The organism is Desulfosarcina sp. BuS5, from assembly GCF_028752835.1.
Taxonomy (GTDB): domain Bacteria; phylum Desulfobacterota; class Desulfobacteria; order Desulfobacterales; family BuS5; genus BuS5.
In genome coordinates this window covers 115,344-173,014 of the sequence record NZ_CP087952.1, presented here as the reverse complement: position 1 = coordinate 173,014, position 57,671 = coordinate 115,344, and the positions used below count along the sequence as shown (strand labels likewise).

The 57,671-nt window shown below is 42.1% G+C and carries 58 protein-coding genes (1 of these 58 only partly in view); 22 read left to right on the top strand and 36 right to left on the bottom strand.

Features of this window, described 5'->3' with window-relative positions; genetic code table 11:
• Positions 1-43, top strand: the final stretch of a protein-coding gene (locus tag BuS5_RS00855; RefSeq protein WP_274427654.1) for a hypothetical protein. The gene continues 155 nt to the left of window position 1, outside the view; the window shows 43 of its 198 coding nt (coding positions 156-198); its start codon lies beyond the left edge, outside the window; it ends in the stop codon at positions 41-43.
• A 448-nt stretch (positions 44-491) separates the two neighbouring features.
• Positions 492-929, top strand: a complete 438-nt coding sequence (locus BuS5_RS00850; protein WP_027353460.1) for a hypothetical protein — start codon at positions 492-494, stop codon at positions 927-929.
• A gap of 117 nt (positions 930-1,046) precedes the next feature.
• Here the strand turns inward: BuS5_RS00850 and BuS5_RS00845 are convergent, their stop codons facing one another.
• Together BuS5_RS00845 and BuS5_RS00840 are read right to left on the bottom strand one after the other, a co-directional pair.
• Positions 1,047-1,739: an FHA domain-containing protein gene (locus BuS5_RS00845; RefSeq protein WP_027353459.1), complete on the bottom strand. Its 693-nt coding sequence runs from the start codon at positions 1,737-1,739 to the stop codon at positions 1,047-1,049.
• Between the two features lie 15 nt (positions 1,740-1,754).
• Positions 1,755-2,603 carry a PP2C family protein-serine/threonine phosphatase gene (locus BuS5_RS00840; protein ID WP_051374658.1) on the bottom strand — a complete coding sequence of 283 codons (849 nt, stop codon included), beginning with the start codon at positions 2,601-2,603 and terminating at the stop codon, positions 1,755-1,757.
• A gap of 593 nt (positions 2,604-3,196) precedes the next feature.
• Between BuS5_RS00840 and BuS5_RS00835 the strand changes: the two genes are divergently transcribed.
• From BuS5_RS00835 to BuS5_RS00820, 3 genes are all read left to right on the top strand, one after another.
• A complete protein-coding gene (locus BuS5_RS00835) occupies positions 3,197-3,598 on the top strand; it encodes a roadblock/LC7 domain-containing protein (protein WP_027353458.1) in 402 nt (133 codons plus the stop codon).
• Between the two features lie 42 nt (positions 3,599-3,640).
• On the top strand, positions 3,641-4,282 hold the full coding sequence (locus BuS5_RS00830; RefSeq protein ID WP_027353457.1) for a hypothetical protein: 642 nt from the start codon (positions 3,641-3,643) through the stop codon (positions 4,280-4,282).
• 643 nt (positions 4,283-4,925) lie between these two features.
• Positions 4,926-6,284, top strand: coding sequence for an ATP-binding protein (locus BuS5_RS00820; protein WP_035264782.1), 1,359 nt, complete (start codon positions 4,926-4,928; stop codon positions 6,282-6,284).
• Here BuS5_RS00820 and BuS5_RS00815 read toward each other — a convergent pair.
• From BuS5_RS00815 to BuS5_RS00805, 3 genes are all read right to left on the bottom strand, one after another.
• Positions 6,271-6,564, bottom strand: coding sequence for a hypothetical protein (locus BuS5_RS00815; protein WP_027353455.1), 294 nt, complete (start codon positions 6,562-6,564; stop codon positions 6,271-6,273). The genes BuS5_RS00820 and BuS5_RS00815 overlap by 14 nt on opposite strands.
• Positions 6,565-6,627: 63 nt before the next feature.
• Complete coding sequence (locus tag BuS5_RS00810) at positions 6,628-7,323, bottom strand: precorrin-2 dehydrogenase/sirohydrochlorin ferrochelatase family protein (protein WP_035264780.1); 696 nt, start codon at positions 7,321-7,323, stop codon at positions 6,628-6,630.
• Positions 7,304-8,134, bottom strand: a complete 831-nt coding sequence (locus BuS5_RS00805) for an MBL fold metallo-hydrolase (protein WP_051374657.1) — start codon at positions 8,132-8,134, stop codon at positions 7,304-7,306. The genes BuS5_RS00810 and BuS5_RS00805 overlap by 20 nt, the downstream gene beginning before the upstream one ends.
• Positions 8,135-8,465: 331 nt before the next feature.
• Between BuS5_RS00805 and BuS5_RS00800 the strand changes: the two genes are divergently transcribed.
• Positions 8,466-10,190, top strand: a complete 1,725-nt coding sequence (locus BuS5_RS00800) for a B12-binding domain-containing radical SAM protein (RefSeq protein ID WP_084445752.1) — start codon at positions 8,466-8,468, stop codon at positions 10,188-10,190.
• A gap of 343 nt (positions 10,191-10,533) precedes the next feature.
• Here the strand turns inward: BuS5_RS00800 and BuS5_RS00795 are convergent, their stop codons facing one another.
• The 18 genes from BuS5_RS00795 to BuS5_RS00710 all read right to left on the bottom strand — a co-directional run bounded on the left by BuS5_RS00795 (position 10,534) and on the right by BuS5_RS00710 (position 30,002).
• Positions 10,534-10,734, bottom strand: a complete 201-nt coding sequence (locus BuS5_RS00795; RefSeq protein ID WP_027353453.1) for a cold-shock protein — start codon at positions 10,732-10,734, stop codon at positions 10,534-10,536.
• Between the two features lie 210 nt (positions 10,735-10,944).
• A complete protein-coding gene (gene lipA / locus BuS5_RS00790; protein ID WP_027353452.1) occupies positions 10,945-11,832 on the bottom strand; it encodes a lipoyl synthase in 888 nt (295 codons plus the stop codon).
• Positions 11,814-12,479, bottom strand: coding sequence for a lipoyl(octanoyl) transferase LipB (gene lipB, locus BuS5_RS00785; protein WP_198012208.1), 666 nt, complete (start codon positions 12,477-12,479; stop codon positions 11,814-11,816). The genes lipA and lipB overlap by 19 nt, the downstream gene beginning before the upstream one ends.
• An 89-nt stretch (positions 12,480-12,568) precedes the next feature.
• Positions 12,569-14,032, bottom strand: a complete 1,464-nt coding sequence (gene gcvPB, locus BuS5_RS00780; protein WP_027353451.1) for an aminomethyl-transferring glycine dehydrogenase subunit GcvPB — start codon at positions 14,030-14,032, stop codon at positions 12,569-12,571.
• The gene (gene gcvPA, locus BuS5_RS00775; protein ID WP_027353450.1) at positions 14,029-15,357 is read right to left on the bottom strand and encodes an aminomethyl-transferring glycine dehydrogenase subunit GcvPA; all 1,329 of its coding nucleotides are present in this window, start codon (positions 15,355-15,357) and stop codon (positions 14,029-14,031) included. Before gcvPA ends, gcvPB begins: the two co-directional genes overlap by 4 nt.
• Positions 15,358-15,361: 4 nt before the next feature.
• Positions 15,362-15,760 carry a glycine cleavage system protein GcvH gene (gene gcvH / locus BuS5_RS00770; protein ID WP_027353449.1) on the bottom strand — a complete coding sequence of 133 codons (399 nt, stop codon included), beginning with the start codon at positions 15,758-15,760 and terminating at the stop codon, positions 15,362-15,364.
• An 81-nt stretch (positions 15,761-15,841) separates the two neighbouring features.
• A complete protein-coding gene (locus BuS5_RS00765) occupies positions 15,842-17,110 on the bottom strand; it encodes an aminomethyltransferase family protein (RefSeq protein WP_027353448.1) in 1,269 nt (422 codons plus the stop codon).
• Positions 17,111-17,620: 510 nt separating this feature from the next.
• Positions 17,621-18,184 (bottom strand): MarR family winged helix-turn-helix transcriptional regulator, encoded by a 564-nt coding sequence (locus tag BuS5_RS00760; RefSeq protein WP_274427934.1) that lies wholly within the window; start codon positions 18,182-18,184, stop codon positions 17,621-17,623.
• Between the two features lie 160 nt (positions 18,185-18,344).
• Complete coding sequence (locus BuS5_RS00755; RefSeq protein WP_027353446.1) at positions 18,345-19,241, bottom strand: nitrilase-related carbon-nitrogen hydrolase; 897 nt, start codon at positions 19,239-19,241, stop codon at positions 18,345-18,347.
• Positions 19,238-19,954, bottom strand: a complete 717-nt coding sequence (locus BuS5_RS00750) for a hypothetical protein (RefSeq protein ID WP_027353445.1) — start codon at positions 19,952-19,954, stop codon at positions 19,238-19,240. Before BuS5_RS00750 ends, BuS5_RS00755 begins: the two co-directional genes overlap by 4 nt.
• A 3-nt stretch (positions 19,955-19,957) precedes the next feature.
• A complete protein-coding gene (locus tag BuS5_RS00745; RefSeq protein ID WP_027353444.1) occupies positions 19,958-21,805 on the bottom strand; it encodes an ASKHA domain-containing protein in 1,848 nt (615 codons plus the stop codon).
• A gap of 3 nt (positions 21,806-21,808) precedes the next feature.
• Positions 21,809-22,603: a methyltetrahydrofolate cobalamin methyltransferase gene (locus BuS5_RS00740; protein WP_027353443.1), complete on the bottom strand. Its 795-nt coding sequence runs from the start codon at positions 22,601-22,603 to the stop codon at positions 21,809-21,811.
• 195 nt (positions 22,604-22,798) lie between these two features.
• On the bottom strand, positions 22,799-24,229 hold the full coding sequence (locus BuS5_RS00735) for a trimethylamine methyltransferase family protein (protein WP_051374654.1): 1,431 nt from the start codon (positions 24,227-24,229) through the stop codon (positions 22,799-22,801).
• 115 nt (positions 24,230-24,344) lie between these two features.
• The gene (locus BuS5_RS00730) at positions 24,345-24,980 is read right to left on the bottom strand and encodes a corrinoid protein (protein WP_027353442.1); all 636 of its coding nucleotides are present in this window, start codon (positions 24,978-24,980) and stop codon (positions 24,345-24,347) included.
• A gap of 36 nt (positions 24,981-25,016) precedes the next feature.
• A complete protein-coding gene (locus tag BuS5_RS00725; protein WP_027353441.1) occupies positions 25,017-26,195 on the bottom strand; it encodes a trimethylamine--corrinoid methyltransferase in 1,179 nt (392 codons plus the stop codon).
• Between the two features lie 15 nt (positions 26,196-26,210).
• Complete coding sequence (locus tag BuS5_RS00720; RefSeq protein WP_274427933.1) at positions 26,211-27,065, bottom strand: MBL fold metallo-hydrolase; 855 nt, start codon at positions 27,063-27,065, stop codon at positions 26,211-26,213.
• Positions 27,066-27,080: 15 nt separating this feature from the next.
• The gene (asnB, locus tag BuS5_RS00715) at positions 27,081-28,697 is read right to left on the bottom strand and encodes an asparagine synthase B (RefSeq protein ID WP_027353439.1); all 1,617 of its coding nucleotides are present in this window, start codon (positions 28,695-28,697) and stop codon (positions 27,081-27,083) included.
• Positions 28,698-28,787: 90 nt separating this feature from the next.
• Entirely contained in the window at positions 28,788-30,002 is a 1,215-nt protein-coding gene (locus BuS5_RS00710) for a trimethylamine--corrinoid methyltransferase (RefSeq protein ID WP_035264786.1), read from the bottom strand.
• Between the two features lie 542 nt (positions 30,003-30,544).
• Here BuS5_RS00710 and BuS5_RS00705 point away from each other — a divergent pair.
• The 3 genes from BuS5_RS00705 (at position 30,545) to BuS5_RS00695 (ending at position 32,287) form a co-directional block, all read left to right on the top strand.
• Positions 30,545-30,979 carry a hypothetical protein gene (locus tag BuS5_RS00705; RefSeq protein WP_027353437.1) on the top strand — a complete coding sequence of 145 codons (435 nt, stop codon included), beginning with the start codon at positions 30,545-30,547 and terminating at the stop codon, positions 30,977-30,979.
• The gene (locus BuS5_RS00700; protein ID WP_027353436.1) at positions 30,966-31,667 is read left to right on the top strand and encodes a hypothetical protein; all 702 of its coding nucleotides are present in this window, start codon (positions 30,966-30,968) and stop codon (positions 31,665-31,667) included. The genes BuS5_RS00705 and BuS5_RS00700 overlap by 14 nt, the downstream gene beginning before the upstream one ends.
• 149 nt (positions 31,668-31,816) lie before the next feature.
• A complete protein-coding gene (locus BuS5_RS00695) occupies positions 31,817-32,287 on the top strand; it encodes a hypothetical protein (protein WP_027353435.1) in 471 nt (156 codons plus the stop codon).
• Position 32,288: 1 nt separating this feature from the next.
• On the opposite strand, the gene BuS5_RS00690 is transcribed toward BuS5_RS00695, so the two are convergent.
• From BuS5_RS00690 to BuS5_RS00640, 11 genes are all read right to left on the bottom strand, one after another.
• Complete coding sequence (locus BuS5_RS00690) at positions 32,289-32,915, bottom strand: MBL fold metallo-hydrolase (RefSeq protein WP_027353434.1); 627 nt, start codon at positions 32,913-32,915, stop codon at positions 32,289-32,291.
• Positions 32,916-32,983: 68 nt separating this feature from the next.
• Complete coding sequence (gene nusB / locus BuS5_RS00685; protein WP_027353433.1) at positions 32,984-33,412, bottom strand: transcription antitermination factor NusB; 429 nt, start codon at positions 33,410-33,412, stop codon at positions 32,984-32,986.
• 2 nt (positions 33,413-33,414) lie between these two features.
• A complete protein-coding gene (gene ribH / locus BuS5_RS00680; protein ID WP_027353432.1) occupies positions 33,415-33,888 on the bottom strand; it encodes a 6,7-dimethyl-8-ribityllumazine synthase in 474 nt (157 codons plus the stop codon).
• A 27-nt stretch (positions 33,889-33,915) separates the two neighbouring features.
• On the bottom strand, positions 33,916-35,133 hold the full coding sequence (locus tag BuS5_RS00675; protein ID WP_027353431.1) for a bifunctional 3,4-dihydroxy-2-butanone-4-phosphate synthase/GTP cyclohydrolase II: 1,218 nt from the start codon (positions 35,131-35,133) through the stop codon (positions 33,916-33,918).
• Between the two features lie 79 nt (positions 35,134-35,212).
• Positions 35,213-35,872 carry a riboflavin synthase gene (locus tag BuS5_RS00670; protein WP_027353430.1) on the bottom strand — a complete coding sequence of 220 codons (660 nt, stop codon included), beginning with the start codon at positions 35,870-35,872 and terminating at the stop codon, positions 35,213-35,215.
• On the bottom strand, positions 35,857-36,960 hold the full coding sequence (gene ribD, locus BuS5_RS00665) for a bifunctional diaminohydroxyphosphoribosylaminopyrimidine deaminase/5-amino-6-(5-phosphoribosylamino)uracil reductase RibD (protein ID WP_027353429.1): 1,104 nt from the start codon (positions 36,958-36,960) through the stop codon (positions 35,857-35,859). Before ribD ends, BuS5_RS00670 begins: the two co-directional genes overlap by 16 nt.
• Positions 36,961-36,980: 20 nt before the next feature.
• Entirely contained in the window at positions 36,981-37,445 is a 465-nt protein-coding gene (gene nrdR / locus BuS5_RS00660) for a transcriptional regulator NrdR (protein ID WP_027353428.1), read from the bottom strand.
• Between the two features lie 18 nt (positions 37,446-37,463).
• Positions 37,464-37,922: a deoxycytidylate deaminase gene (locus BuS5_RS00655; RefSeq protein ID WP_027353427.1), complete on the bottom strand. Its 459-nt coding sequence runs from the start codon at positions 37,920-37,922 to the stop codon at positions 37,464-37,466.
• An 8-nt stretch (positions 37,923-37,930) separates the two neighbouring features.
• Positions 37,931-39,187, bottom strand: coding sequence for a serine hydroxymethyltransferase (glyA, locus tag BuS5_RS00650; RefSeq protein WP_027353426.1), 1,257 nt, complete (start codon positions 39,185-39,187; stop codon positions 37,931-37,933).
• A 55-nt stretch (positions 39,188-39,242) separates the two neighbouring features.
• Positions 39,243-39,689, bottom strand: coding sequence for a ribose 5-phosphate isomerase B (rpiB, locus tag BuS5_RS00645; RefSeq protein WP_027353425.1), 447 nt, complete (start codon positions 39,687-39,689; stop codon positions 39,243-39,245).
• 138 nt (positions 39,690-39,827) lie between these two features.
• On the bottom strand, positions 39,828-42,113 hold the full coding sequence (locus BuS5_RS00640) for a hybrid sensor histidine kinase/response regulator (protein WP_027353424.1): 2,286 nt from the start codon (positions 42,111-42,113) through the stop codon (positions 39,828-39,830).
• A gap of 500 nt (positions 42,114-42,613) precedes the next feature.
• Here BuS5_RS00640 and BuS5_RS00635 point away from each other — a divergent pair, with 500 nt between their 5' ends.
• Complete coding sequence (locus BuS5_RS00635; protein WP_027353423.1) at positions 42,614-43,036, top strand: OadG family protein; 423 nt, start codon at positions 42,614-42,616, stop codon at positions 43,034-43,036.
• 305 nt (positions 43,037-43,341) lie between these two features.
• Here the strand turns inward: BuS5_RS00635 and BuS5_RS00630 are convergent, their stop codons facing one another.
• Complete coding sequence (locus tag BuS5_RS00630; RefSeq protein WP_051374653.1) at positions 43,342-43,767, bottom strand: molybdenum cofactor biosynthesis protein MoaE; 426 nt, start codon at positions 43,765-43,767, stop codon at positions 43,342-43,344.
• A gap of 336 nt (positions 43,768-44,103) precedes the next feature.
• Between BuS5_RS00630 and BuS5_RS00625 the strand changes: the two genes are divergently transcribed.
• The 8 genes from BuS5_RS00625 to BuS5_RS00590 all read left to right on the top strand — a co-directional run bounded on the left by BuS5_RS00625 (position 44,104) and on the right by BuS5_RS00590 (position 54,277).
• Complete coding sequence (locus tag BuS5_RS00625) at positions 44,104-44,610, top strand: hypothetical protein (RefSeq protein ID WP_051374652.1); 507 nt, start codon at positions 44,104-44,106, stop codon at positions 44,608-44,610.
• Positions 44,607-48,038 carry a UvrD-helicase domain-containing protein gene (locus tag BuS5_RS00620; RefSeq protein WP_027353421.1) on the top strand — a complete coding sequence of 1,144 codons (3,432 nt, stop codon included), beginning with the start codon at positions 44,607-44,609 and terminating at the stop codon, positions 48,036-48,038. Before BuS5_RS00625 ends, BuS5_RS00620 begins: the two co-directional genes overlap by 4 nt.
• A gap of 41 nt (positions 48,039-48,079) precedes the next feature.
• Positions 48,080-48,469 (top strand): hypothetical protein, encoded by a 390-nt coding sequence (locus BuS5_RS00615; RefSeq protein ID WP_027353420.1) that lies wholly within the window; start codon positions 48,080-48,082, stop codon positions 48,467-48,469.
• 858 nt (positions 48,470-49,327) lie between these two features.
• Positions 49,328-50,992 carry a hydroxylamine reductase gene (hcp, locus tag BuS5_RS00610; protein ID WP_027353419.1) on the top strand — a complete coding sequence of 555 codons (1,665 nt, stop codon included), beginning with the start codon at positions 49,328-49,330 and terminating at the stop codon, positions 50,990-50,992.
• An 80-nt stretch (positions 50,993-51,072) separates the two neighbouring features.
• Entirely contained in the window at positions 51,073-51,810 is a 738-nt protein-coding gene (locus tag BuS5_RS00605; protein WP_027353418.1) for an HD domain-containing protein, read from the top strand.
• Positions 51,811-51,820: 10 nt separating this feature from the next.
• Positions 51,821-52,558, top strand: coding sequence for an ATP-binding protein (locus BuS5_RS00600; RefSeq protein WP_027353417.1), 738 nt, complete (start codon positions 51,821-51,823; stop codon positions 52,556-52,558).
• 15 nt (positions 52,559-52,573) lie between these two features.
• Positions 52,574-53,356, top strand: coding sequence for a 4Fe-4S binding protein (locus tag BuS5_RS00595; protein WP_027353416.1), 783 nt, complete (start codon positions 52,574-52,576; stop codon positions 53,354-53,356).
• A 423-nt stretch (positions 53,357-53,779) separates the two neighbouring features.
• The gene (locus tag BuS5_RS00590; protein ID WP_274427932.1) at positions 53,780-54,277 is read left to right on the top strand and encodes a cobalamin B12-binding domain-containing protein; all 498 of its coding nucleotides are present in this window, start codon (positions 53,780-53,782) and stop codon (positions 54,275-54,277) included.
• A gap of 202 nt (positions 54,278-54,479) precedes the next feature.
• Here the strand turns inward: BuS5_RS00590 and BuS5_RS00585 are convergent, their stop codons facing one another.
• Positions 54,480-55,211: a hypothetical protein gene (locus BuS5_RS00585; RefSeq protein WP_274427931.1), complete on the bottom strand. Its 732-nt coding sequence runs from the start codon at positions 55,209-55,211 to the stop codon at positions 54,480-54,482.
• A 287-nt stretch (positions 55,212-55,498) separates the two neighbouring features.
• Between BuS5_RS00585 and BuS5_RS00580 the strand changes: the two genes are divergently transcribed.
• The 4 genes from BuS5_RS00580 (at position 55,499) to BuS5_RS00565 (ending at position 57,596) form a co-directional block, all read left to right on the top strand.
• On the top strand, positions 55,499-56,104 hold the full coding sequence (locus BuS5_RS00580) for an ISL3 family transposase (protein ID WP_443112715.1): 606 nt from the start codon (positions 55,499-55,501) through the stop codon (positions 56,102-56,104).
• 431 nt (positions 56,105-56,535) lie between these two features.
• Complete coding sequence (locus BuS5_RS00575) at positions 56,536-56,757, top strand: hypothetical protein (protein WP_027354935.1); 222 nt, start codon at positions 56,536-56,538, stop codon at positions 56,755-56,757.
• A gap of 36 nt (positions 56,758-56,793) precedes the next feature.
• On the top strand, positions 56,794-57,132 hold the full coding sequence (locus BuS5_RS00570; RefSeq protein WP_027354934.1) for a type II toxin-antitoxin system HicB family antitoxin: 339 nt from the start codon (positions 56,794-56,796) through the stop codon (positions 57,130-57,132).
• Between the two features lie 299 nt (positions 57,133-57,431).
• Positions 57,432-57,596, top strand: a complete 165-nt coding sequence (locus BuS5_RS00565) for a hypothetical protein (protein WP_157487472.1) — start codon at positions 57,432-57,434, stop codon at positions 57,594-57,596.
• Positions 57,597-57,671: the final 75 nt, after the last annotated feature.

The window sequence follows — 57,671 nt, the reverse complement described above, 5'->3', positions numbered from 1 at the left end:
AGATTTTTTGAATTTGCCGGATGATTACGAAATTGATAGTTAAGATCGGACAAATTAAAGGAAGTAACAGGCAAGATTTATCAGCAATGGTGATCAATGTGAGGTTGTAAAAATAATATATTTTGGTGAATGCCCTATTCAACGTGCGGCATAAGTTATAAACATATTAATATTGAATTTTAACAGTATGTTAATGAGATACAAAAAAGTTATAAACATTTTATCAATAAGTTATGAACATTTTAGAATGGTATTATTATTTATTAAATCAATTAGTTAAGTTGTTTATGAACATTTTTATGATAAACAGAAACATATTTTTTTTATTTACTATTATTTTTTTAATTTTCAGGATTATTTATAGCTCAAAAGCGCACCTTAAAAAACCTTGTTTTTTGTCTTGACAATGGGGAGTACCTTAAACTGTGAACCTATAACCGTGAACGGTTACAATTAGTTAATCAGGTGTTTTCCGAAAAGGAGGTATCACTATGAAGTATGTATTTTTCTTAATGATTGCAGGTTTCATAGCAACAGGCTTTCTGTGTGTAGAACCGGCCATGGCGGAATGGAGTGACCATTACTCTCGCAAGTCTTCCGCTAAAAACTCTGCTTCAACTACGCTTAAATATGGAGGTACTTACGGTCAGGCAGGTCAGAACTATATCAACAACCGCGACAACTGGAAGGTTCCGAAAAAAACAGGACAAGGAGACCAAAAATCGCAAATGACTCCTGAAGAAAAGGCCAAATATAATCGGATTATGCAAAAAACGAATCGTTTGCTTAATGATATTTATAATAAGCCTCACCAATTCGGCCCGCACCAGAAACAAATAAGTTCTGACCAGAAGGCGGAATATAATCGAGTAATGCAGCAGAGTGCTGATCTTATCAAGCAGATCGAAAGCGACCCAATGCTCAAGTAATAAAAACAGAGAAACGGCGAGGCTATGTTTCAACTTTTGACACTTGAAAACATGCAGTCAAATGTTGAGACCTGACCCTGCGTCCCTATGCAAGAGTAACCTCCAAGATTCCATCTTCTAATTTTTGTAAACAAACTGCATTTTTCCTGAACCGATGGAAATCATATCAAACTCTTGTAGCTGGACGGATCCGGTCATAGTATCACCATTCACTTTCGGCTTGTTCATACCCTCAACATAGCTTAAGAAATAACCGCCTGGTCGCTTGCTTATGGTAGCTGCTGTCTTGCCTGTCAGCAACCCTCCGACAATAATGTCACTATCACCGGCCTTGCCTATTCTTGTAATTTTTTTGTTTAAAAGTATCTCTTCCTTGTTTCCCGAGAGAATTGAAAGGGTACCCTCTTTGTTTTCAAGTTTTTCAGACTCGTTTTTGCCCATCATCTCTTTATACTTGCCTGTGTCCATTACCATAGTACGATCCATGTCGGCAACAGTCTCGTCGGGCTTGGATTCATTTGCCCTGTAAGCAAATGCAAGTGAATGCTTTCCTATAAGCACAACATCGTTGTTATTAAGATAATGGGAATTGATTTTCTTTTCATTGACAAATGTTCCGTTTTTACTCTGCAGGTCTGTAACTAGAAACCCTTCTCCAACCGAATCCACTTTGGCGTGGTATCCGGAAACCGCCAGATTGTCGATTACCACATCATTTTTATCATGTCGTCCGATGGTAATGTTGGTGCCTTTATCCAAGGCGAACTCTTTGATGACTTTATCCTTAAACTTTAATATAAGGGTCGGCATAGTAAAAAGATCCTCTCATTTTTTAAATATTTTTATTAACGGAATATTACTCAAACCACCGGCAATTCGCAAAAATAGTTTTACAATTCTGCATTTATCTTTTTTGCCTGTTTTGATTACTTTCACTACAATTACGGTAATATTGTCATCCCCCCCCCGCTTGTTTGCAATATCCACCAATGTATGGCAGGCTTTTGCGGGTGATTGAATATTTACCACGTCACGTATTTCTTCCGGAGAAACCTTATCGGAAAGGCCGTCTGAGCAGATTATAAAAATATCATCCTTAAAAGACTGGCTTTCACATATATCGGACTGAACGCTTTCGTTAACTCCGATCGCCCTTGTAAGGATATGCTTGTACCTGCTCTCAAAACGTTCCGCCTTGTCAGGATCCAGTGCAGCCTGTTGCGCCAGGACAGTATGCGGCACAGAAACAGTTTCTATGTCTCCGTTATGCACCAAATATATTGGACTGTCGCCTACATTGGCGGCAATGAATGTTTGATCTGTAAAATAGATTGCTGATACTGTGGATCCCATTCCGCGACATGATTCCTTTTTCTGGGCGCTGCTAAAGACTTCGTGATTGGCCTGTTCAATGCTGGAAAGCAGTCTTTTCGCCTCTGTTGACAGGCTTTCATCTTCAAGATCTGCGGTTTCCCCTTGAACGCCCTGAGGGTCACGCAAAAAGTCAGGGATTGTATCCACAACTATTTTGCTGGCGACCTCTCCGGCCAGGTGCCCTCCCATACCGTCGGCTACCATATATAGACTCAGGGTATCATCCAGGACAAGGGCATCTTCATTTCCTTTCCGCTTTTTCCCAACATCTGTTAAGCCTGCAGATTCAACAGCAATCATTGACGCTCCTTTTTTCTTTTATTTTTCGTCAAAATTTTATCCAGTTCCCGGCCGAGCTGTTTAATTTTTTAATAGTTTTACAAATAAGCAAGATATATGCCATATTGCGCCAAGCAAACGAGCTATAAATTTTCAGATAATTACCCTATTTTAAAATTTGGCACAAGTATAGCAGCAATTCTCATTTTGGGATGCTGTGGCACATCATATTGTAGTAATACTATGCTCCATAATCTATATATAGATAAAAATATGCCATAATTAGAATTGCTACAAGTATAGAGAGAAAAATCCGAGGGAAGCCTACCTGTAGTACCAATACTCAGGTTTTTACCGATAACCCAGTAGAATTGTTCATGTGAAAATCTATATACGGATTGTGAACAAAACAGACATTATTTAGCAAGTCCTATGTTTGGCATAAAATTTGCTGTCTATATTCGATATTCGAAAAATACGCCTGATATAATCAGCTCTTTCAAATTGATTGTCAATTTTCAGATAAATAATTTCAAATAGTGATTTTTTAATCATCTATAATACCGACAATTCGCAATTGAACATTCCGGTTTATCCGGGTTAGGGGTGGATACTTGTCTTATATACTTACTCAAAAACAGCTTGATGATATTGATCGTATCTTGCAAAAAGAACTTATGGAACTCGGCATAAAAAGCGTAATTCTCATAGATATGGCCGGAAATGTAATCGCCAACCTGGACAACGGGAATGTAGATCATGATGTCTATTCTCTGGCAGCGTTAGCAGCCGGTAATTTCGGAGCGGTTGCCGCCATGGCAAAAATTGTCGGGGAACAGGAATTCTCTTTACTTTTTCATAAGGGGAAAAAAGAAAACATACATTTCAGCAAGGTTCTGCCCGATTTTTTGCTTATAACTATATTCGGTAATGATGTCTCCTTGGGTTTTTTACGATTAAAAGTAGATGAGGCTGTCAGAAAAATAGCAAAACTACTTAGCGGCCCTTCTAACTGAGCATAATTTCAGTACAAAGAGATTAACACGGGAGGCGGTTAATTGAATAAAAAAAAACAGGGCGGTTTTCGCAGTGAATTTGAAAGTCGTATGAAAGATTTTTTTAAAGAAAACGAAATGTTTGCTGAGGGTGAATCTTCTTTGGATGGTTCACCATTGAAGTGGCTCAAAACAATAGTACTCTCTATAGACTGGGAGATTACTGATGATGTGTTGATAGAATTTATAGAACAGATCGACAGGTTGCAGACTACCTTTTATAGAAATGACAAAATTGTACTGATGTTTCTAAAGCTTCTTGGCTCTCTAGGGAAATATATCAAGGATAAAAAAGCAAATGCTCATCCGGATGCAATAAAACTTTTGATATTATCATATAAAAGTCTGGAAAAAATTATTATATCCAAAGACATTACTGATGTTGAGAAGAAAATCATCCTTGCCTCAAGGGCCAGGGATTTTTCAGAATTGAAGTCAAAAATGATACAAAAAGATACAGGGGCCGTAGAACAAGCCGAACATACCGTGGAGCCTGCGATCAAGAAAGAAATGGTTGAGCAGGCACATAATAATGATGATGATCTCCCTCCAGGAAAAGCTGTAATAGAATCTTTGGATGATATGAAGCATCTTATAAAAAACGAATTTAAGGTATTAAGGGGGTTGTTGATAAGTTTAAGATAATTCTTAATAAGGTAATGAAATTATTCAGGTGATAAGCTCTATAAATCAATAGCAATTGCTAAAAACAGATTAATCAACGGAAAAATAGAAGATTAATATTCAGTGATGTCCGGTTAGGTTTTTGCATGATATGATTTGTTTTTTGCCAATATTATTCCCCTCCATAGCTGTATCGGGGCTCTCTTGGCCATGAAACAATTCATTTAAAATGGTAGTTCGCAATTCTCTAACCCTTTTAATTGTGACTTTTTCATCAAAATATTCACGGCAGCGCAAAAGGCTTTAACCCGATCAGTCGGTCAATGCCCTAGTTAAAAAATGGACAGGGGAAATTAATCTTTCCGGTAATTATGGGGCTCATATTTTGCGGAAAACTTTCGGATATATCCAGAGGACAGAGTTCGGGGTGGGGTTTGAGATTTTGGCCAAACGGTTTAATCATACCAGTCCGGCGGTTACTATGCGATATTTGGGGTTGACGAGTAATGAGGTTAATGAGGTTTTAATGAATGAGATTTGAAGGACGATTCCGTTTTTGTAGTTTATCAAGAATAGCGTTTTTTAAAACAATTGATTTTATAAAAATCGCTAATTTTGATAAATTTATTTGATAAAAATGTTAAAAAGTGTTAATAGTTTTTTTATGAAACGGGAAATCTATGACAGATTACAAGATCTTATTACAGATCGAGCTGACAATGATGTGATTATCATTGAAGGTGCCAGGCAGGTTGGGAAATCCTATCTTGTGAACAGCGTTTTAAAAACCATAGGCAGACCGTATCTGGCTTATGACCTGGAAAAAAATCCGAAAATACGCCGGGAAATTTCAAAAACAGAAGATTTTTTCGATTTTAGCACCCTGATGACTGATAGATATAATCTTCAGCCCGGGTCAATCCTGTTTTTTGATGAAGCCCAGGAATGCAGGAAACTGGCAGAGTATGTCAAATCGTTTAAAGAAGACTGGCATGACATTAAAGTGATTCTGACAGGTTCTTCGATGAACAGATTTTTTCCTGCAGGTGCGCGAATACCTGTCGGCAGAATGAAAAGCATGTGTATTTTTAGTTTTTCCTTTTCCGAATTCGTCAAATTTGTAAAAGGAAAGCCTCTGTATGAATATATTCTCTCAGCGCCGGAAAAAACACCAGAGTCAAGACACATACTTTTGCTGGAGCTTTTTGATGATTATATGCTAATCGGAGGCTATCCTGAAGCTGTTAAAGCATTTAAATCAGGCAAACCATCATCTGACATTATTGAAGAAATTATTGCATCTCTTGAAGAAGATTTTGAAAGAAAAGAAGCATACCAGCCCGGTTTGTTTATAAATACGCTTCGCTCTGTAGCCAATCATATTGGAAGTCCGTCAAAATATACCCATATTGATGCAACCAAATATCATGCAAAACAGATTTTGGAAGCAATGAAATCCTGGCATATTATACTTGAAGTCTCTCAGTATTCTTTAGATCCCAATCACAGCGATTTTCTTCCAAAAAGATATCTTCATGATCTCGGTGTTGTAAATATGTTCAGAAGTTTGGCTGTTCCTGCGATTTCCTTGATAGGCACTATTGATCCGGGATTGAGGACACCACTTGGAGGGGTATTTGAGAATGCTGTTTTGTTAAATCTTCTTCAAGGAGCTTCGGCATTTAAATCTGTTGCCACATGGAAAAAAAGCAAACAGGCGGGTATTGAAGTCGATTTTATTGTAGCTATTATAGATGCAAGAACCCGAATACCTGTTGAATGCAAGGCCACGACGTCAATACAGAAAAGACATTATAAAAATATTATACATTATCTGGATTTAACCGGACAAAAATTTGGCATACTGGTTTCCGCCGCTCCTTATGAAAAGATAGTAGATAAAGGGCGGATCATTATCAATCTGCCAATCTACCTGGCCACCAGATCAAATATTATAGAATATTTTAAGAAAAATAACGTAAAAGAGCAGTTATATCCCACAGAAAAATTTAAAAAACAGTGAATGGGTTTTTTGGTAAATTCAAAACTACTTTTGATGTCACGGATATCCCTTGACATCCTCCACCGGACGGCTCAAATAATCGGCGTGAAACAGGCTTTGCAAGCGCCTTAGTATCCTTTGCGGGCTGCCCGCCCGTGAGGGCGATGATATGGCGGAAATTCAAAAATCGGTAACGGAAAACCTCATAAATGATCTTCCGATCCCGCTCCTGCAGGCGGATCTTTTCAACTGGAACTCGCCGGTACAGCGGCTTTCGTTTTTGTTTGGTTTTAGCTTCCATACCTTTTATATATTTATATTGCTCTACCCCCGAAAAGACACAGGATCATCTTTTTCCGGATATTCATCTTTGTCCTGGTACTCTTCCGTCTCTATTTAATTTTTTTTTCAGACTGCTCAGTCTATATTCTGTTCCGAATATCTCGCCCAGAAGTGCGTCAATCTTATCTTCTTTTCCATCTTTGATCATCTCAAGCAGCCCTTTGGATATAGATTCTTCAAAAAGATGTTTATGCTCTTCGGGTTCGTACTCACCGATTAACAGTTTTTCACGAATGGCCCCCATTAATTTTAGAAATTCCGCATATTCATCGCCATACTCTTTTTCAAGCCGCTGCCTCAACTTTTTGGCAAAAGCCGGGCTCTTGCCGGAGGTTGAAACGGCTATTATCAGGTCGCCCCTGTTAACTATGGCAGGCAGAATAAAATTGCACACCTCAGGCCGGTCAGCTATGTTACAGAGCATATTAAAACGTTCCGCATCTTTATGTATCAGACGGTTTAGATTATCATTGTCGGTTGCTCCGATAACAAGGAAGGTTTTTTCGTCAATATCGGATGTCAGGTAAGGTCTTTTTTTTAACATTATGGAACCGTTATCGGCGAGGTTTTGTACTTTTTGTGTAACCACCGGGCTTATAACTGTAACCATGGCGCCGCAGTCGAGAAGTGTTTTTATTTTTCGGCCGCCAACCGAACCCCCTCCTACGACCAGACATTTTTTACCATTTACATCAAGATTAACAGGATAATATTTCATTTTTTTTTCGGCCTTTACAAGCAGGAATGCTGATTCTCAAATGATCCTCAGCCAGAATAATCTGTCCATCATAATTTTTACGGCATTCTTTTTTAATATCATACTCATCACAGATCGGGTAAAAGTGGGTAAGCGCAAGCTTTTTTACATTTGCTTTTGAAGCAATCTCTCCGGCCAGGGACGGGGTCAGATGGCCTTTTACTTTTTTGCTGTCAGGAAATGATGCTTCACAAATCAGTAAATCGGCATTTTGCGCCAGATCAACCAGGTTAAGGGAGAAGTCCGTGTCGCCTGAATAGACAATGACTGTACCGGCCGGACTTATAATTCTGTACGCGATACTCTCTTCATTATGTTGAACGGGTATTGTTTCAATGGTAAAATTGTTGAATTTACGCATATCGCGGGCCGCATTATCAAACTCAATAATTTTTAATATCTCCTCGTCAAGTTCTATCCATATACCGTATACAGCTTTAAGTCCGCTGTAAAATGATGCGAATCCCTTTCCCCCGGCGATTACAAGCGGTTTTTTTCTTTTTTTTTCGTCAGAATACCTGGTTGAAAATAGAAACGGCACAAGTTCGCCGGTATGGTCGGGGTGGAAATGACTGAAGAAAATGTGTGAAATCTCAAATATCGTTATACCTGCCTCCAGGAGCCTCCTGATGGTTCCCTGCCCGGCATCAAAGAGAAGCTGCCGCCCCCCGGTTTGAACGAGTACGGAACAAGAGCTTCTTCTCAAAGATGGCACACATGTCCCGGAGCCAAGGATTGTCACGGTGATGTCGTTATAGTCTAAATGAGTCATTTTCTTCCGGCAGCACGGTATTTCGGTATTTATTATACTAAAACTTCTATCACAGATATTTTTCAAATTCAAAGAAGTATTTTTTTATCCAGCCCCGGCGCACCCTCTATACAGCATCAATTATAATAACATTTTATGAATAAAAAAAAATTTGTTTCAATAAAAATATAGATAAAAATATTGCCTTTTGATAGAATGCCACATTCAGGCGGGTTAAGAAATGAATCCCGCATGTCGTTGTTCAATGACAAAAGCAAATACCGAAAAATGCAAAAAAAGCTCGTCGGAAGGCTGTTATGATGGGTTGTTATTACCGTCATAGGTTTATGATGTGAAGATACTTCTCATATATCCTTACTCTATAGATAAACGCATTCAGGAAGATGACATCAGCGTGGTTCCCATGGGCCTCTATTATATAGGCGCCCTGTTAAAGGAAAATCATTATGATGTGGAGATCCTGAATTTTTATGATCTTGATAAGGATTCACCGATAATCAGAAACATACTTGTCGAAAAAAAACCGAATCTGATAGGATTTTCCATCCTCCATGCAAATCGATGGGGCGGAATTGAGATTGCTCGTATAGCAAGGGATATTTTTCCTGATGTGAGGATTGTCTTCGGCGGCATAGGGGCAACATTTTTATGGGAACATCTTCTGGTTCATTTTAAGGAGATAGACTTTGTCATAACAGGAGAAGGTGAATATTCTTTTTTGAATCTCCTGGAGTCGCTGCAAGGTAAAATTGCTTTGAATGTAGAAGATATTGAAGGGATAGCATTCAGAGATGGGGAGAGAGTTAAAAAAAATGAGGCACGCAATCATATCCAGGATCTGAACAAACTTCCCAATCCTGCCCGGTATTTTACCTATCAGCATCTTTCCTTGACCCGTGGTTGCCCCGGCTGCTGTTCTTTCTGCGGATCACCGCAATTCTGGGGAAGGGGAGTAAGATTTCATTCCCCAGACTACTTTGTAGACCAGTTGGATATTCTTTATAAAAAAGGTGTCACCTTTTTTTATTTTTCAGATGATACTTTTACTCTTAAAAAAAAGCTTGTAATAGAAATTTGTCAAAAAATTATCGAACGTAATCTCCACATCTCATGGTCGGCGATTTCACGTGTCAATTATATAAATGAAGAGATTCTATTGTGGATGAGGAAGGCCGGCTGCACCCAGATCAGTTACGGTGTGGAAAGCGGTTCTGAGAAAATCAGAAACAAGCTGAACAAGGCAATTAAGACCGATGATATCAAAAAGGCTTTTGCCCTGACGGTAAAGTACGGAATACTTGCCAGGGCCTATTTTATTTACGGCTGTCCCGGAGAAAATGAAATAACTATCCAGGAAACCATAGATCTTATCCAGCAAATAAAACCCTTAAGCATAATATTTTATATTTTGGTATTGTTTCCAGGCACAGCGCTTTATGAGGATTTCAAGCAACGACTTAAACTGGACGACGATATTTGGCTTAATAGAGTAGAGGATATACCCTATTTCGAAACAGACCCCGATCTCCCAGGAGAAGCGGTTGTAGATTTTGGAAAAAAATTGAGATTTAGCTATTATGATAACATTCATGGTTTTGCGGATAATATAAGTCTTGCTGATAAAAAGGAGCTTTATGCGTATCATGCCGATTTCTATTCACGGTTGGGCATGACCTTCAGTCATGGGGATTATGCAGGGATTGACAAAATCAAATATAAGGACAGGACCGCTGCCGGCTTATATCAGAAAGCGCTTGATTATTATCCCGATCACAGGGCCTATCTCGGTCTTGGTATTATACAGCAGAAATGCGGGATGTACGAAGAATCCGCATCTACACTTAAGCAAGGTGTCAGTCATTATCCGGAGAGCGAACCTTTGAACATCTGTCTCGGGATAACATGGATGAATTTGGGGAAATACGACGAAGCACTCTCATGCTTGCTGAAATTTCAGGATTCAAAGGATGCTGTCGGCCATATTGCAAACTGTTACAAGGCTCTGGGGGATACGCAACAGGAGATGTTGTTCATGGAAAAGTTACGTTTTATATAAATAAACTATTTACAGTTAACGGTTCAATGTCATAGTGCTCTTACACTAATATTTTTATTATGCATCACTGTAAAATCTGGGACGAAATGGGTGGGGGGTTCCCGAAATGCAGGATCAAAGGGCAAGCATATCCTGTCGCAGGCTGTTACGGAGGATTCAACCGACTGTAGTCCCTGGAATAAGACAAAAAAAGCGCTCGTCGTTAATATAGATTGTCACATAAATAATTTCACTGCGTTATCGGTCGTTGGCGTATTACAATACGCCTTCCTCCCTCTGGCCTTGTGAAATTTATTATCTGACAATCTATAGCTTGAGCGCCTTTTTAAAATAAAATGTTGAGCTAAACTACACTTACATTGACTGCGGAAGGACCTTTCTGGCCTTGCTCAATGTCGAACGTAACCCGGTCTCCTTCGTTGAGAGATTTAAATCCGGATGCATTAATTCCTGAGTGATGGACAAATACATCAGGCCCGTTTTCCTGCTCAATAAAGCCATAACCTTTTTGCTCATTGAACCATTTTACAACTCCATTCTCCATTGTGACAAACTCCTTTAAAAAAAATTAATGGTTCCACGTTTTAGGATCTTGTCACTTCGACAAATATTTCCCCACACGAACGAAACCGATCCGAGGCCTTTAAAAAGGCCTCGATACGTCAACAAAGACGCATTTTAAGTAAAAAATAAAGCAAGATTTATAAGCTTTTTTATAATGATATCATAAGTATTAAATAATATCAAATTATTTTTAGCTGAATGTATCTTTTTTTTTACAGTGGCATTGGAACATCTCCCTGGCGTTATATGAGCTTCTCACAAAAGGCCCTGACGAAACTTGATAAAATCCTGTAGTAATGGCGGTTGTGCGCCATTTATCGAATTCATCCGGAGACAGATACCTGTGAACAGGAAGATGAGCCCTTGTGGGCTGAAGATACTGACCAATGGTAAGTATCCTGCATCCATAATCATAAAGGTCGTTCAGTGTTTCCATTATCTCATGATCCTCTTCACCAAGGCCTAGCATTATGCCTGATTTGATAAAAATGTCCGGGGCATATTTTTTTACCCGTTTCAGCAGCGTAAGTGATCGTTGGTATTCTGCTACGGGCCTGACCCGCGGGTAGAGGCGGGAAACGGTTTCTATATTGTGGTTTAATACGTCAGGGCCAGCGAAAAGAACAGTTTTCAGCCCTTCCCGGTCTCCTTTGAAATCTGGAATCAATACTTCCACACGCGCAGATGTTATTCTTTTTTTAATTTCAATGATTGTCTCTGCAAATATTCCGGCCCCGCCGTCGGGAAGATCATCCCGGGTAACTGAGGTTACCACTACATAGCGCAGATTCATTTGTGAGGCAGCCATTGCAACCCGGACAGGTTCTTCCGGATCGGGTGGTCCGGTTTTTCCGGTTCCGATTGAGCAGAAACGGCAATTGCGGGTGCAATTGGGGCCGAGAATCAGAAAGGTTGCCGTATTCCGGGAAAAACATTCAAATATATTGGGGCATTTCGCCTCCACACAGACTGTATTGAGCCGGTGTTTTTTTATGAGGGATCTTAATCTTTCATATTCAGGCCCCTTTGGAAGGCTGATGCGGAGCCAATCCGGTTTTTTCAGGCTGTTGCCGGACATTTTATCATTTCCTGTAATTTTGTTAGATCTGTTTTAATAAGATCCTTTTTAAAGATATCCGCAAATAGATTCATTACGGTTTTCCGTATCCCGGGCATGGAAATTTTGCGGGAAAGCTCCTTTTTAAAAGAGGTCATTTCAATATTTTTAATTCCGCAGGGATTTATCCATTTAAAAGGTTCCAGGGAAATATTCACGTTCAGGGCAAGACCGTGGAAACTGGTGCCGCGGCGGATTCTGATCCCAACGCTTCCGAGTTTTTTATTTCCGACCCAGGCGCCCCTGTTTCTGAGATCTCTTTTTGCATAAATACCCCAGTCTGCTGCAGCCCGTATCATCATCTCCTCAAGACCCGAGACAAAGTCGGCTACCCTTAATCCGGATCCCGGCAGATTAATAACAGGATAGACCACAATTTGTCCAGGCCCGTGAAATGTAATATCCCCTCCACGTTCCGCATCTATTACCCGGATACCCTTTTTTCTTAAAAAATCGTCTAAAACAAGAATGTTTTCAAGACCGCCCCGGCTGCCCAATGTAAAGACCGGATGATGTTCCAGCACCAGCAAAATATCCGCGCCAATAACCTTGTCGTTGATTGCCGATACAATCCTGCGCTGCAAGCCCAGGGCTTCTGAATACTCCATTAGAGGCAAATCCAGAACAAAACAACGCCTTTTATTTTTTAAATTGGTCATTAAACCGGAATACATACCTAACTGACGCGCTCACGTTGTTACCCGCAAAGCTGCGGCTTGCGAGCCGCAGTTGTTTCGTCCATCCGTTTGACTTTGCATTTTGAAGGAGCCTGTCTGAGAATTTCAGGGTCGTTGTCCGCCTCATGGGCAATTGTTCTCATTGCGGCAATAAAAGAATCTATATCATCCTTTGATTCGGTTTCAGTCGGTTCAATCATGATCGCGCCTTTGACCACCAGCGGGAAATAGATAGTAGGCGGGTGAAAACCGAAATCCATCAGGCGCTTGGCAATATCGAGGGTCGAGATCTTATTCTGCTCCTGCTTATGATCCGAAAAAACAACTTCGTGCATACAGGGGCGGTCAAATTGAAGATGAAACAGGTCCTTGAGCTTCTCTTTAATATAATTTGCATTAAGAACGGCCAGACTGCTGGCTTTTTTTAATCCCTCGGCTCCCATACTGAGGATATAGCTGTAGGCTTTTACCAGAACGCTGAAATGCCCGTGAAAGGCGAGCAGCCGGCCTATGGAATTGGGAAATTCTTCCGAAAGAATATACTTGCCGCCTTTTTTTATAACCCTGGGGACCGGCAAAAAAGGTTCAAGCATCTTTGTAACACAGACAGGACCGGAACCGGGACCGCCCCCTCCGTGGGGGGTTGAAAATGTTTTATGCAGATTCAGGTGCATTATATCTATCCCGATTCTCTTCATATCGACAATTCCCATAACGGCATTCAGGTTTGCGCCGTCACAATATACCAGCCCTCCCTTTGCATGTACCAATTCGGTTATTTGCACGATGTTTTCTTCGAACAGACCCAGAGTATTGGGATTTGTTACCATGATACCGGCTGTATCATCATCCATTACAGCAGCAACATCTTCGGAAGAAAGGATGCCTTTCTCATTTGACAGTATATGCACCGGCGTGAATCCGCAGAGCGCAGCACTTGCGGGGTTTGTTCCATGAGCGGTATCCGGGATTATGATTTTTGATCTGGGCGAGCCCTTGGCCTTGTGCCAGGCGTTGATCATAAGCATTCCGGATAGTTCTCCATGGGCACCGGCTCCGGGCTGAAGTGTAGCCGCATCCAGCCCTGTTATTTCCGCCAGAAACTGCTCTAACTTGAACATCAATTCCAGCGCGCCCTGGGAAAAATCAGAAGGCAGCAGGGGATGAGAGCCTGCCAGACCTGTAAGAGCCGCCTGCCTTTCGTTGGTTTTGGGATTATATTTCATGGTGCAGGAGCCCAAAGGATACAGGCCGGTATCTATACCGAAATTCCAGGTGGATAGCCTTGTAAAATGGCGAATAACATCTATTTCGCTAAGGTCCGGCAAATCGGGTCCTGATCCTGAGCCTGTAAGTTCGTGATCAAGCAGGCATTCTTTTACATCACGCTTCGGCAGGGAAAAACCGGATCTCCCTTTTTTTCCACGCTCCCAGAGCATTTTTTCGTTTAGAATCAGGCCTCCGGCAACCGAATTGTCATTCATAATTGCACCTCTTTTATTAAAGCATCCATATCTTTTTTGGTAATGGTTTCTGTAACGCACAAGAGATACCGACCAGGCAGTTCGGGGAAATATGGCTCTATATTAAGACCGGCTATAATTTTCTTTTCCAGGAGCCGGTCATATATTTTTTTAAAATCCGGCTGGAACTCAACTACAAACTCATTAAAAACCGGGCTTGAATACGGAATGTTAAAACCGGCTTTTTTCAGTTCAGTTTTCAGGTATTGGGCCTTGTCATGGTTAAGCTGGGCCAGTTGTCGAATACCTGTTCCGCCGAGGGAAGCCATGTAGATTACAGCAGCCAAGGCGCAGAGGCTGTTGTTGGAGCAAATATTTGAAGTCGCTTTTTCACGGCGGATATGCTGCTCCCTTGTTGCCAGGGTCAGCACAAAACCGGGCATTCCGTCTATATCTTTTGTCCGGCCCACCAGACGGCCCGGAAGAAGGCGCATAAATTCGGATCTGCTGCCGAGCATGCCTAGACCGGGTCCGCCGAAGGCTTGCGGCAGTCCAAGGCTCTGTCCTTCACCGCAAACAATATCCGCGCCGCAATTCCCAGGGCTTTTTAAAAGTCCGTATGCCAGGGCTTCGGTAAAGGATACAATAACGAGGGCTTTGATTGCATCTATTTTTTTACCCGCAGCTTTAAGATCTTCTATACATCCAAAAAAATTAGGGGACTGTATCGCAACAGCAGCCAGATCTTCTCTTTTTTCTATAACTGAAAGGTCGGTTCTTCCTTCTTTTGTCCAGGGTAGCCTGATAATTTCACAGTCCCCGGGCGCAAAATAAGTATTTACAACATCCAGCCAGGCCGGATGTATCAGGCCTGATACTGCTATTTTATTTTTTTTTGTTTTACGTACCGCCATTAAGAGTGCTTCCGCCAAAGCGGTGGCCCCGTCATAATGTGAGGCCGTGGCTAAATCGACTCCCATCAACCTGGCTGCAAGGGTCTGATACTCATAAATAGCTTGAAGGGTACCCTGGCTCATTTCAGGCTGATAAGGAGTATAGGCAGTCACAAATTCAGAACGGTTCAGCAAGTGGGTCACAGAAGCCGGAATAAAATGATCATACCTGCCCGCACCCAGGAAGACCTTATAAGCAGGCGGCCCGGCCATGCTTTCAGCCAGACTGTCCATGTGAAGGTTTAATTCCCATTCAGTCATTGCATCCGGAAGGTTAAGACTTTTCTTGCGGCAATTGTCGGGAATAGACGAGAAAAGATCATCCAGCCGTTTCACCCCCACCAGATCGAGCATGGCGGCAATCTCTTCTTCTGTGTGTGGAAGATAACGCATCCTGTTATCCTTTCAGCATCTTCAAATAAGCGGTTTTATCCATCAGGTCTGTTAATTCCTCCTTATTGATCAACTTTATCTCTATCATCCAGCCCGCGTTGTAAGGGTCATTATTGACAAGTTCCGGTGCATCGCCAAGAGCTGCATTGACGGCTGAAACCTCACCCCCCACCGGCATATAAAGTTCCGATACAGCCTTTACCGATTCGACGGTACCGAATTCATCGCCCCTGCTGAAAGAGGTGCCGACTTCAGGCAGTTCCACAAAAACAATATCGCCCAACTGATCCTGAGCATAATCGCTGATACCGATTTTTACCATATCCCCCTTTAATTCAGCCCATTCGTGAGTATCACCGTATTTAATATGATCAGGAATATTTAATTCATCAATATCTTTCATTTAGTTCCTCCTCAAGAATATACTCCGGAATTTCTCCCATAACCACTAAAGCGCAGCGCTCCTAAAGGCCGAAGGCCGCTCCTAAAGCGCAGCGCTCCCCACCCGCGCCGTACGATCAGGACGGATATCCGATACAACTTCCACCTTAATCTCCCGCCGTTTATCTTTAAGGTTTACTATTTCTCCATATTTTAGCGGCTTTAATACTTTAATAAAACCGCAGCATAAGCCTTTTGCATTAAAATCGTCCGGTTTTTTCGGGCTCGATATACTGTAGATTCGATTCTTTTGTCTTCCTATTCCCATGTCTGTTACGCAGGTGAGAACATCGCCGATAATACTGCCATGCGAATCGAGCACAACCGCTGGATCTGAAACGGAAACCTTGCGTAGATCAAAACCCGCAAACGGATATGTGAATTCCGGGTTCTTGATGTTCAAGAAAGCCTCATCTCCGATAAACTTTTTTGTAAAGCCGGTTCGGTCGGAATTAAAAGGGAGCGCAAAATTCCACGGGTGATTGATAAAAGGCCATGATCCTATATCCTGATGAGAGAGGGGCAGCATAGCGCCGGCCCTGAGAGAGTCCCTGGCAGCCAGGCCGCAGGGAATAAGTCCGTATTGTTTTCCGGCAGACATAATCAGCTTCCAGAGCTTAACAAGATGATCAGGATTGATAAATATTTCAAAACCGAATTCACCGGTATATCCGGTTCTTGATAAAAGCAGCGGCGTGCCGTCTTTTAAACGTATATTCTCAATAGATGCATAAGCCGTGTCAAAATGGCCCTTGAATGAAAAATATTTCATTCCATTAAATACTGTTTCATGGTCTGCGAGGATTTTTTTTAATATCATAGCAGAATCCATGCCCTGGATATCGATTTTGCCTACTTTGTCGGTCAGGTCGGTAATTTTTACATCCCGGCTTCCAATATTATTCTTTAAATGTTCGGCAATAATGCTTCCCATACCGGAATTTATAACCGCCATGTAGCATTTTTCTTTAAGACGAAAAATAATGGCATCGTCGATCACCCAGCCCTTTATGTTCAGAAAAGCCCCGTAAACCGATCTGCCGTCATAAATCGGTCTGTTGTGTCCCCCCATGCACCTGCTTATATCCCGGGTAAAACATAACTGGATAATATCAAAAGCATCCTGCCCCTCAATTATCAGGGTCGACATATGACTTGTATCAAAAAGACCGGTTCCTGTAAGTACTGCAAGATGTTCTTTTTTTGCAGATGCATACCATAAAGGCATGGCATATCCGCCGAAAACAACCATATTGGCGTTGTTTGACACATGAATATCATAAAGAGGTGTTTTGCCGGGTTTGTCATTCATAGAATAATAACCTCTATCCGTTCATTTGCTTTGGATAAAACATCCATCACAAAATCGCCATCCCCAAGTATCCGTTCATCCCCCTTCGTGCAATCTTGACCCTTCAATCTTAACTTCCGGGCCCAGACCAACCACCAAGGCTCCTTATTAGTCCTCCACCAACCAACTCAGGGCGTCTTCCTTGATCTAAACCTTTTTTCACATAGAAAAAATAGTTCTGTATTCCCTTTAATATACTTTTTCCAAAATTGGAAAGCACATATTTTATATCCTGCCAATCGCAATTCTTTTTCCCCCATCAAGACGCTATGCCCACTATACTTATATCTATTCAACCAGTTAATATCTTGAACAATCTTTGCCCTTAATGGATTTAGATGGATATAACGAACCAACTCCTTTAAATATATACCCTCTTGGCAGATGATAGAGCTGAATAGTTACGATTTTTTTTAAATTTGATTCTTTTTGCCGCGTAGCAGCTTCGTCCAACAATTCATTTGCACAGAACTATAGATTCTCTTCTATCTCGTCAATAGGTCCTGCTACGAGAATCGGTGCCGCTTCAATTTTACTTGCATCCATCATAGAGACTATCCTCAGAAGCGAACTTAAAATCATCGCCTGTTCCCAATCCTGGAGGTTTGTAAGCTGTTGAATAAAATGCTCCTGCATTGGGGGCGGCGCTTTGTCCAACAGCTGTTTAGACGCAGAAGTTGCCTCAACAAGAACCCGCCTTTTGTCTTTTTTGCTGCGCTGTCGGACAATCAGTCTGCGGTTTTCAAGACGTTCCAGAATACCTGTGACTGTTGCCTGGCTGAGACTGACCGCTTTTGCTATTTCACCTACCGACACCTCTTCGAGCCTCGATAACTCCTTCAGGACAATCAACTGTGGACCGGTCAGGCCAAACTGCCTCACAAGGTATCGAGAGTGAAGATCAATCGATTGAATAATACGCCTGATAGCGATAAGTACTTCATCACATATTGCTCGTTTTGTATTTGTTTTTTTCCTGTGATTGTTTTCCATTTTTTTTCTGTTTGGCTTTAAATATCTTGATGCAACAATCATCCTTTTCAACTTCAACGTATTTATTTTATCGCATACAAATCAAATCATGTTTCAATTCTTGTATTTCTTAATTCTGACATATGAAACCCGAATTCTTAAAACTCAAAAAAGGAAATTCCAATATTTTTGCATTACAAAAGGATCAAAAGCTTCACTTTTTTTATAGAATGCGCGCTAACTCTCGCTGCGTAAAATAGGGATCATCATTTCTCAGATAGGGAAGAATTATCTTTTTTCGACGAAGAAGATCCTTTGAAATTTTACCGATGATTTCATCTTCCTGATAAAAAGCTCCTTTCTGTATTAGCTGACCGTATGGATTGATAATTTCGCTACCTCCCCAGAAATTGTATTTTTTTCTATTTTCCAAACAACTGTCGGTATATTGGTTTGCAGCAAGATCATCTGTGTTTCTATTTTCTGCAGAGCATTCTTCACCTACACGATTTGCGCATATATTGTAAACACCGAAAATACGTGAATAAAACTTGTTAATAATTTCCCAGCTTTCTATATTTTCGAATTCACTCGTCATAGATCCCTTTGATGAGTTGAAAATGGTGATAAAAATATCTGCTTTTTGGGTTACGCCGAGGTAAGGAAGAGACGGATGCCACATATCGTTGCAAATAAAAACGGCAACATTGAATCCATAAAGCTTAAAAACAACCACACGCTTGCCGTTTGAAAAAAATTTTCGTTCTTCAAAAACTCCGTAATTGGGCAAATTGAGCTTGCGATAAGCAAACCGAACCTCTCCGTCTACTGCTATCAGCGCGGCATTATAAAAATTCATTGATAACGATTCTTCTATAAACCCGACTACTACCGCAGTCCCTTTGCTAGCCTTCGCAAGCCGTTTGATTTCAGGAGAATCGATTTTCAGCGCGACTTTATGGTAATCTTGCCCGACAAAATATCCGGTCAGGGCAAGTTCGGGAAACACAATAAGGTTGGCTCCTTTTCCCTTGCCTATCTGAATTTTTGAGATTATCTTTTCAAGATTGGTTTTTATATCCAGCAAAACCGGATTCGTCTGATATATAACAACTTTCATTCACAACCTCGCAATTTCATTTTAAGCTTGGCCGCTCTTATGCGGCAGGAAGAAGACTGCGCGCAAAACCGGCAGATCGATTCGATTTTACCCGAAGAATATTCCGGTCCGATTCCAATGATTCCGGAAACAGACTTGAGAGGCACAAGAACATTCGATTTGTTGAGCTGAACGTCTATTCGATCAATGGGAACAAGAGAGCAGAACTTTTTTTGCTCGGATAATGGCCAGCCGTCAATTGAGCCGGGGCTTAAAAAAGGCCCGGTCCTCCACATATTTTTTTTAGCTTCGATTACGGCGGTACGCTGTATTTTCGAAACAGCTTGCTCCAAAGCGATCAGTCCGATAGCATCCATCAACCAGGCTGACAGGTAATCACCCTGAAGATTCAAATTTTTTACCCTTTTATCAAGTTCAAAGCCGATAGTAACCACACTTGTTATTGCCGCTGCCGCCTTTTTCATAAGCTCAGAACACTGCCCTATGTTCAGCCATACTTTGGGGGCATTTATACCGGAACAAAGAACAGCGTTATTAGTTACTTCCAAAATTTTTATTTGCTCATACGCTGCGGCCGGTTGCAATAGATTTTTTGATTCATTAAGGACTTCTTCGGCTTTGGTTACCAGTTTTCGGGAAGATTTACCTTCATGAAGATAAGCTGTCAATTCTTCGGTATCAAGCTTGATTTTAATATCAGATAAAACAGTCATTCGCTACGCTATAGGCGGAAATAATAAAGCTTGTTCAAACTTTGCAGAAAAATCAGGCTCGGTTGCAAGTTCCGTAAATTGTACATGGTCTAAAAACCTGACAGCCTCTCTTCTTTTCTTCTTGTTCAGAAGCGCCATGATACAGCCCGCGCCGGCCAAATTATTTTCAGGCATAATCTTGCTGTTTGCGACAGCCTCAGGCAGCATACCAATAACAGCCGCATTTTTCCAATTAAATTGAGCTCCAAAGGCTCCGGTTAAAACAGTCCTGTCCAGACGTCTGCATTTAGCTTTTTCCATCAACAGCTCAATTCCGGCACACATGGCGGCCTTGGCTAATTGAATTTGTCTGACATCTCTGAGAGTAATGGCTATTTCTAATCCGGCTTTGTTTTTTTCTTTATTAATAAGGACTACCTTTTGTTTGGCCGCTTTTTCTTTAAAGATAACTTCCGGCATTTTTTTATTGAACGAGCCGCTTTCCAGAATTAACCTGGTCTTTCGCATAGCCGCAATGGCATCGATTATGCCGGAACCGCAAATTCCGGTCGGCTCCGCATGCTTACTTTCTCCCAGAACGCGGTACGCAAAGCCACGGGTTTCAGGGTCGATCTCAACTTTGTAAATTGCTCCGGGAACGGCTCTCGTTCCACAGGAAATCTGACCGCCTTCGAAAGCCGGACCAGTAGCGCAACTGGCAGCCCATATTTCGGCGTGTGTGCTTAAAACCAGTTCGCTGTTGGTTCCTATATCAATAACAAGAAGATTTTCATTACAATTATAGACATCTTCAGTCAACATCACACCCAGGGTATCACCGCCGATAAATCCTGATATGACCGGGAAAAGATGAATATTTGTGCCGGGATTCAGATTCAACCCTAAATCAGCGGCCTTCAGATCAGGCAGAAGCCTGCTTACAGGAAAAAAGGGCGCTCGGCCAAGCCCCCGGGGATGGAAACCCGCAAAAATCTGCTCCATGGTTGTATTGCCGGCCACAACGGCTTCATCAATATCAAGACTGGAAAAACCTGCTTCTACAAGGCACAGATTGACAGTCGAATTGATTGCCTCCACCACGAGAGACTGCATTTTTTTTAAATTTCCGGGTGCCTGCCCTGTTGCCGCTATTCGGCTTATAATATCTTCCCCGTAACACCTCTGTGGATTGGCGGTTGATTTTGCTGATAGAAGTTTACCGGTTTTAAAATCGCATAAATATACAGCTATTGTCGTAGTTCCCAGATCAACGGATAGTCCAAGGCAGGGCTCCCTTGTACCGGGTAGCACAGCAGTAATACCCTTTTGGCGATGAAAAACCAGCGTAATTTCTTTTTCAGTTTCCGAAAGACCGGCCAGCTGGCGCAGGACTTCCGGTTCTTTGAAAAAAATTTTTTCTTTTTGAACCGTGGATGCTCTGTTTAAAATCAGACCTGCCAGATCAAAACAAACCCCGTTATTATCAACAGGAACCTGAACCCGCGGCACGAAAATCCGTTCAACCAGGGGATTGGTAAAATATTTTTTTCTAATGTCTGTTTTTGCCTCGATTCCTTTGCCGCTATCACTCTCTTCAAGAACAGATACTGTAATGTCCCCCGTTATTTTGGCCTGGCAGGCAAGGCGGCAGTTGGAGGCAAGCTGATCAAGGGTAAGAAGTGTGGTTTCAGATTCAGTTACAGGTGATAAATTTTTTGAGGGGCCGGCATTTACAACGCATTTGCCGCATAAACCTTTAGCGCCGCAATCGCTTCTTACAAAAAAGGAGCGCTGCTGCAATGCTTCCAGGATAGTTGTTGCATGTTCAACAGCTATTGATTCCCCTGTATTTTTAAAAACGATATTATGCACTATTTATGCAAGTTTGCCCGCCCGGTACGCTTTGATGTAATTCATGCAAAAATCATCTTTTTCCACAAGCGCAAGAGCTGCTGAAATATTTGCCATAATTTTATTGTCAAGAGGGTTGATTATGGCGGCATCAAGCCCTTTTGCTATAGCCATAGCCATAAAGGTTCTGTTCATAAGCTTGCGCGCCGGAAGTCCGTAAGAGATATTTGATAGTCCGCAAACAGTATGAACACCTTTTAAAGCTGTCTTTATCTTTTCAAGCGCATCCAGAAACTCCACCCCATAATTCGTCCGGACGGCCACCGGCTGCACCAGCGGATCGATAAAAATATTTTCCGGCAAAACATTGTTTTTCACCAGTCCGTTTACAAGTTTATCAGCAATATTCAACCGTTCATCAGCAGTCTCGGGCATACCCTCATCGCTCATACATAAAGCGATAACCTTCAGGCCGGTTCCGGCGATTATAGGAAGCAAGGCGTCATATCTTTTTTTTTCAAGCGAAATGGAGTTTATCATGGCCTGTCCTTTATGAACAGACAGTGCCGCTTCAACAGCTGAAGGATTCGGACTGTCTATGCAGCAGGAGCAGTCGGTTTTACTCTGCACAGTTGTTATAAGCCATTTAAGACGCTCCGCTTCACTATCCACAAATGTTCCCGCGTTTACATCTATATAATTTGCGCCATTGGCTGACTGGTCGCAAGCCACTTTCTGTATTCCGGGTTGATCCTGTTCTTTCACCATAGCGGCAATGCTTTTCCGGCTGGTATTAATTAGTTCACCGATAATAATCATTTTTTGGTAATCCTTTTTACTGGTTCAGGGTTTTTGAGCGAGCCCTTATAGATTGTCACATAATAACCTGATTTTAAAATTTGGCACAAGGCCAGGGTAGAGACGCAAAATTTTGCGTCTCTACCCCGACGACCGATAACGCAGTGAAATTATTTATCTGACAATCTATAGGTTCAACCTGAGAAGAATGAACGGTTATTCAAATACTGCCCTGACAGCCTTGGCAATATCGTCAGGCAGCGGTTCCGGTTTATGTTCCGCCAGTATTTTATCCACATTACCGACGGCCCGCTCCCCTAATGAACTTCCCCCTTTATTTTCCCAGCCATCATAGTTTGATCTCTCAAAAAGCTTTGGATACCAGCGGTCCCGGAAGTGTCTGGCGGTGTGCGGGTGATCAAGATATTGCCCGTCAGGTCCAATCTCATCAATCACATCAAGCGCCAGAGTCTCTTCGTTTATTTCAATTCCTTTCATAAAAGCTTCCAGCCAGCTTAAAATTTCATTGCAGATCACAAGCTGGGGCAAAGAACCGCTCAGGCCGGACTCCAGGTACCCCACATCATGGATAAGATTGCCGCCGAACAAGACATCAGAATAAAGGGTAAGCGCTGCTTCAGCCGCGGCCTGCTGATCCACCAATTTTGATTCACTGCATCCTGCCAAGCTAAACATTGGAAGCCCCAGGTAATGGCCAAAATCGATAGCCTGTCCCCTTTTTTGCGGGTCAGCATAGGGCTGCACCATTGTTTTCATGTCCAGCATATTGCCCCCCCAGCCAGGTATAATAAACGGAGCGCCTTCACGTTTTAATTGAGATAGTACCAGGCCTGCCAGAACGCCGGCATAGTTGGCAGCCATAGCGCCCGCAATTGTAATAGGAGCAGTCACTCCTCCCTGGGCAGAAGGGATATAGGTAAAAGGCAGCCCCTTGCCGGAGAGATAAAGAAGCTTTTGCAAGGCTTCTTTATTATGCCGTAAGCCGGTTGTAACATTGATATAGCAGACTGCAAATGGGTTGTGGCGCAGCGTATCAGCTCCTCCAGTCACAATTTCAGCCATTTTAACAGCATCCCGGCAGCCGAAAAACTCTGTTGTCACATAAACAACCGGCTTGGTTGTATTGTTAAGCATGGCCTCCATTTCATAACGGTCTAATTTTTCCTGAGGCACATCTGAGGGCAGGAACATGCACATCACAAAATCTATATTTTCCAGCGCGTCACAAACAATCATGCCTTCAACGATATCCTTTAAAACAGCCCGCCGCCGTTTTCCGCTACGGTGATCCAAAAGATGAAGACAATCAGAACCTGTTCCGAAATAACAGCGATGCCCTCCCACTTGCATTGCCCGGTTGCCGGCTCGGTCATACAAAGTTATGCTTTTGGGCACTGTGCTGAATGCCTTTTCTACCAGGCCGGACGGAATCCGCACCCGGTTTCCGTCGGTTACAAGCGCTCCGGCTTTTTTACAAAGATCCACTGCTTCCTGATCATGCAGGGACACACCGGTACGTTCCAAAATTTCCAGACAGGCCCAGTATAGTTTTTGGCATTGCCCTTCGGAAACTTTACCTGCATACGGACTATTTAACGCCTGCTGATGGCTGCAAATATTTGCCATTATATTTTTTCTCCTAAATTTTTAGTAAAAGTTTGGTCTTTTGAAAGAAGCTGATTGTCTACAAGCTTTAAGGTGTGATCAGATTAAAATAGTAAACTGTTACAAATTTTCTAAATTATTTGTAAAGAAGTGATTTCGCAATTCTTACGGCTGACCCTGCGTCAGCCCCATAACAATCAGCGCCGATTTCCTCAGCATACTCTTTGGTAACCGGAGCGCCTCCTACAAGAACTTTTACCTGATCGCGAAGACCTGCTGATTCCAGAGCTTCAATGACATTTTTCATGCTGAGCATGGTTGTTGTCAGTAAGGCGGATATTCCGACAATGTCAGCATTGTTTTCACGAACCGCTTCCAGGAACTTTTCCGGCTTAACATCCGTGCCTAAATCAATAACCGAAAAGCCGCCGCCTTCCATAAGCATTTTTACAAGATTTTTACCAATATCATGAAGATCCCCCTGGGCGGAACCGATAACCACTACGCCCAAGTCCTTGGCATCGTCTTTGGTCAAGTGAGGTTGAAGAGCATTTACACCTGCTTTCATAGCCCTTGCCGACATCAGGACTTCAGGAATAAACATATCTTCTGCTTCCATCTTTCCACCCACTATGTCCATCGCGGCGATAAGCCCCTTGTTCATAATGTCAGCCGCTTTTTCCCCTTTGGTTATTCCTTCCAGTACTATCACTTTAACTTTATCCTCATCCCCATTGATTACAGCATCTATAAGGGGCTGTATCTTATCCATTTTTATTACCTCTCTTACCTGACTTTGATAAAAATATTAAACCAAAAAAACTTTTCCCGTATTTTTTAAAGTGTGATCATCACGCATATAATTGGGTTGGCTGCTGTTCCGCTTGATTGCTTCCAGCCCTTCAGGATCATACGGGTCAATCTGATAATCCGGCGCCAACTCCGGGCCTGTCTGCCGGCAAAGTTCTATATGCCTTTCCAGCTTTGCTATGGAAAACGAAACCAGCTCCTTTAAAAATCCAAAAGCATGCCGCATTTGATGAAATCCATATTTCTTCATCAAAGCATAACCGCAAACAGCTTCTTTTTCTGCAATTTCATTCGGTTTTTCCTGACTGGTGGTACAGGCGGTCTGAATTGAAGGAAGATTCAGCCGGCTGTTGACCTTTTCCATCAAAAGGTTGGCGATATTAAATGAAACAAGGCCCATATCAACCGCATAGTTGTTTTTAATACTGGCGACCGAGGGCAGCCCTGCATGTACCGTCATAATACCGGGATTTACCAGTTGGGCCAGAGTAATTCCGAAAAGAGCCTCTGCATGGGTCAGGGTAAGCAGGCTCGACATGGAATAGGGCGCCGAGAGTCCCGCCATCGGCATCGTGGAAACATAAATCGGTATCCCTTTTTCAACACAGGACAAAAATGGGTCGACCATGCTTTCAATAATGTTAAGCGGACTGTTTATAATGGAAAACTGGATTGTAAGCTTACCCCTTGATTCATAAATCTGCTGCGCCCTTGCAATCCCCTCCTCTGTGAGAGCCGCCACATAGATCGGTTTTTCACAATTGGCGATAATTGTATCCATAACCTTTGCTTCCTGCTTGGGTATCAGCACGCCACGCGCCATAAAATCGACCACGTAGGTCTGATTGACAATTTGCGAAATCTTTGCAACATGCTCAAAAGTCGGAACTACCAGTTCGCCGGTATTATCGTCATATAAAAAAGGGGCGGTGCCGCCGACCCCGAATGAATTGTCAGGTATCCAGTATTGGTCCCTTTTGGGCATCGTCGTCAGAGCCTGTTCAACCAGGGGGGCAAGAACATGGATATGGCCGGTGGTTTCGTCATAGGCTGCCAGCCCGGTGTCTTCAAAGATTTTCCGAACTTTATTTGAAACAGATTTAACCCCGACCTCTTCGAGCACCGCAAGGGCATCCGTATGTATTTTTTCCAGATACTGATTGTCTACAATATTCATTGTTTTATTTTATCCTCAAATTCTCAACCGCATGCCATCCCAGGCGAACTGAATATTTTCATATTCAGATTGCATTGTAAAATAATCAGCATAGCTTCTATTCCAGTATTCTTCGAGATGAACAAACAAAATTTTAGCGGCCCGAATTCTTTTGCAAAGCGCAATTGTCTCTTCAAATGTATATAGCGTTGTTCGTGAAATATGATTATCAGGATATTTAAAATTATGCTTCAGCCCGTCTTCAAAAATTCCGGGCTGAATAACAACAAGGTCAGCATCCTGTACTTCTTTTTTTTCTTCAGGAAAAGGCTTGATATCACAGGGAGCGTAAACTATTTTCCGGCCGTCTTTTTCAAATATATATATATATACCGTCTGATTTCCACGATCTACAGGAATTGCAGATACCAGGATCTGCTTGATTTTTATGCTGTTTTTATAGGAAATGGATTTAATGAATCCTTGTTTTTCATAAAATTCAACCAAAGGACCATAAACCGATCGTATATCCCTTACCCGTTCCATCAGTAGCTCAGGCAAAACCAATTGAATCTGTTTGTCCGGATAAGCCTCCCAGGTGCGAAAGTCGAGTGCTATCTGCTCTACAACCCGGAACCCTTCCACATGGTCAGGGTCAAGATGAGTAAAAGTCAAAAAATCGACTGCATCTATCAATCCACGGTTCAAACGGGTTGCAACCTCGGCCGGAGTATCGATCAAAAGGTTCGAATCGGAAATATAGGCGCATGGGCCTGTTCTTTCATAAGGAGGCCCTTTTCTTCTGGCCTCCCTGCAAACATTGCAGCCGCATAATGGTTTCGGGATTACGGCACATCCGCCGGAACCTAATATTGTTAAATTCATATGCATTGTGAGCGAAAATGCTCAGGCAACTTTACGTTCCTTACTATCGTTTTCCTTGTGGTTATGTTTCAGATCCCCGTCTATAGTTCCCCGGACCCGTTCTCTTTCCTCCTCAAAATCAAACCCGGTCCAGATACCTATGGAGCCGAGAATGGAGTCTTGGGGATGAAACTGGCGGAAAATCTTAAAATAATAAGCGGCTTCCGGGCTGTTAATAGTCGCCTTGGGGTTGTCCGCCTTGATCTGTTCATATTCATCCTCGGTTATCTGTTTTTTTGCCAGTCTTTCTCCCAGACTCTCGCAGCCGGCCCCCTGGGTATACTGGACCTTGTAGCGCCAGAGGATATCATCAGGCAGGTATCCGGTCCCTTCAAATGCCTTTCGGAAAATCCATTTTTCTATCTTGGCCCCGTTATGTTCGCGTATTTTAAGCTCCGGCGGAATTTTCATGGAAAGATCAATCATTTCCACATCCAGAAAAGGCACCCGTAATTCCAGGCTGAAAAGCATGCCCATGCGGTCGGCCCTTTGAAGATTAATATTATGTAGATTGCCTATGCAGCGTCTTGCCTCCGGGTTGAGCTTGTCAAAGGGAAAGTGTTTCATATAGTGATAACCGGTAAAGAGTTCGTCTGCACCTTCACCCGTAAGTACCACGGTGACGTAGTCGGCAGCCTTTTTGCATGTGAAATAGCATGGGATGGCACATCGCACCAGAGATGGGTCATAGCTTTCCAGTTTTTTGATTACGATGGGAAGCGCTTCGTAGTATTCGTCTTCTGTAAAGAGCATTTCGTGATGCGTCGAGCCGATATGTTTGGAAGCGATGCGGGCCGCCTTGACATCATCGCTTACATCACCGAATTCATCTTCCATTCCGACAACAAATGTATGCAGATTCGGAATCTCCTTAGCCGCAATGGCAGCCACCAGACTGCTGTCAAGACCTCCGCTGCAAAACGAACCCACAGGTACTTCCGGATCGGCCAGCAGCCGTTTTTTGACGGAGCGAATAAACGTTTCACGAATCAACTCACAGGTTTCATCAATATCGGTAAGAAGATGGTCTTCAATTTTAGGGATCTCATAATATTTTACGAATCCGTCTTGAGGGGTGTAATAATGCCCCGCAGGGAATTCATGCACTTGATCCAGGCCGGCATGGCTCATGGCACTAAGCTCAGAGCTGAAGTACATTTTGTCACTTTGATAGCCGTAATATAATGGCTTAATGCCAATCGGGTCTCTTGCCAGCATGTAATCTTCACCATCAAACAGGGCAAAGGCGAACATACCGTCCAGATCTTTGACACATTCGTACCCTTTTTTTTGATACGAGTGGAGTATGACCTCGGAATCGGATTTGGTTTTAAAGCGAAATTTAGGCGCAAGAGTTTTTCTAAGTTTATTGAAATTATAGATCTCTCCATTACAAATGATGCCGGCATTCCCACCGTTTGCCAAAATGGGCTGGTGGCCCATGGCAACATCTACAATAGACAGGCGCGTATGGCCGAATACCATATTTTGGCATTGATGGATGCCCCTGTCATTTGGCCCCCTATGGGGGAGGGCATCTAGCATTCTATTGACGGTTTCATCATCTCTTGCACCAATACATCCTGCAATTCCACACATTCGTGACTCCTTTATTCCCAGTTCCTTAATATATTGTTTGTAATGACTCCGGTCAAAACGATCGAGTCAAGTCCTTATGGGTTTTGACGATTAATCAACAAAGATTTTTCCAAGGTTGGCGGTTGTGAGCGAATCGTCCATATACATTCCTAAGCCGATATTTTGAATGGATTCCATACTTCTTTCATCATAAACCGGCATTTCGAAATCCGGTGCATCCTCTGCTGTGACTTCTTCTGCGATTTGGATGCACTTCTCCAGTTTGGCAAATGAAAAATCAATTAGGTACCGGAGAAAGGCAAACGGATGACGGATCATGTGAGTCCCATATTTCTTACAAAGGGCCTGTCCCATCACGGCATCGTCAAATGCACGATCCGTAAGATGCTCTTCATGGGTGGTGCCGGCACTCTGAAACGAAGGAAGATCCAACATAAGGTTCATATGGGCCATTAAGATGTTTAACATGTTATGACTGATCAGGCCGTAATTGGGGTTGTATTCAATCCGTGGATCGGCAATGGTCGGGTATCCGGCATGAATGCAGGTTGTCCCAGGGTTAAGCAATTGCGCTACGCAGATCCCAAACAGCACCTCGGCATGGGTCATGGACAAAACTCCATTATAACAGTATGGCGCGCTTATACCGGCCATCGGCATGGCAGAAATGAAAAGAGGGAGTCCGGCCTTTGCTACCCTGACAAATTGTTCGGAAAAATTCTCATTAACCTCCAAAGGGGGACGTGTAAGGCAAAACACGATCATGACATTTTTTCTCTTCTCATGAATCTTTTTGGCTCTTTCAAGGGCTGCATCCGAAGTTACTGCAAAATAGAGCGGTTTAGAGCAGTTTTCATCCATTATATTCATCTGTTCAACTTCATCTTTCAGTTTTACTCCACGCCCCATACCGGCAACTACCTTATTTTTCTCCGCTATTTGAACAATTTTTTTCACATGAGCGGCCGTTGGAATAACTCCTCCTTTAGCCGCCTTATCATCATAAATGTACGGGGCTGTACCACCGATAAAAAAGCTGTTCAGCGGCACAAAGAAGTCAGGAACAGAGGGAACCGTTTTAAGGCATTTTTCAACCAGGTCAGACATAATATACACCCGATTTTCATAAACAACCGCCAGCCCTTCCGCTTCAAATTTTTGAAAAGCTTCCTGCATGTCCGGCTGTTTACACCCTACACCCAAATTTTCCAGTATCCATAAGGCATCCTTGTGAGCCTGAAAGAGCATTTCAACTGTATTATTGCCTAATAATAATTTTGATTTATCGACCTGTCTGATATTCACAATTTCCCCACTCTGAAAAAACAGCTCCACCTGGAATAAGATGGAGGAATGCATAATAGACACCAAGTTATAATACGGTAAAAAAATTTTCCTATTCAAACTAATTTTTTACAAAAAAACAGAAGAATTCTTATCCGTGAGGTTTATATAAGCTATTAAATAGTAAGTATCAAGGAAAACTTACTTAAGAATGGTATTTAAAAAAGGTTTGAATACAATATATATTATATTTAGAATATATTTTAATCGACTTGTTAGTAGACTAATTTTGGTAACTTTGTGAGCAAAACGGTTTATTGCGGGGGGGGTACCTCTAAAATTAATAAAATTTTATTGACAGCCTGAAAGGGCTTGACGTATTTTTACTCTTACCCATAAAAATACGGTGAATGGATAACATATTGTCAAACTAACAGAGCCAGGAGCTTTTCCACACTTATAACCCAAACGTGAACAGGGCCGTTGATCTTGACGTTACACGCGTAGTGTAATATTTTATTCACATAATCTATTATGCTAATATGTGTAATTATGGAGCTGAAATGAAGAACCCTTTTACTTACAGCAATTTTGTAACAGGTCTCTCTTTTTGCAACAGAATAAAAGAGCAAAGAGAACTGCTTGAGTTTATTACGGCCTCACAAAACGTTTTGCTGTACTCCCATAGACGAACAGGCAAAAGTTCATTAATAAAGCAAGTTTTTCAAAACATAAAAGAACAAAAGCTTGATATTGGAATGCTGTATATAGATCTTTACGGCACGACTTCTGAAAAAGAATTTATTACAAGAGTATTCCAACAATTAAATGCTTTGGAATCAAATACAAACAAGTTATTAAACTTTTTGAAAAACAGCATTAACAAATTTTCTTTTCAAATAAGCATTGATCCAGCCACAAGCTCACCGACCATTGCTCCATCTTTTAAGGCTGCGGATGAAAATTTGATTTTAAAAAAACCTTATGGAACTGCTTGAAAAATTTTCTGAGAAAAGGAAGATTGTCATTGCTTTTGATGAGTTCCAGGAATTGGCTAAATATACAAACGCTGATTTGTTTGAAAAACAATTAAGATCCTATGTTCAGCAGCATTCTAATATCTGTTACATTTTCTCCGGAAGTCAACAGCATTTACTTACAGCAATGTTCAAATCACAAAAAAAAGCCTTTTATCAGCAGGCAGCAAGTTTTCCGCTTAAAGAAATTGAAACAAAGCATTATATTCTCTGGATGAAAAAAATGTTTAAATGCGGAAATTTTTCCATTGAGAATGATAATTTAAAACAGATTGTTGAACAATTTCAAAATCACCCAATGTATATTCAATTGTTCTGTTTTTTTCTCTGGAGAGAATTGAAGCAAACTCCTTGGAATGATGCAACGATAAGCAAAATTGAACGTTCTATGATTGAACAAAAACATCTTGAATGTCAAATGCTGTGGGACAATCTATCCATCAATCAAAAAAAAACATTAAAGCTTGTATTGCTCAATGATGGACAAAACCTTTTTTTTGCAGAAGCTTTAATCACCGTTAATATTAAAACAGCTTCCATTGTCACACGGTGCTTGAAAAGTTTGTCTGAGAAAGAAATTTTAATAAAAAATGGAAAATATATAATCCAGGATATCTTGTTAAAAAAATGGATTGCTTTAAATATTTAAAATTGTATGATTATGGCATCTTTGAATATATACTTGATATTTTTTAGACATTGAAAAAAAGGGGGAATGTTAAATAGTTAGAGGTTGTCGACTGGAAACCTGGGTTATTTGAATATTTAACGTCTCCCGTTTTTCCCTGGGAGGGCCCAATGACAATTAATTCAAAAAAAAACTTTGCAGCAAAGCACAATTCGGATTTAAAACCGGATATTATAATTAAGCAAGAAATCACAAAACTAATAAATAACAACCTCCTTCCATGCAAAGCAGCCTTTAAAATTGCAAAAAAACTTGAAGTGCCTGCGGAGCAGGTCGGAAAAACAGCCGATCGCATAAACTGCAGACTGATCGGATGCCAGCTTGGTCTTTTCGGTTATAAAACAAAAAAGAATAAAGCAATACCGGAAGGTTCCGCAGATAATAACCTGCCCAAAAATCTACCCAAAAATTTGCCTAAAGATCTAAAACAAGCGATTACAGATAGGCTTGTTCACGAAAAATTAAGATGTAAAGATTGCTGGGATATCGCTTCAAGATTTGAAATATCCAGAATTGCAGCAGGACGACTCTGCAATTCTATGAATATCAAAATCACGGGATGCCAACTGGGGGCATTCTGATTCAACCTGTCCCGCAAAAGGGATTATAACGTCTTTCCTGACCTATTGTTGTAATTCCCATATGACCGGGATAAACTTTTACATCATCTCCCAGAACAAACAGTTTATTACGGATACTGGCAATAAGGGTTTCATGACTACCCCCCGGGAAATCGGTTCGCCCGATTGATCCGGCAAAGAGAGTGTCTCCAACAAATACATACCCATCTGAATAAATGGAGATGCCTCCAGGTGAATGGCCGGGTGTATGGATAATCTGGAATGTAATATTACCGAATGAAACAGTATCGCCATCTTCCAAAGTTCTGTCAGGAGGCGGGGAATTGTCAGACATAAGCCCCCAGGCAGCGGCATTTTCTGCAAGTTCACCCAACATTGGAGCGTCAAGGGGATGGATCAGCAGGTCAGCGCCAGTGGACTCCTTCAACATCTTATTTGCTCCCACATGATCAAAGTGGCCATGGGTATTTAAAATATATTTTACTTTAAGTCCGGATTCCGCCAGAGAGAAGAGAATCCTGTCTGCTTCCGCCCCGGGGTCTATAACAATCGCTTCCCCGGTCTCTTCACAACCTACAATATAACAGTTTGCCATAATAGGCCCTACAGTCAAATCTTTAATAAGCAAGACGTCCTCCATTATCCCGAAATTCAGGAAATATAGATTATATAATAGATATAACAGATTAAAATTATTTATGTGGAAATCGATATCTCTTTATTTTCGTGTGCCCTGTGTATGCTGTCCAAAATTCCGTTTATAAATGCCCCGCTTTCTTCGGTGCCGAATTTTTTCCCAATATCCACTGCTTCGTTGATAGATACTTTAGCAGGGATATCATCGCAATAAAGCAGTTCATATACCGCAATTCTCACAATATTTCTGTCTACGCAAGCCATACGACTAATTTTCCAGTTACTGGAAAATCTCTCGATTACAGAATCAATGTCCGAACCGAATTGCTCAAGGCCCTTTATAATTCTTTCAAAAAAAGGCCGGGCGCTCTTTGAAACATTAAAGTGTCCGGGGAAAAGTTCTATACAATCTTTTGAGCTGCAAAGGCTCATATCCTTATAAAAAAGGGCCTGCATTGCAAGCTCTCGCGACCTGCGTCTGGCAGACATATCTATCCCTGATCAAGGGCATCGATAAGATTTGCCATCTCCACCGCAGATATGGCACACTCCCAACCTTTATTGCCGGCCTTTGTTCCTGCCCGCTCTATGGCCTGTTCGATAGTATCTGTTGTCAATATCCCGAGCACAACAGGGATATCATGCTTCAGACTTACAGTTGAAATGCCCTTGGTCGCTTCCGCGCAGACATAGTCAAAATGTGGGGTCGCGCCTCGAATTACTGCTCCGAGACATATCACTGCATTATATTTTCCTTTCTGAGCCATCTTATTTGCAAGAAGAGGAATCTCAAAAGCTCCTGGAACCTTTACAATGTCTATATCCTTTTCGCCGGCGCCTGAACGTATCAGGGCATCAAGAGCTCCCTCAAGCAATCTGTCAGAAATAAAATTATTAAAACGGCTCACTACAATCCCAAATTTTTTTCCCTCAGCCTGCAGTTTACCTTCAATTATATTAGCCATCTCTATTCCCCTTTCATTATTCCCCTTTTATTTTCCGGAATGCATATTAAGCAGGTGACCCATTTTAAGTTTCTTGCACTCAAGGTACCCCCTGTTATATTCATTAGGCTCGACTTCGATGCAGACCTGTTCGACAATACTTAATCCGTAGCCTTCCAGACCTATCATCTTCTTGGGATTATTGGTCAATAGTCTCATCTTTTTTACACCGAGACTGACCAGTATCTGGGCTCCAATTCCATAATCCCTGAGATCATCCTTAAACCCCAGCTTCAGATTCGCCTCTACAGTATCAAAACCGTATTTTTGCTGTAGTTCATAAGCCTTTAACTTATTAACCAGACCGATCCCCCGGCCCTCCTGCCTCAAATAAAGCAGAACACCGGCCCCCTCCTTGTCCATCATGTCCATGGCCTTGTGAAGCTGACCAGCGCAGTCACATCTCCGGGAACCGAAAATATCGCCTGTCATACATTCGGAATGAACACGGACTAAAACAGGTTTTTCAGGATCAACCTCTCCCTTCACAAGCGCTATATGCAGCAAATCGTCCACCAAGTTTTCATACGCAATAATTCGGAATTCGCCTCCATAGCGGGTAGGAATGGTCGTTTCTGCGGATATTTTCACAAATGATTCGGTCTGCATGCGGTATTCCACTATATCTGCAACCGTACAAATACCTATTCCATGCTCTTCGCTGAACTTTTCCAGTTGCGGCATTCTGGACATTGTGCCGTCATCATTCATGATTTCACAGATCACTCCAGAAGGTTTTAACCCGGCAAGACGCGCCAGATCCACAGAACCTTCCGTCTGGCCCACGCGGACCATAACGCCGCCGTTTCTGGCCCTTAACGGGAAAACATGACCAGGCTTCACTAAATCGCGGGGTCTTGCATCATCCGCTACAGCGGCAAGAATTGTGGTCGCCCTGTCAGCAGCCGATATCCCTGTGGTAACTCCGTATCTGGCCTCTATAGAAACAGTAAATCCTGTTTCAAACTGAGATGTATTCTTGTCGACCATCATCGGCAATCCGAGCGCTTTCACCTTTTCTTCTGTCAGGGAAAGACAGATTAAGCCGCGGCCGTATTTTGCCATAAAATTAATTGCTTCAGGGGTAACTGACTCAGCAGCCATAGTAAGATCGCCCTCATTTTCACGATCTTCATCATCTACAAGGATCACCATGCGCCCGGCTCGTATATCATCAAGCGCCTCTTTTATTGTTATTAACGGCATTTTTCTTAAATATCTCCTGCAATAGACTTTCAGATAATTAATCTTGAAATCTATACCAAATTGTTAAATGTTTCAATTTTTAAAGAAACCCTGTTTTTGCCAGAAACTGCATATCTATTGATGAATCGGTTGCTCCTTTTTCAGCGCCGGTACTTTTAGTCATAAAACGTTCCACATATTTCCCTATCATGTCTGTCTCAATGTTGACTATGTCGCCTGTTTTTTTAAAGCCTATTGTTGTAAGCTTTGCCGTGTGCGGAATAATGGTAATCTCAAAACTGTTTTTTGTACAATTATTGATTGTGAGACTGATACCATCAACAGCAACCGAGCCCTTCTTGATCATATAGCGTGTCAGGGCTTCAGTCGCCCCTATGGTAATGACAATTGCGTTGTCGAGGGTTTTGATGCTGATGATTGTTCCTGTTCCGTCAATATGCCCTGAAACAAGGTGGCCGTCCAGGCGGTCACACAGACGCAGCGCCCGTTCCAGATTAACCCGATCCCCGACCTTTGCCCTGCTAAAATTTGTAACTGCGTATGTTTCCGGCGACATGTCTATTTTAAAAATCCGTCCGTTAATCTCAACAGCAGTCAGGCATACCCCGCTTACGGAAATACTGTCTCCCAACTTGGTCTCATCAAGGGAAAAGCCTGCATCAATTGACATACGGATACTTCTGCCCGACTTTTGGATACCCTTTATTTTTCCGAGCGCCTCTATTATTCCTGTGAACATAAATAACCTTCCACCATCACATCATCGCCAAACTGCCGCACTCGGACACCTGTAATTGGTATGGAATCCTTCATCAGGGCCGGGCCGGGCCCCCTGCACACCGGAACGCCATCATCTCCGCCAAGAATTCTGGGTCCGTAAAAAAAACATATTTTATCGACTATCCCGGCTCTGAAAGCAGATGCATTCACCCGGCTGCCTCCCTCTATCAGCAGGCTTGTAATTCCAAGATGACCCAAATAATCCATCAGCTGATAAAGATTTATCAAACCATCCTTTACAGGCGCTTCTATTACCCTGGCTCCCTTTTTCTCGATCTTCTCTTTTTTCTCTTTTGAAACAGAATCTCCGGTAATAATCAGAGTGTCGGCAGCGGAATCGAGCTGAAATATTTTAGCGTTTTCAGGAACTGAAAGCTTGGTGTCAAGTATTATCCTGACAGGATCCAGAGATTTTTTTCCTTCAAGCCGGGTTGTCAAACTGGGATCATCCTGTTTGACGGTTTCTACGCCCACCATGATTGCATCACAGGCATGACGAAGACCATGCACGAATCTCCTTGATTCAGGGCATGTTATCCACTTTGAATCGAATGTTCTGGTAGCTATGCGGCCGTCTAAAGTACTCGCACATTTTGCTGTCACAAAGGGACGTTTTGTAATAATATATTTGTTAAATACCTCATTCAGCTTTTTAGCCTCATCTTCACAGATACCTGCTTCCACTTCTATTCCGTGCTGTTGTAAAAATTTAATGCCGCCGCCCTCTACATCCGGGTTAGGATCTCGTGCCGCGACAACGACTCTTTTTATCCCCGCATCAATTATGCTCACAGTACACGGAGGGGTACGGCCAGTATGATTGCAGGGTTCAAGGGTAACATAAAGAGTTGCGTCGTTGGCTGATAACCCTGCATCCCGTATCGCATGAATTTCAGCATGTGCTCCGCCCGCTGCCTTATGGTATCCCATTCCCACCACCGTACCGTCATTGACAATAACAGCGCCAACCATAGGATTTGGGGATGTAAAACCTTCTCCCCTGACAGCCATCCCAAGGGCCATTTTCATAAAGTATCTGTCGTCCATAAAAAGATTACGCTTTATTACTAATCAGCTTTATTACTACTCAGTAAATTTTTCAGTTCCGAAACAAAATCATTTACATCCTTAAATTCTCTGTATACCGATGCAAACCTGACATAGGCAACAGGATCAAGGTTATGCAGCCTGGCCATTATTTTTTCTCCGAGTATTGCGGACGGAACCTCTTTTTCACCAATTTCCCGGAGGTCATGTTGCAGTTCAGCGATAAACTCATCGATCAGGTTCATGCTTATATCGCGCTTTTCACAGGCTTTTTTTATGCCCGACCGGATCTTGTTTCCGGAGAAGACCTCACGCCGTCCGTCCTTTTTTACTATCATCAAGGGCGTCTGCTCAATATGCTCATAGGTTGTAAAGCGCCTTCGGCATGCAATACATTCCCTTCTCCGGCGTGTCACTTCACCATCCTTGCTCAACCTGGAATCTATAACCTTGTTGTTAATTTCTTTACAAAATGGACACTTCATAAACTTTATTCCCGTTCCTTATGAACAGACTCGTATCACCTCAACTCCGGCCTCTTTCAACATCTCTTCCGACATGGCATCGGCATATCCGTCATGAAAATATATCCTGGTTATACCGGCATTGATTATCATTTTGGCACATATTGAGCATGGAAGATTTGTACAAAAAAGAGTAGCGCCTTTAATGGAAACGCCATGAAAAGCAGCCTGGATAATAGAATTCTGCTCGGCATGTATGCCCCGGCAAAGTTCGTGCTTTTCACCGGACGGTACGTTCAAGCTATCTCTAAGGCAGCCGGTTTCGGAGCAATGGCGAATACCTGAAGGTGCGCCATTGTAACCGGTTGCCAGAATTCTTTTATTTTTTACAAGGACTGCGCCGACGGAACGTCTAAGACAGGTGGAGCGTTTTGCCACAAGAAAAGCAATATCCATAAAATATTTTTCCCATGATGGACGGTCCTCGATTTCGAACATAACCCCCTTTAATCCTTCCCGTGGTCATTATAAAGCGGAAACCTGTCACACAGCTCCCGAACCCTCTTTTTTATGTTTTTTACAAGATTATCATTAGCGGAATTTTTCAGGATTTTGACAATCATTGCGGCAATAATTTCCATTTCAGGTTCCTTCATGCCGCGTGTAGTTACAGCAGGTGTGCCTATACGAATTCCGCTGGTTACAAACGGACTACGCTCTTCAAATGGGATCGAATTTTTGTTGACGGTTATCCCGGCGCGGCCCAATATTGCTTCAGCATCTTTACCCGTAATATCAAGGTTCCTTAAGTCCACAAGGATCATATGATTATCAGTCCCGCCTGAAACCAGGTTGATCCCCTCTTTCATCAAGCATCCGGCAAGAGTTTTGGCATTATTCAAAACATTCTGCTGATAGAGTTTAAATGATTCCGATAAAGCCTCTTTAAAGGCAACTGCCTTGGCAGCTATAACATGCATAAGCGGGCCGCCCTGTATTCCGGGAAATACTGTGCTGTTTAACCTGGCTCCATAATCTTTTTTCGCAAGAATCAGCCCCCCGCGCGGTCCCCTCAATGTCTTGTGGGTCGTTGAAGTAACAACCGCTGCATATGGTATCGGCGAAGGATGAAGACCTGCGGCAACAAGACCTGCAATATGGGCCATGTCAACCATCAAATAGGATCCGGCCGCTTCTGCGATCCCTGCAAAGGCTTTAAAGTCTATTGTGCGGGGATAAGCGCTTGCGCCGGCAACAATCATCTTGGGCCGGCTCTTTTCAACAATTTCGGCAACAGAATCATAGTCGATTCTGCAGGTCTCCTTATCAACCCCATAATGAACAAAATTAAAAAGTTTTCCTGAAAAACTGGCCTTGCTCCCGTGGGTAAGATGGCCGCCATGCGACAAATCCATCCCCAGTACGGTATCGCCCGGCTCCAGCAAAGAAAAATATACGGACATGTTTGCCTGGGAACCGGAATGGGGTTGTACATTTGCATATTCCGCTCCAAATAGTCTTTTTACTCTGGTTGTTGCGAGGGTTTCCGCCACATCAACATATTCACAGCCGCCATAAAACCGCTTGGCTGGATAACCTTCCGCATATTTATTAGTCAGGATACTCCCCTGCACAGCCATGACAGCCTTGCTTGCCACATTTTCAGAGGCGATTAGTTCAAGGGTATTTTTCTGCCTTTTATTTTCATTTTCAAGAACAGATGCAATCTCAGAATCTATATTTTCAACAGCTTTAAAATCCACTTACATATTCCTAAATCTTGGTTATAAATTTTCAAATAAGAGAGGAGAACGAAATCTATATATTATTAAACTTTTCTATCCGCTCAAGATGCCTGCCTCCCTCAAAAGGAGTTTCAAGCCAAGCCCGGACTATCTCCATTGCCAGCGACTCGCCGATCACACGCGCTCCCATAACAAGAATGTTCGAGTCATTATGACACCTGCTCATTATGGCGGAAAACATATCACCGCAAAGAGCGGCTCTAACATTGGTGAATCTGTTTGCAACCATAGACATGCCCAACCCTGTGCCGCATAAAAGTATGCCGCGCGCATAGCTCCCGGTAGATACCATGGAAGCAACCTTGATTCCAAAGTCCGGATAATCGACCGATTCCTCGCTGTCGGTTCCGACATCTTTAACTTCTATTCCTCTTTTAACAATAAATTCTTTAATCTTCCCTTTTAAGTAGTATGCCGCATGATCACAGCCTATAATAATCGGGGACATATTTTCATTCATTTCAAAATTCCCGCATCAATAGTTTCGTTTTCAATATAACCATATATTTTATATATTTCATAAGATTATCGCAAGAAAAAATTTAGGGTTCGTTCAAAAGCAGCACAGTCCCCTGATTCCGGCTTTAGCCGGAATAACTTATTCATACAAAGCTTGCCGGACTGCCGCCCCAATCCGGTTCATGGTATACGGTTTTTTGATAAACTGACCTGCGCCTATTTTTTGAACGTTTTTCACATCTTTGTTTTCAGAAAAGCCGCTGGCGATGATGGCCTTCTGGCCGGGATGCAGATCTATGACCTGTTCATAGGTCTCCAGCCCGCCTATACCGGGATCCATAATCATATCGAGCACAAGTAAATCCACAGAATTCTTTTCCAGGTATTCGATTGCCTCTTCTCCCGAGCTTACGGAGTCAACCTGATAGCCAAGTGTAGTCAGCATCTTGGTAGCAATATCCTGCTGCAATGCTTCATCGTCTATTACCAGAATTTTATCGCCATGTCCCATCAATTCGTCGAGCCTGATACTTTTTATCTGTTTATTCAAAGCTTCCCTGATTGCTGGGAAATATAATGTAAAATTCGTTCCCTTGTCGCCGCTTTCAACAGTGACCCCGCCGCCATGATCCTGTACCGTATTCCAGACTACGGTTAATCCCAATCCCGTGCCGCTTCTGCCCAGCACCTTTTTTGAATAAAACGGTTCAAAAATGCAATTGATATCCTCTTTAGAGATGCCCGAACCGGTATCCTTAAAGCTGAGAACAGCATATTCGCCTTTCTCCATGTAACAATTTTCGGGAATCGGTTTATCCACATATTGATTTTCAGTGCTTATAATAATACTGCCGTCCCCGCTAATAGCTTCAGCAGCGTTTATCATCAGGTTCATGATGCATTTTTTTATATGCACCGACGAACAGGAGATATTAAGCAGGTCCGGTTCAAGCCTTAAGGTATAGATTACGTTTGGATACAATAATTTATAATTTCGGCATTCCGGCGAATTCATATACTCGGCGACCAGAGTGTTAAGGCTGCAGGTTTCCCGTCCGGCGGCAACGCCACGGGCCACAGTGAGCAGGTCTGCAACTACCTCTGCAGCCCGGTGGCCTGATTTTTGGATCTCCTCAATCGGCCTTCGTAATTTGCTCTCTTCCGGCAGTTGCATAAGTAACAGATCCGGATAACCGACTATTCCGGACAGAATATTATTCAGGTCATGGGCTACACCGCCGGCCATTAAACCTATGGCTTCCATTTTTTGGGAACGTATAAGTTTTTCCTGCAAGGCCGACTTTTCTATTGCAGCCTGCTTAATTTGGGTAATATCCGTAGCAATTTGAAGACGGACAAGACGGCCGTCAGGCCAGACAATGGCCTGTTCGTGGCATTGGTACCACCTGCCTGTTATGTTATTCCCGGACTCCCGGGTATAAGGTGATGAGGGCCTCCCGTCATTGTCAAGCAGGCGATGATTAGTGCAGAAATCACAAGGCCCTGTTTGTCCTTTTTGCAGAACCTTCCAACAGGGCCGGCCTATATTATCACCCAATATCTCTTTGCCTAACTTATTTAAAAAAATAAGTTCATAGGATTGTATGTCAACCGCTAATATCACTATATCAAGGGAATCCATAACCGTAACAAAACGGCTATTCTCCTGGCGTAACGATTCTTCAGCCTGGCTTCGCTTCAGCGCCTGGGATAGAAGATTTGCGGCAGTGGCAAGATACTTATGCTCTGCCAAACCCCATTCTTGATCATCAACACAATTGTCAAAACCAATAAAACCAATAAAATCATTATCAATAAAAAGAGGAACAATGAGAATGTAGAGAATTCCCTGTGGTTCAAGCATGTCACGTTCAGCGGCCGGAAAGTCAACAACCCGGCCGCTTATGATATCGCCCCTGGAAAGTATCTTCTGCCAGCGTGAAAAATTTTCTTTATAGGGCAGATTTTGTAATGATGGGTTGTCGATTTCAGGTTTTATGCCCTCGACGCACCATTCCGCAACTTGGCTCATGCGCAGCTTGCCGTCATTATCCCGATGATTGAAAAATAAATAGGTCCGGCTGGCATCATAGGCGGGTCCGATTGCATTGATGAACTCCTTACAGGGAACTTCCCGGCCAGCTTTAAGCAGGAGTGAACCTGCTTTATTTAACGCCACCAGGTATCGTTCCCGCTGTTGCAAGGTCTGCTCGTTCTGCACAAGCTTTTTTATATATTCATGCTGGCGACGATTCCCCGCCCGGAATAAAATAAACCCGATAACGAAAAAAACACCTGTCACGAGAATTGAAGCAGGAAAGATGATTCCGGCATTGAAACTCAATGCGTAAACCACATCGGCAAAAATTATAATAATTACTAATACAATCCCCAGCCATTTCCAGAACCTGATGGCATTACCCATATTATAGCCAACCCTTTTGGTTACTAAAAAATCATACTATCTGATTAGTTTCACAAGGCTATAGAAAAAACCGTAACCGTTCACGGTTACAAGCGGCATAATTTCCTGTTTATAAATTGAATCTCAGGCCATCAACGTAAGGCGGGACAGCTACTTTGGTGGATTCGTCGCTTACGCTCCTTAATCCACCCTACGGTTCAAGAGCAACGTAAGTTTGTAGGGTGGATTAAGCGAAGCGAATCCACCGAAACCCGCTGTATTTTTCAACCGTTAACTGTGAACCTATAACCGTGAACGGTTACAAAAAACCTTAGGAAGCGCACCGACAATAAGTCGGCCGAAGGTTTTAACTGATAACGCAGTGAAATTATTTATGTAAAAACCTATAACTAATGAATAGCAGTAATGTCAAATGGTTTCGGAGGTTCCCAATTATTGACAATCAATAGTCAGGTTAGTAAAATACTTTAAAAGGTTTGCAATAATAAAGGAGGTTTTCATTGTACGGTATAGAAGCTATTTCCGCCTATAACGGCTGGGTCATGGCCATACTTGGCATTGCCATCGTATTCACCGGGCTTGTAACCCTTTCCTTTGTTATTTCCCGGATACACAAGGTGCTCCATTTCCTTGATAAAAAAAAATTTGCTAAAAAGATACAAAAAAACATAGAAAAACAAAGGCCAAAGATTATTGAAACACCGGGGTCTGTTTTATCCATGGATATCAGCAGTCTTTCATATCATTATAAACCGCTGGTAGATCAGCTTGGAGAGCCTTTTAAATTATCCGCCCTAATTAAACTTTCAAAAAAATTTGATTTCCCGCACCCATACATATCCATAAACTATCTGCGTAATGCCGGCATTTTAGTGTCGCGAGGAGAAGGTCTGTTTGTATGGCGGCAGATTTCCAGGCCTTAGGGAACTGGAAGGAAATAATCTACGCATATCGTGCAGAATTTTTGTTCGTCTTCAAGGCGTGGTAACAGTTGCATAGTGAACTATAGACCGTCACATAAATAATTTCACTGCGTTATCGGTCGGAGATATACGATTAGTATTATCTCCTCGCTCTAGCCTTGTGAAATTAATTATGCGACAATCTATATACAACTGTTACCGCGACGTAAAAGACGGACAAAAGGGCAAGCAGGATGCGTAGATTATTTTCTGTAAGTTCCCTTAGGACTCGCTCAAAAATAACTTCCACAAGCAGGCGCACAGATTCAGGTTAGGTCGACACTGCTTTGAAATTTTTCCTTTTTCCAGCCGGGATGAACCTCGGCCTTTATCCTGTCTATTATGTAACTGCAGGCCTCAAAGGCCGGGGTTCGTGTTGCAGCGCTTATTCCTACGAAAAGAATATTATCTCCCGGTTTTAAGTACCCGATTCTCTGGATCATCATCGCATCCCGAATGTCGTATTTATTCAATGCGTTTTTTCTGAGTTCTTTCATTTTTTCTAATACCAGGGACGATCCTTCCCCAGGATATGTTAAGCTGGCTGTATTTTTTCCTTTTGAAGTATTGCGAACACTGCCGAAGTAAGATGCAATCGCCCCGATTTCCGGGCTTTTTAATCTTTCCATTGCGCCGGCAAGGTCAATTTTATCTTCAGTCAACTCTACCATTTTTTCTTTTTCAGGTTTCATATTATTATATTCCCCGGATCCGCCCGAAGGCCGGGCATGCCCCTTATTTTGTCGGTATTCCTTGAGAACTTTATACCCTATAAAATTGAATATAGAAAGTACAAAAAGGAAGAAGGCTGCGCCAGGCTGGTTAAAAAAAATAAAAATCTGTTTTAAAGGTAAAAAAATATTGCTATGCTTATAAAGCGTCTTTCATTGGAGTGTAAAAATAGTTAACACTTTTCTACCTGTTAGGCTCGGTATATTCACCGCAGAGGAACTGCTTAAATTTTTCAAAAACCTTAAACTTGGAAAAAATTTTTGACCATGATTTCTCCCATTAAACAGCAAGTAAGTATGGATGATGTAAAAGAGCGCCTGGTAAATTTTGCTATTGCCCGTGATGATCTGAAAGAGTTCCTGGGTCTGCTTCCTGACGGAAAAGAGCTCAACCCCGTTGCCATAGAGTATGAAGCACAGATATTAAAAATAATCAGTGTGGGATGGGGGATATCCTTTTTCCTTTCCGGCAGTTCCCGGAAGAATGAACTCACCGAGTCTTTCTGGAATGCGATTAATGAATTTTCGGTCAATTTGTCGCTTACAGCATCTTCCGTAACAGGAAAAGAGATCGACTACTTTAGTATCCTGAAAGAACGTCTTGATCAATACGTGGCCGCTTTAAGTGCTTCCAAAGGCGCCGCAGAACCAGTATCCCTGATCGGCCCTGAATTCGCAAAAATTTGTGGAAACAAGGATAATGTGCATGTGATAATGTTAGGCAACAGGATTTTCAGTTCCGCTGTAGGCGGGGTAAAGGAGTACATCTTGTCGATTAAAATTCAAAATGGAAAAAACGGATGAAATTTATAGCGGATCTGCATATCCATTCAAAATTTTCCATGGCCACCGCCAAAAATCTTGATCTTGAACACCTGTACATCGCCGCCCAGTTAAAAGGAATCCAGGTTGTGGCAACCGGAGATGCCACCCATCCGGGCTGGATGGCCGAAATTAAAGAAAAACTGGTTCCTGCTGAAAAGGGGCTCTTCAAATTAAAAGCGGATCTGGCTGAAAAATGCGATCAGCAAGTTCCCCGGGCCTGCCGGGGCATGGTGCGCTTTATGCTGGAATCCGAAATAAGTTCTATTTATAAAAAAAACGGTCGGACCCGTAAAAATCATAACCTGGTTTTTCTGCCTGATATTGATGCGGCAGAAAGGTTTAACTCCCGCCTGGACAAGATAGGCAATATAAAGTCGGACGGCAGACCGATCCTTGGACTAGATTCAAGGGATCTGCTTGAAATCCTCCTGGAAACCACAAATAACGGATTTCTTATTCCGGCCCATATCTGGACGCCCTGGTTTTCTCTATTTGGTTCCAAATCGGGTTTTGATGCAATTGAGGAATGTTTTGAAGATCTCTCTTCAAACATATTCGCAGTCGAAACGGGTCTTTCTTCAGATCCTTTAATGAATTGGCGGATCAAGGATCTCGACGGGTTGACGCTTGTCTCGAATTCAGACGCACATTCACCCATGAAGCTGGGCCGGGAGGCCAACCTGTTTGATACGAATTTAAGTTTTGCGGACATAAAAACCACCCTGGAATCGGGCGACCCGGAGTCCTTTCTGGGAACCTTTGAATTCTATCCGGAAGAAGGTAAATACCACCTGGACGGGCATCGCAAATGCGGTGTCTGTTTCAAACCTAATGAAACCATTGCCGCAGACGGAATCTGCCCGGTCTGCGGAAAGCCGTTGACACTGGGAGTTTTGTACAGGGTGGAGGAGCTTGCCGGAAGACCTGCCGGAGAAAAACCCGGGCATACCCATCCTTTTTACAGCATAGCGCCTCTTGTCAACATTCTTTCCGAAATATTTCGTGTGGGGCCCCAATCAAAAAAAGTTGCAAAATATTATAATTCAGCGCTTGCCCGGTTGGGCAGTGAATTTTCCATACTCCATGACTTGAAAATTGCTGATATTGAAAAGGCTGGCATCCCACTTATAGGCGAGGCCGTCCGGCGCATGCGCTCCAAAGAGATGCATGTTATTCCGGGATATGACGGGGAATACGGAGTTATTAAAATTTTTACTGATTCGGAGCGGGCGGAGCTTCTTGGCCAGAAAACCCTCTTCAGCATTCCTGAAGTTGCAAAAAAAGGGGCCGCAAAAAAAAATAAGCTCAAAAAAAAGGCCTCTCCGGAAACCTTGCGAAAAAAAAAGCCTGATGTTGTTAAAAAAAACCGTCTGGAAGCTGTTGTCAATTTGTCGGATTCCAGCGCTCTTGAAACGCTTAATGAAGAACAGAAAAAAGCGGTTCTCCATAAAAACGGCCCCATGATGATTGTGGCCGGTCCTGGAACCGGCAAGACCCGGACTATTACCGGCAGGATAGCTCATATTGTAAAAGCAGGGAATGTGCCGCCTGAAAATATTCTGGCAGTCACATTTACAGTCAAAGCAGCCCGGGAAATGAGGGATAGATTGGTTCCTATGTTAGGCAATAGTTTCAGACTTCCTTTATGTTCAACTTTACATTCCCTGTGCTATTCAATTCTTTATGAGCAGAAAAAAAACAGCGACATTTGCGTAATAGACGATCGCGGCCGAAGCCATATCATCATGACGACGATAAAGCGTGTGGAGCGCCGCAAAGGTAAAATATCCCTCCATAAAAACAAAATAGAAAATATAATTATATCCGCCAAACAGAAGCTGCTCAGACCGGAAGATGAGTCCGCAATTAATAAAATAACCGATAAAAATCATGCAATCGGGTTTGCCGCAATATATAAAGAATATCAGCAGATCATGTCTCTGCTCTCTTTATACGATTACGAAGACCTTATATTGAAAACCGCCCTGCTTTTTAAAAACAATCGTTCAACTCTTGAAAAATACCGCTCCAGGTTTAAATATATCTTTGTGGATGAATATCAGGATCTGAACTACGGGCAGTACCGGATCATAAAGGCGCTCTCTCCTCCTGGAAAGGATCTCTGCGTGATCGGCGACCCGGATCAGTCTATTTACGGATTCAGAGGATCCGACAAGAAATATTTTCACGATTTTATTACGGATTATCCGGATGCGGAGATTATAAGGCTTACCAGAAATTACCGTTCCGTTCAGACTATTCTTGACGCCTCTTACCAGGCCCTTGCGCGGGAAGATGCAACCCCGGAAGGTTTCAGGATTTATTCGGAAATTAAGGGCAAAAAGACCATAGGCATCATAGAAACAGGATCGGAAAAGGCCGAAGCCGTGGATGTTGGCCGGCGGATTGAACAGATGATCGGAGGAACCGGATTTCACAGCATAGATTTTGATAAAATAGACCTTTCCAGCGAAGATTCCCCCAGAAGTTTTTCCGATTTTGCGGTACTCTACAGAACCAATAATCAGGGCATGGTTATTGCCGACCAGCTTGAGGCCGCCGGAATTCCATGCCAGGTCGCAAGCCGGGAAAGGCTGTATGAACATAAAACCGTTGCGGAACTTCTTGCCTGGCTTAAGATTACGGAAAAGCAGGGTACTTTTTTAGATTTTGAAAAAATAGTTAAAACAGGCGTTGCCGGCATAGGCGCAAAGACTTTGGAAAAATTGGCCGGATGGGGGCTTGACAACAATTTTACACTACACGAAACACTTTATAATATTCGCCGTTTTCCTGTACAGGAAATGCCAAAAAAACAGCAGGGGCTGCTCGATTCTTTCCTGGGGAGACTGAAAGATATTGAAAAGGGCATGGCAAAGATGACTCTTGAAAACAAGCTCGAATATCTACTCGATCATACGGGTATAGCTGGTACCATCCTTGATGATTCCATTGCGGCGGACAAGGTCCGGGCGGTTATCTCCTTTGCCAAAAAGTTTGCGTGCGATTCAAAACAATTTTTAACTGAAATAACCCTGGGATCAGATACGGATCTTTACGAACAGCACATTGAGAAGGTCTCCCTAATGACCCTGCATGCGGCCAAGGGACTCGAATTTCCGGTTGTCTTTATCACCGGGTGTGAAGACGGGCTCATACCTTATAAAAAATCAGAAGAACATATTCCTGATATTAAAGAGGAAAAAAGACTCTTTTTTGTCGGCATGACCCGCGCGAAAGAGATGCTCTTTCTCACCTGGGCAAAAAAACGCCGCATCTTCGGCCGCCTGACCATGCGCAAGCTCTCGCCCTTTGTCAGGAATATTGAAGAACATCTGCAGGAACGTGAAAAACAGGCCGGGCAAAGCAGGAAGCAACGCGTAAATAAGCAGATGCAATTATTTTGAAATATAAATTAAAACCATAATCAATTAAGGCATAAAAAAATATGGAAGAAAAACTTATTGAAACTGTATTGCTGGAAAATAATCTGACACTAAATTTTTATGATGCATCAAGAAAGATAGCTGGGGGACGTTATTATGTAGCCCTGATTACAAGGATGGATATTCCCGTTAAACCGGAAATGTTCACTAATAACGGTGCGGAAGCTGCGACTTACGATGAAATTGTCGGAGCTACAGGGGATATGATCGTCTTTGAAAAAAAAAGGGAAAGAAATTTTATAAGCGCTGCCGATAAGGATGCTGTTTTCAAAGAAATGTGCGATTCCGTACTAACCCATACATCTCTATATTATTCAAGAGAAGATTTTCCTAAAAAATTTATTCTCAGTGAATATAAAAAAATTGCTGATCATTATGTAACTTCTCAATAACTGCATCCTGGTTCCCGCCACGCTGGAACCAGGATGGATTATGGATTCAGACCAATCAGCCACTTTCAAATAGCCACTAATCAGGACAGTAAACACAATTAGGGCACCTGAAAAACAATCGGCGATACTCCTTATTGCCTGTTATTTCCATCGAAGATATTAACGATATTTATGTATCCGGTGGCGGACTTATTATCGAAATACACTTGCCCGTAACTGAAAGCTCATAGCTTGAACTCTCAAAACTATACTCGGCAAGGTCATATTTGGTAATTTTCATCTTATTCCAACGCTCCGGCGTTGGAACAAACTATAGATTGTCAGATAATAAATTTCACAAGGCCAGGGGGAGGAAGGCGTATTATAATACGCCTTCCTCCCCCTGGCCTTGTGCCAAATTTTAAAATCAGGTAATTATCTGACGGTCTATAGGCATTCAAAAATATATTTTTTCAATTTTTGACATAAGTCAAGGTAAATAAATGCTCGGTACAGTAATTTATAATCAAAACTATAGCACGTTTCGGAAGTCTTGATACTGTTTATGAAAATTTTTGGCAGTAAACATGCGTCACAAGTTGCTTTCTACGAGTATCAAGATTTACGGGACACGCTATAAATAATTGTGGATCATAGCGGATTATTGTGGAGATTCTATTTCTTGAGCATATACTAATTAAACTTATGCCATCAAGTATTAGCTTTTAGCTGTTAGTTATTAGCTTTTAGCGTTAATTCCTAACAGCTAAAAGCTAAGTGCTAATAGCTGTTCATCATGGATTACCACACTAATCCGTGATGAACCATAATTGTAAGGAAAGTTTATTTACAAACAACCATTAATTAAAGGAGGCAATTATGTTTTGTTTTCAATGTCAGGAGACAGCCAAGAATAAAGGCTGTACTGTAAAGGGTGTTTGCGGAAAACCGGAAGAAACCGCAAACTTGCAGGATCTTTTAATCTATGTGTTAAAAGGTATAGCCGTTTATGGTGAAAAGACAAAAGAGCTCAGCATCCATGATAAGGAAACCGGGTTATTTGTTGCACAGGGACTTTTTACGACAATCACCAACGCAAACTGGGATAATGAGCGGTTTATCGCCATGATCAAAGAGGCTTTAAAACGTAGGGAAGAGCTTAAAGAGAAATTTTTGTCTGCATATAAAGAAAAAAATGGAAAAGATTTTGATGAAAAATTACATGATTCAGCAACATGGTCTTCAGATAATGCTGCCGAGTTTAATGAAAAAGCAAAATCCGTGGGCGTTCTTTCAACAAAAGATGAAGATGTTCGCTCTTTAAGGGAGCTTTTGATCATCGGTTTAAAGGGTGTTGCCGCATATGCTGATCATGCAGCTCTTTTGGGGTGTAAAAAAGAAGATATTTACGATTTTCTCATGGAAGCCCTTGCTTCAACCACAAAAGATTTATCTGTTGATGATATGGTCGCCCTTGTCATGAAAGCCGGAGAGGTTTCAGTAAATACAATGGCGCTGCTGGATGAAGCGAATACATCTTCTTACGGAAATCCGGAGATCACCGAAGTCAATATCGGTGCAGGAAAAAATCCCGGGATTTTGATCAGCGGCCATGATCTTAAGGATATGGAAGAACTTTTAAAGCAGACAGAAGGAACCGGGGTAGATGTATACACCCACGGTGAAATGCTTCCTGCCAATTACTATCCGTCCTTTAAAAAGTATGATCATTTTGTAGGCAACTACGGTAATGCCTGGTTTCACCAGAACAAGGAGTTTGAATCCTTTAACGGCCCTATCCTTATGACTACAAACTGTATTATTCCCATGAAAAAGAATAATACATATCAAAACAGAATCTTTACTACCGGAATGACAGGGTATCCTGGTGTAAAACATATTCAAGACAGGCCCGAAGGCGGCTCAAAGGATTTTTCCGGGATTGTCGAGTTGGCAAAAAAATGCGATCCTCCAACTGAAATTGAAACCGGCAAAATTGTCGGCGGATTCGCCCACAACCAGGTTCTCGCTCTTGCCGACAAAGTAGTAGATGCAGTAAAATCAGGAGCAATCAAACGCTTTGTGGTTATGGCAGGATGCGACGGACGCCAGAAATCCAGAAGCTACTATACCGAAATAGCCGAAAATCTGCCCAAGGAGACTGTGATTCTTACGGCCGGATGCGCAAAATATCGTTACAACAAGCTTGATCTTGGTGATATCGGAGGAATCCCGAGAGTACTCGATGCGGGCCAGTGCAATGACAGTTATTCTTTGGCGGTAATTGCTCTGAAGCTGAAAGAAGTGTTTGAGCTGGACGATATTAACGATCTGCCGATTTCATACGATATTGCCTGGTATGAACAAAAAGCAGTAGCTGTTCTTCTGGCTCTTCTATTTCTCGGTGTTAAAGGTATTCGCTTGGGGCCGACTCTTCCCGCGTTTCTTTCGCCGAATGTCGTCAAGGTTCTGGTTGAAAAATTCGACATTAAACCAATAGGCACGGTAGAAGCGGATATTGAGGCAATGATGGCAGGAAAGTAGATATATTGGTTTTTTGACAGGATTTACAGGCCTGCCCCTAAATCCTGCCAAAAAATCAATCAGAAAAATGGAGGGAAATCATGAAATGCCCAGGTCAAGATACCATGTACTGGAAACCGGGAGCTATCTTTGATGCAAAATGTCCGGAATGCGGTAAAAAGGTGGAATTTTTCAAGGATGACACAACCCGCAAATGCCCACATTGCGGGCACAAGTTCATCAATCCTGAAATGGATTTTGGGTGCGCTTCATATTGCCAGTTTGCCGAACAATGCATAGGAAACCTTCCCCCTGAACTCCTGGCACAGAAGGAAGATTTGTTAAAGGATAGGGTGGCCATTGAAATGAAACGGTATTTTAGAACCGATTTTAAAAGAATCGGCCATGCTACACGTGTAGCCCGGTATGCGGAAAAAATAAGCAAAGCCGAAGGCCAGGGAAATCTGGCGGTTATTTTATCTGCGGCATACCTTCATGATATCGGAATTCATGAAGCGGAAAAAAAATATAACAGCACCGCGCCAAAATACCAGGAGCAGGAAGGCCCGCCCATAGCCCGCTCAATAATGGAAAAGCTTGGAGCCAAAGAAGAACTTATAGAAGAAGTATGCGATATCGTCGAGCATCACCACCACCCCAGGCCGGAAGAAACCGCCAATTTCAAAGCGGTTTATGATGCAGACCTTATAGCAAATATGGAGGATAACCATAAGGACAAACCGATCAACGCTGAAAAGCTCGAAGGAATTATAACAAAATCATTTATGACCGATTCCGGTAAAGCGCATGCTCGAAAAATTTTATTGAACAACAATTAGAGGTATCCTGATGACAGTAAAAAGAAAAATAATCGATATTAATGAAGAACTCTGTGATGGATGCGGTCAGTGTGTAATAGCATGTGCTGAAGGTGCCATTAAAATTATTGACGGCAAGGCCAAAGTAATCTCGGATAATCTTTGCGACGGACTTGGCGCATGTATTGGAGACTGCCCGCAAGGGGCGCTCAAGATAGTTGAACGCGAAACTGATGAATTTGATGAAGATGCTGTTGAAAAGCATCTTGAGCAGCAAAAAAAAGCAGGGCCCATGCAGGACACATTGCCTTGTGGATGTCCATCAACACAGATTCAGGATTTCTCAAAGGAAACAACCTGCCTGTCTGCCAACAAACCCGTTTCACTTGCCTCTGAAGAGTCGGCTCTTTCCCACTGGCCGGTTCAGATAAGACTTGTTCCTCCTAATGCGCCGTTTCTTAAAGGAGCTGACCTTCTTGTGGCAGCAGACTGTGTACCCATTGCCTACCCTACACTTCATAACGATTTCCTTAAAGGCAGGGCGGTGATGATAGGCTGTCCTAAATTTGATGATAAGGAAAGCTATGTTGAAAAATTTGCAGAAATATTTAAAATTGCAAGGATTAAAAGTATAACGTGTCTTACCATGGAAGTCCCGTGCTGCTCCGGACTTCCCGGAATCTTGATCAAAGCAATGGAAAAAGCCGAAACAACTATTCCGCTTAAAAAAGTGGTTATAAGCAACAGGGGCAAAATAATTGAAGGTTAACCTGGAATTTTGGCTATGAAATGGACTGAAGAAGCAGAAAAAGCGATTAAGAAAATTCCCTTTTTTGTCAGGAAAAAAGTCAGGGCCCGTGTTGAAAATGAAGCCATGGCTGCAGGCAGAAAAGGAGTCACGATTTCAGATCTCAAGACCGCACAGAAAAGATATCTGACGAATATGAGTTCTGAAATAAAAGGGTTCCAGATCGATACATGTTTTGGATCAGGCGGATGTCCCAACCGTGCTCTTGAAAGTAATGCACTTTTTAACAGGCTTGAAAACCTGCTTGCAAAAGAAGATATCCTGAAATTTCTAAGGCAGAAGATTGGAGATAATATAAAATTTCACCATGAGTTCAGAGTGACACTGGCAGACTGCCCAAATGCATGTTCGCAGCCTCAGATTAAGGATATCGGAATCATAGGCGCAAGTATTCCGGCAATCACAGGAAATGAATGCGCACTATGTGGACAGTGCGTTGAAATATGCAAAGAAAATGCAGTTACACTGAATGAAAAAGAATGCACGCCTGAGATAGATCATGATCTTTGCATAAAATGCGGGCAGTGTTTAAAAGAATGCCCCACAGGAACAATTACTGAAAAAAAGGCTGGTTTCAGGATTCTCCTTGGAGGGAAACTGGGGAGACATCCACGACTTGCTGAAGAACTTCCGGGCATCTTCAGTGAAGATGAAACCCTGAAAATTGCAAAAAAATGTATTGATTATTACAAAAAAAACAGCAAAACTGGCGCACGCTTTGCGGATGCATATAATAGCCGACAATTTCTAAAAAACTGAAAGGACTTAAGGGAACTTACAGAAAATAATCTACGCATCCTGCTTGCCCTTTTGTCCGTCTTCTACGTTGCGGTAACAGTTGTATATAGATTGTCGCATAATTAATTTCACAAGGCTAGAGCGAGGAGATAATACTAATCGTATATCTCCGACCGATAACGCAGTGAAATTATTTATGTGACGGTCTATAGTTCACTATGCAACTGTTACCACGCCTTGAAGACGAACAAAAATTCTGCGCGATATGCGTAGATTATTTCCTTCCAGTTCCCTAACAGGAAAAAATTCAACATTAACAACGTCATCGAAATAGCTTTCAACATAATTATCTAAAAATCTATATATCCTGACACATAGGGCCACCGCCTGAATTTTTTTTAATAAATTATGCACGAATCTCAAATAAAACTTCGGAAAAAACTGATGGATCTTCTTGGCCATTGGAAAAAAACCGGATTCCCGTCTCGTTCAGGACTGGTGTCTACAGCAAACGAATTGATTGAGTGGAAGAAGAAAAACCATATTGAGGGAATTTGGGAAGAACCGCCGCTGATGGTCACGGCAACCCTGAACGACACCTTTGGGCATGGTCTTCAGGTGATTCATCTATACGCAGAAGTGGCCGGCATCCGGATTAATCCTCTCGGACTGCTTCAGACACCGAAACAAATAATGAAGACCTGCTGTGAGGTGGACCCGGATTTTTTGGGGCTTACGATTTTACAATTTGACACTGAAGAGGCTCTTACCGCAATTTGCCGTAATCTGCCGCCCAAAACAAAGGTGGTGGTCGGAGGGCCGATCTTTAAAGCAGATCCATGTCTTGCCCGGCGGGCCGGCGTGCATTATGTTGCCAAAAACGTTGCTTCCTTTCTTGAATATCTTTTGGCTGATCAACGACATGTTCATCGAGCAGGTTGACTTCGTTTATGTAGAGAATTCCCCTGCCCGACAGACAGGCTGTAATCTGGGGTGTCTAAATCCCCATAATTAGCTTGCTCAGGATTTGGCCCCCCCTTCAGAATATAAGTTATGTATGTCAATTTGCTCCATTTATAAACAAAGCATTAACATGTTGATAATACCCATTATTTATATTTGAATGTGGTTAAACAAATGCTTATTAAGCTGCGGCACGGTTATTATATTCGGCATTATTGGGCGCATAAGGTTGTTTTGTAAACTTATTTACGGGCCCACCTAATTGTTCAAAATTTGCTGTAATATCAGTTACATCTTTTGATTTTTCATCATTTTTTGGCACCGGTAGAAGAGTTAAACCACAGTCAAACTCAGTTGACAAACTATCTGTAAGGCTTCCGGGGGTTGGTAAAATTTTTCGGCGCTGCCGAGTTAAAGACAACAACTTATTTTCAACTTCCTGTTGTTCCTTTACTGTAACGCCCATTGCCATCCGAACGGATTCTCTATTCACAGATCCGCAAAAAGCCGGTAAACGAAGTGCAATTCGGTTTGCATCTTTTACTTCTCCTGTACCATGTGTTTTACCAAGTCCAAACAGGGATTCAATATTATCAGAACAAATAGGCATTCCAGTATTGCCCATGCCCAATGATTCAGCGACTATTAATTGTTTTTCCATCCAGGTAATAAAACCGATACGTACTTGAGAGCTTTGAGGGATATTTTTTAAAAGTTCTTTGCACTCTTTGTAGGTTTTCATATTCAAGCCTTGAGCTTTAAAAATTTCCCGGCTTTTTAAAAGAGGAGATGCATCACGAAGAAATCGCTTGATAAACTGTTTATATTCAGGAAGTTTACCAAGATAATTCCTAAGTTTTGAAACTACAGAGTCCTTTGAAACTCGCCCCCGTGGTGAGTGCTTAAGAACCATTTCAGCCCATTTCACCACTATTAACCGACAATGTGTTCTTTTTACGTTCTTGTTCTAATTCTTGTCTATTTTTCCGGAGTTCAGACTTGTATTTATTTCGTTCATTTTTAGTACGTTTCAGCTCAGCTTTCTGATACTTAATTATACGAGTACGATCAACTGCTTTGTTTTTCCAGGCAGTTCTACTTTTTTTAATTTTGAAACTTTACTCATAGCAATAACCATCTTTTTGGTTAAAATATTTAAATATATAGGGAATAATGATTTTTTTCAATCAGCAATCTTAAATTAAGGCAATTCGCTTTGTGTCTATTGATATGTGGGCGCCTTATGCTCAAGCGACGCGTAAAAAGCTCCCCAAGGCTCAACTGGTGGTTGACAGATTCCATGTGATGAAGCAATTAAATGGGCGCTTAAGCCAAATGCGCCGCACTATCCAACGCGGACTTCCACAAGATAAAAAAGACATATTGAAAGGAATGCGTTGGATACTTGTTAAAAACAGATCTGGGCTTTCAGCGGCTGAAGAAGCACGTTTATGCACGATGCTTGATCTGTGTCCATCACTTAAAGAATTATATCTCCTCAAAGAGGACTTCAGGCATATATTTGACAAAGTGCACTGCCGAGACAAGGCGAAAAGATTCCTAACTGCTTGGATATATAGAGCAAAATGGACAGGGAATAAGTTTCTTTTGAAGTTTGTCAGTACGTTAAAGAATTGGTGGAAAGAAATCCTCACGTATTTTATAGAAAGGATTACAAATGGTTTCGTTGAAGGCCTCAACAATAGCATAAGGAATATCATTAGGTCAGCTTTTGGTTACAGAAATTTCGAAAATTGTAAACTCCGCGTATTTGCGGAACAGGGATTTTCCACTAATCCGCGATGAGCCTAAAATACTCACCTGCAACCTCTCTTTTAATCGAATAAACAATTGAGCGGAATTATCAAACCGGAATATTATTTTAACTATATCTAAGTATATTTAATATTTAAGAAGTGTATTTAAGCGTTTCTTAACGCAAGTATTATGCCATTTTTTTTAAAAAAACATAACACCTTAATATTATTCACTTTTACGATAAATTATAGGTGCGTTGGACGTCTGCGTAGGCTCTTTTTACGAATAAAAATATATAATTTGATAAATATTTTTCATGGTAAGTGTGAAAAATATTTCATTTTTTATGTTATATAATGGATGTCGGGAATGTTGATAAAAAAGGTTGACGTATTTTTATTATCAATAGATTATAGATATTGCAATGAAAAAAAATTAAATCACACTGCATTCGGTGGTGAATAAAAAAAGGATTTTCTATGACCGATACCGGAGAAATGATATTAATAAACGCGAATATTGAAATTTCAGTCACAGCGCTTCAGACAATTGTCGGCAACGCCAAAAAAGCTGTCGGGCGGGATGCAAAGGGGCATTATCGCGTGGACACCGCTGATAAGGTCAGTGAAATGATTTCACGTTTTTTGATGGAAAAGGATTTTGAGGGTTATGTTAATATCCCGGGTAATTATTCGGGTTAAACGAGTAAAAGCAGAGCCTGGCATAGGAATCGAGACATGAGAAATATATTTTCCTTTAAGGGTTTTACAGCACGGATTGAATTCGACTCCACTGACAATGTTTTCTTTGGACGTGTGCTTGGCGTTCGAGATATTATAGGCTTTCATGGGGAAACAGTGAAGGAACTGACCGCCGACTTCCACAATGCCATCAACCATTATCTGGATGTATGCGAGCAACGTGGTGAAAAACCACAAAAAGCTTACTCAGGCAAGCTGACCCTGCGCATCCCTCCCAATATTCATGCTGATATCGCCGCAGCCGCAGCACATACCGGAAAAAGCATCAATAAATGGGTAGCAGATACACTTGAGCAAGTTATCCACGCACACTAAAATACTGCGACCAGCCAACTAAGAGAACCTGGGGTGCAATATGAAAAAGTTATTTTACCTTCGTTCCCAGGCTCTGCCTTACGCACCAAAACTCACTAAAATATAATACGAAAAATGGCATCCTTCAAATTTAGTTTACACTGATTTTCTATAAAAAATTAAATTTTACCGCGGAGAACGCAGAAAGCGCAGAGGGAACTGCTTGGTTTTGAATGTAATATCTCAGCGTTCTTTGCGAACTCTGCGGTAAAATATTGATTCCGGCATTAAAAAAAGTGTTAACTACTTTTGTAGCATAAATGAAGGATACCCGAAAAATAAAACTTTTTATGGGAAGAAGCAGATATAAAATTATTGAGAGCGGTAAAACATATTTCATAACAAGCAGTGTTATAAACCGGCTTTCTTTGTTTGCCCTGCCCGCGCCAGCCGGAATTGTCATTGATTCGTTGAATTTTCTGTAGCAACTGCAAAGAATCAAAATTCATGCCCGGGTTTTAATGGAGACTCATTTTGATCTTGTTGTATAGATGTTCACA

What these genes read in the sequence shown, in the direction of transcription:
- BuS5_RS00850 (WP_027353460.1), top strand. Translation starts at nt 492, where the DNA reads ATGAAGTATGTATTTTTCTTAATGATTGCAGGTTTCATAGCAACAGGC.
- BuS5_RS00845 (WP_027353459.1), bottom strand. Translation starts at nt 1,739, where the DNA reads ATGCCGACCCTTATATTAAAGTTTAAGGATAAAGTCATCAAAGAGTTC.
- BuS5_RS00840 (WP_051374658.1), bottom strand. Translation starts at nt 2,603, where the DNA reads ATGATTGCTGTTGAATCTGCAGGCTTAACAGATGTTGGGAAAAAGCGG.
- BuS5_RS00820 (WP_035264782.1), top strand. Translation starts at nt 4,926, where the DNA reads ATGAAACGGGAAATCTATGACAGATTACAAGATCTTATTACAGATCGA.
- BuS5_RS00815 (WP_027353455.1), bottom strand. Translation starts at nt 6,564, where the DNA reads ATGGAAGCTAAAACCAAACAAAAACGAAAGCCGCTGTACCGGCGAGTT.
- BuS5_RS00810 (WP_035264780.1), bottom strand. Translation starts at nt 7,323, where the DNA reads ATGAAATATTATCCTGTTAATCTTGATGTAAATGGTAAAAAATGTCTG.
- BuS5_RS00805 (WP_051374657.1), bottom strand. Translation starts at nt 8,134, where the DNA reads ATGACTCATTTAGACTATAACGACATCACCGTGACAATCCTTGGCTCC.
- BuS5_RS00795 (WP_027353453.1), bottom strand. Translation starts at nt 10,734, where the DNA reads ATGGAGAATGGAGTTGTAAAATGGTTCAATGAGCAAAAAGGTTATGGC.
- lipA (WP_027353452.1), bottom strand. Translation starts at nt 11,832, where the DNA reads ATGTCCGGCAACAGCCTGAAAAAACCGGATTGGCTCCGCATCAGCCTT.
- lipB (WP_198012208.1), bottom strand. Translation starts at nt 12,479, where the DNA reads ATGGAGTATTCAGAAGCCCTGGGCTTGCAGCGCAGGATTGTATCGGCA.
- gcvPB (WP_027353451.1), bottom strand. Translation starts at nt 14,032, where the DNA reads ATGAATGACAATTCGGTTGCCGGAGGCCTGATTCTAAACGAAAAAATG.
- gcvPA (WP_027353450.1), bottom strand. Translation starts at nt 15,357, where the DNA reads ATGCGTTATCTTCCACACACAGAAGAAGAGATTGCCGCCATGCTCGAT.
- gcvH (WP_027353449.1), bottom strand. Translation starts at nt 15,760, where the DNA reads ATGAAAGATATTGATGAATTAAATATTCCTGATCATATTAAATACGGT.
- BuS5_RS00765 (WP_027353448.1), bottom strand. Translation starts at nt 17,110, where the DNA reads ATGAATGACAAACCCGGCAAAACACCTCTTTATGATATTCATGTGTCA.
- BuS5_RS00760 (WP_274427934.1), bottom strand. Translation starts at nt 18,184, where the DNA reads ATGATTGTTGCATCAAGATATTTAAAGCCAAACAGAAAAAAAATGGAA.
- BuS5_RS00755 (WP_027353446.1), bottom strand. Translation starts at nt 19,241, where the DNA reads ATGAAAGTTGTTATATATCAGACGAATCCGGTTTTGCTGGATATAAAA.
- BuS5_RS00750 (WP_027353445.1), bottom strand. Translation starts at nt 19,954, where the DNA reads ATGACTGTTTTATCTGATATTAAAATCAAGCTTGATACCGAAGAATTG.
- BuS5_RS00740 (WP_027353443.1), bottom strand. Translation starts at nt 22,603, where the DNA reads ATGATTATTATCGGTGAACTAATTAATACCAGCCGGAAAAGCATTGCC.
- BuS5_RS00735 (WP_051374654.1), bottom strand. Translation starts at nt 24,229, where the DNA reads ATGGCAAATATTTGCAGCCATCAGCAGGCGTTAAATAGTCCGTATGCA.
- BuS5_RS00730 (WP_027353442.1), bottom strand. Translation starts at nt 24,980, where the DNA reads ATGGATAAGATACAGCCCCTTATAGATGCTGTAATCAATGGGGATGAG.
- BuS5_RS00725 (WP_027353441.1), bottom strand. Translation starts at nt 26,195, where the DNA reads ATGAATATTGTAGACAATCAGTATCTGGAAAAAATACATACGGATGCC.
- BuS5_RS00720 (WP_274427933.1), bottom strand. Translation starts at nt 27,065, where the DNA reads ATGCATATGAATTTAACAATATTAGGTTCCGGCGGATGTGCCGTAATC.
- asnB (WP_027353439.1), bottom strand. Translation starts at nt 28,697, where the DNA reads ATGTGTGGAATTGCAGGATGTATTGGTGCAAGAGATGATGAAACCGTC.
- BuS5_RS00705 (WP_027353437.1), top strand. Translation starts at nt 30,545, where the DNA reads ATGAAGAACCCTTTTACTTACAGCAATTTTGTAACAGGTCTCTCTTTT.
- BuS5_RS00700 (WP_027353436.1), top strand. Translation starts at nt 30,966, where the DNA reads ATGGAACTGCTTGAAAAATTTTCTGAGAAAAGGAAGATTGTCATTGCT.
- BuS5_RS00695 (WP_027353435.1), top strand. Translation starts at nt 31,817, where the DNA reads ATGACAATTAATTCAAAAAAAAACTTTGCAGCAAAGCACAATTCGGAT.
- nusB (WP_027353433.1), bottom strand. Translation starts at nt 33,412, where the DNA reads ATGTCTGCCAGACGCAGGTCGCGAGAGCTTGCAATGCAGGCCCTTTTT.
- ribH (WP_027353432.1), bottom strand. Translation starts at nt 33,888, where the DNA reads ATGGCTAATATAATTGAAGGTAAACTGCAGGCTGAGGGAAAAAAATTT.
- BuS5_RS00675 (WP_027353431.1), bottom strand. Translation starts at nt 35,133, where the DNA reads ATGCCGTTAATAACAATAAAAGAGGCGCTTGATGATATACGAGCCGGG.
- BuS5_RS00670 (WP_027353430.1), bottom strand. Translation starts at nt 35,872, where the DNA reads ATGTTCACAGGAATAATAGAGGCGCTCGGAAAAATAAAGGGTATCCAA.
- ribD (WP_027353429.1), bottom strand. Translation starts at nt 36,960, where the DNA reads ATGGACGACAGATACTTTATGAAAATGGCCCTTGGGATGGCTGTCAGG.
- nrdR (WP_027353428.1), bottom strand. Translation starts at nt 37,445, where the DNA reads ATGAAGTGTCCATTTTGTAAAGAAATTAACAACAAGGTTATAGATTCC.
- BuS5_RS00655 (WP_027353427.1), bottom strand. Translation starts at nt 37,922, where the DNA reads ATGTTCGAAATCGAGGACCGTCCATCATGGGAAAAATATTTTATGGAT.
- rpiB (WP_027353425.1), bottom strand. Translation starts at nt 39,689, where the DNA reads ATGAATGAAAATATGTCCCCGATTATTATAGGCTGTGATCATGCGGCA.
- BuS5_RS00640 (WP_027353424.1), bottom strand. Translation starts at nt 42,113, where the DNA reads ATGGGTAATGCCATCAGGTTCTGGAAATGGCTGGGGATTGTATTAGTA.
- BuS5_RS00630 (WP_051374653.1), bottom strand. Translation starts at nt 43,767, where the DNA reads ATGAAACCTGAAAAAGAAAAAATGGTAGAGTTGACTGAAGATAAAATT.
- BuS5_RS00625 (WP_051374652.1), top strand. Translation starts at nt 44,104, where the DNA reads ATGGATGATGTAAAAGAGCGCCTGGTAAATTTTGCTATTGCCCGTGAT.
- BuS5_RS00620 (WP_027353421.1), top strand. Translation starts at nt 44,607, where the DNA reads ATGAAATTTATAGCGGATCTGCATATCCATTCAAAATTTTCCATGGCC.
- BuS5_RS00615 (WP_027353420.1), top strand. Translation starts at nt 48,080, where the DNA reads ATGGAAGAAAAACTTATTGAAACTGTATTGCTGGAAAATAATCTGACA.
- hcp (WP_027353419.1), top strand. Translation starts at nt 49,328, where the DNA reads ATGTTTTGTTTTCAATGTCAGGAGACAGCCAAGAATAAAGGCTGTACT.
- BuS5_RS00605 (WP_027353418.1), top strand. Translation starts at nt 51,073, where the DNA reads ATGAAATGCCCAGGTCAAGATACCATGTACTGGAAACCGGGAGCTATC.
- BuS5_RS00600 (WP_027353417.1), top strand. Translation starts at nt 51,821, where the DNA reads ATGACAGTAAAAAGAAAAATAATCGATATTAATGAAGAACTCTGTGAT.
- BuS5_RS00595 (WP_027353416.1), top strand. Translation starts at nt 52,574, where the DNA reads ATGAAATGGACTGAAGAAGCAGAAAAAGCGATTAAGAAAATTCCCTTT.
- BuS5_RS00590 (WP_274427932.1), top strand. Translation starts at nt 53,780, where the DNA reads ATGGATCTTCTTGGCCATTGGAAAAAAACCGGATTCCCGTCTCGTTCA.
- BuS5_RS00585 (WP_274427931.1), bottom strand. Translation starts at nt 55,211, where the DNA reads ATGGTTCTTAAGCACTCACCACGGGGGCGAGTTTCAAAGGACTCTGTA.
- BuS5_RS00575 (WP_027354935.1), top strand. Translation starts at nt 56,536, where the DNA reads ATGACCGATACCGGAGAAATGATATTAATAAACGCGAATATTGAAATT.
- BuS5_RS00570 (WP_027354934.1), top strand. Translation starts at nt 56,794, where the DNA reads ATGAGAAATATATTTTCCTTTAAGGGTTTTACAGCACGGATTGAATTC.
- BuS5_RS00565 (WP_157487472.1), top strand. Translation starts at nt 57,432, where the DNA reads ATGAAGGATACCCGAAAAATAAAACTTTTTATGGGAAGAAGCAGATAT.